The organism is Peribacillus sp. SIMBA_075 (genome assembly GCF_046534585.1).
On the sequence record NZ_JAWRYN010000030.1, the window covers coordinates 1 to 57,671 of the forward strand.

Genomic DNA, 57,671 nt, shown 5'->3' on the forward strand with positions numbered 1-57,671 from the left:
ATGTAACAAAGTGTTATATTTAGATGAAAAAATCAGTCTAATAAAACTGGTTTTTTCTTTTGTTATATTTTATACATCATTAGTCTACATAACACTCTCTTTTTCATTTACTCCACTAACTATTCCTTCTTGAACACACTTAATCTACCCATTTTTATTGGGCTATTCTGCCCTGATAATTTATTTATAACAAAATAAAAAGGACCCTTGGTCCCTGTGAACTGTGCCCTTCAAAATGGACAGTCTTAAAAAAACACCTATAAATTAAGCAGCAAATAGTTGACTCCCGTATTGTAAGGGTTTGAGGTTATCGCTCCCTTTGCCCCTCGCTCACACCGTAGGTGCCTTTCATCGCATACGGCGTTCCAACTAATCCAATTCGATTTAATCATCAACAATTCTGATATCGTAATATCTTCCGTGTCTCAACGCTTCCGTTTCAATAAGTCGGCGCCTCCCGTGGGAGGCAATTTTAAAAGTTATTATCTCTTCCATATATGGTGGGGTATGCGGACCTTGGAAACTTACTACTTGAACTGTAACGATAAAATAGATCAAGGTTCTTTTCGTCTTGTTTTATTTCGAATATTTTCTCATTACCTCTAAACCAATCTGCCCCTATTACCAAGCTAATTGGTTCCAGGACAGAAATGGCGGATTTGAACGTTAAACACAAGTTTAAATTATTTCTCTACTGCAGGTGCTTCTAGCTGTGGGCGCAGTGTTATTAACGCTTATTTTTAAGTTAAATAGTAAGGCAAAACATAAAAAGGGCACTTCCTCGAACAAGAAAGCACCTACATGTTATATAAAGCTATTGGACTTTAATTATACCATGGGTTTCCTTTAAATAGGAGGGAATTATGATTAATTAAAAAAAGTAGTTATTTGTTTGAAGATATTATGACATTAGAAAAAGACTTGGGTAGTTGATAAACATCGCTTAGACATCAAGTTCACCACATATTTCTGTTTACTCCTTATTCTTTAGCTAAACTCAAAATTAACCTACCCTTTAGCTCCAAAAGAAAAAGAGCTGCCAAATGAAGTGAACCCAAAAAGTTAGACACTTTATTTACTTAGGCAGCCTTGAGGGCATGAACCCGGTAATCTACCGGGCTCAGCCTTTTAATTTCACCTTGATTCGTTGATGATTGTAATAAATGAATGTAGCTAATCAAGTAAACCAGCATTAATCAAGCTTTGAACAAGACCTTCGCTCGCGGAAACAATGATATCACCCTTGAATTCTCTATTCAGCTCTCTTACTTTTCGAGATGACATCAGAGTTAAGCTGAGAAATGGTATCATCGTAGTCCGCAGTGAATTTCCGTATCTTATTCATGGCATCCAAATCTCCCTCTTGTAAGGCCAAATAAAATCCTATAACCACTACTGGAATCGCGACCATTAGTAAAAATCCGGCATTTGTTCAAAATAGAAATTTTGTCAAGATTGATCTTATTGCTCTTAACATACTCTTTAATTATTTTAAGATTCTGAACGGCTATTTCTTCAGATTTTTTTCCTGAAGTACTCCCCTGCTTGAATGATGACAATAAAAATAAATGTGATAACAATAGAGGTAACGATATTACTAGGCATCCTTTTCCCTCCTCATATAAATCATCATTTTTTACTGTGGATTCACTGTTTAAGATAGCAGTTTGAGTAACGCTTTTACAATTTTTTCTTTATCTACTTCAGGATTCCTACTGGAATTGGGAATCTCATGTATAGTCAATTGAATGTCAAATTGATTTGCTAAACCTAGGAGAAGATCACTCACTTTTTACAATTTTTCACTGACTTCAGGGCCTGATTAAGCCCACTTATTGTGTAAGTAGTAGTTTGTTTAAGTTCTAAGTTGTTCTTCTCCTCAAATTCTAAGGCTAGGTGTTTCTGAAAGAGGGAGTTTTATCATTAGGATTAGGACCTAATACATTTTTAGCTAAATTGTCTTGATGATCTACCCCCTCGGGGAATTCTGCAGGAGGTTCAAAAAGAAAAAGATAAATCATCATCGATTTAGTCCGAGTACTTATCTCCCTTTGGTTAATGAAGTCACTGCAAAACTACTCTAATTTAATTTAGTATCATCAAAAAACTGTCCAATTTATGTAAATTGGACAGTCTTACGGATAATAGAATGAAATTTTACTATCCTTCGAGAGGGGAAATGTTTATTTAGCTGCACCAGCTTTATTTATCACTTCCTTCGCTACCTGCAATGCGGATTCATAATCTGCGTGATCCGTGACTTCCGGTACATATTCCACATACTTAATGGTTCCTTCTTGATTTATTACAAATACTGCCCTGCATTCCAATCGTTGTTCTTTCATATACGTTCCATATGCAGAACCAAATGACAAATCAAAGTGATCAGAGAGAATGGTTATAGCTTCGACATTACTTTCTTTACACCATCTTGCTTGAGCAAAGGGAAGGTCTGCGCTGATAGCCAACACCGCTACATCATCACCCATTTTGCTTGCTTCTTCATTTAAGAGCCTTGTTTGTAAGTCACATACACCAGTATCAAGCGAAGGAACAGTCGTGATGATGCATGTCTTATTTTTATAGTCTGTTAAATGTGCTTTACGGCGGTCATTTGTTAATAGTGTGAAGTCAGGGGCCATATCCCCTACTCTTAGTTCAGGACCAATCAAGGTCACTGGATTCCCGCCTAAAGTCACTACACCTGTACGCTCATGTGCCAAATTGAACCCTCCAACTCTCTTACTGATTTATTAGCTTCCTCGGTAGGTGCTATATCCTCCCGGAGCAACAAGCAGAGGAACATGATAATGTTCTTCATTACTTCTTATTCCAAAACGAAGTGGGACCTTATTTAAAAATGGCCTTATATTGGGATCATTCGCACCATCATTGAAATATTCCCCGACATAAAAGACAAGCTCATACTCACCTGGTTTGAGATCATCCCCTTGAAGAAGCGGATCATCCACTCGCCCATCTTTGTTTGTACAGACCTCTTTTATGAAAGAATGGTCTCCCTGTTCTGCTATGGCCCAAAGTTCTATCTTCATCCCTTTTGCCGGCAGACCTTTAGAGAGGTCTAAAACATGTGTGGTCAGCTTACTGTCCATTATCGGGAAGCCCCTACCGTTGAATCAGCTGCCTTTTTTTGATTAACGTCTTCTTGTGTAACGACAAAGCCTTGGAAGCCAAACGGAGGACGTGGTTCCTGATAAACACTTCCTTCTGAATTCGGAATGGTTTCCACAACGGTTTCCCAGGTACGATTATTGGTTTTAAATTGAACATTCGCCAGCTGAGGGAAACGTTCCAGAATCCTAATACCAATATGATAAATGAGCTGCTGAATCGAACGGTTATTCAGTTCATGGAACACTGTGTTTGCAATATCACAAATTTGTTCTGCTGCTACATATTTTTCTGGATCCGCTCCAGTGCAATCCTCCCAGCGGCTATATTCCCAATCGAAATCCAAGTAGATAAATAGTGGACGATCCTGAGCTTCTGGCAGTGTGGTGTATTCATCTTGAATAAATCCATAAAAAGAGCTTCCTTTAACCTTGATTAAATGGACATCAACTATTCCACTTGAATGCTTAACGATTTTGCTTCCGGTAGGTGTCCTTTTCACTTCGATTGTAGTGGTAGCCCTTTCATTTCTGGAACATCGATAGACAACATCACTATTTTCATGTCCTTTCCCTTTTGGAACGAGTACATGATCGAAGGGAACTTCAGTTGCTGTCAGTTCCACTGCATCTATGTGGCTATACTTATCAAGGAAAACTTCACATATGAACTTTAAAAATCCTTCCGCCGTATTTCCTTGATAATTGGCCGCCTGGCGATGAATGATGTTTTTCATGGAATCCGTTGCAACCACCAAGCTATTATCTCCTTCCGTAAAAGAAGATAAAAAAGCTTCCCCTTTTAGAGAAATCTGGCAATTGAATCCAAAAATAGTATTATCTCTTTCTGTGAAACTTGATTCCGGTATTTTCCTCAAACCTGTAAGAGGCTGCACAAAAGTCCTATATACAAATACATCCCCTTTACCGTAATACATCGTTCTGTTTTCATTTTGAGCTGTCATATTACTCCTCCTCCTAGTTTATAAAATCAGATAACCTGTGGCTGGCAATTAAGTGGATTTGCTTGATGGCTTCCTTAAGTTCATTTGCCTGATCCAAACCAATCCTTCTTTTCATCTCTGCCTTTATCACCGTTTTATCGCTGCCACGGACAGCAAATATGAACGGAAATCCAAACTTTTCTTTATACTGATTATTTAACGCATGAAATTCTTCATATTCATCCGGAGAAAGCGAATTCAAACCGGCTGCGGATTGTTCTTTAACTGATGCTTCAGCCATATCAATCCGGGCTGCTAAGTCCGGGTGGGACTTGATTAATTGGAGCTGTTCCGATAATGAGGCATTCTGTACAACTATTTCCATTTTCTGTTTTAGGTCCTCTACGGAAATGAATGGCTTGTACTCCCATGAACGCTCTGCTATCCATGGAGAATGTTCATATACCCAACCTAACTTTTGGATGAATTCCGCCTTGTTCAACTCATTAATGCTATTAAGGTCAGATATCAATACGGGCCCTCCCTTCTTCCGACTATTTTTATAATTCAAAACATTCTTAACTTAATTGAATTATATACGTACGTTTATTTATAGGTCATTAGCTGAAAAAGCTAATATTTTTCCAACCCCATTGTGCTTACCGCACTCACCGTTTAAAGAACAGGCCATCCTAATAGCTTAGGTTCTATTGCCAATATTCAAAAAATTAGTTAAATTAGAGAAAAAAGGCACAGCGAAGGGGACCTATCATGCATTTAACGATGACTGATGCATTAAAATTACCACAGATCAAACAATGCCAAGTGGCAGCTGGCATGCAGGGACTTAATAGAGAAATAGAATCCATCAATAGCTTTGATGCTCCTGATGTGCTTTCCTGGTTGAAGCCAAATGAATTGATTCTAACAACCGGATACTTATTTCAAGATAATCCGCAACAATTAGACCAATTCGTAATCGAATTGGCAAAAATGAATTGTTCAGGATTGTTCATCAAACTGGAAGAAATTCCGCAAACCACCATCAGCATTGCCAATATGGCCAATTTGCCTATTCTCAAAATCCCCCCTGAGTTTTCGCTATCAGATATCATGTCTCCCCTGCTTCGTGAAATAGTGACGAGACAGAATGAACAAAAAGGGCAAAGTTATAGCATGGAGGATATTTCCCGAGTTGGTGCCGAAAATTTAAGTTACGGGATTTTAGGAATGACGGAGGACAAATCCAGCTTCCAACAAATTACTGGGGGCTTCATATGTACGGTTTTACCTTTAACGCTGCAATGGAATGAAAGGAATGATTCCATTACTTATAAACAGCTTATCAAGACAATTGAAACATTAGCCGAGCAATATAAAATCGATAAGCTCATAAAGAATATCAAGGGCAGTCTAGTTATCATTTATCTGGATACCATCCCACTAGGGAACACCCGCTTTTATTCACAAGTCATCCAGATAAGCCAACAAATTATCTCTACTTTATCCACATACCTGCCAATGGAACTTACACTGGGAGTCGGTAACTATCATACAGGTATTAATAACCTGGCCAATAGCTTACAGGAAGCTTTACAATCTATTGATTTGGGAAAACGATTGAACCCAGGAAAGGAAGTTTACAGCTACAAAGAATTAATAACATTTAAAATTTTGCAATATGCTCCAAAAAATGTGCTCATGGATATTGTTACAGGTAATTTAGCACCGCTTAAGGACCATGACGATGAAACCCAGTCTGATCTGATCAAAACCTTGGAGGCATATTTGCAATGCAATCTTCGACCTGCTGAAACGGCCAGACTAATGGGGGTACACCGAAACACTATCCATTTTCGAATTAAAAGCATAAAAAAACTATTAGGAATAGAATTAAGCAATGATGATCTGTTCACTTTAAAACTTGCCCTATATGCCAAACGTCTGCTGGATAATCGATAAGAAATGGCCCATACAAATGAAAAACTGCCAGGGATCCTTCATTCCCTGGCAGTTTTTCATGGGCAGTAACACTTGATTCCCGATTCCTTCAAATCATGCTTCCTTTACCAAGTCATGTAATAATAACTTCGCAGCTTTTATACTAAACTGCAATTTAAAAGCAATATCCCTCGATTTTAAATCAACTCCTAATAAGTCTTCAATTCTAGACAAACGGAACTTTACAGTATTTCGATGCACAAACAAAGCCCGTGCCGCATCTTCTATTCTCCCTCTTGAAAATAGATAGGTTTCCAGCGTTTTTAACAACTCCCCCTCATTTTCCCTATCATATACAATAATCGGCTGAATCATGGATAGCACGTATTGAGTTATGGCATCCTTAGGGATTTGGTTTATTAGATCTTCAACTTCAACGCTTGCGTAATCATTGATATTAGTCGGGTTAAGCCTCGAGCCCAGTTGAATGGCCTTTTTAGCTTCAATAAACCCTTCTTTCATATTGTAGATTCCTTTTTTTGCCTTGCTTAACCCCATGGATAGTGAAGTGCCAGGATTATCTTTGGATATAAGACCTTCTAAAAGGATGGCAATTCTTTGAGCCTGCATAAGCAGGTGTTCATCAGTCACCATCCCTTTCCCTTGCAGGATAATCAATTGACCATCGAAGTCGATATTCCAATACTTGAAATCTTCCCTTTCCGTTTGGCTTAATTTCTCCAACATTCTGCCAATTGGAAAGAATGAATCCCCTTCTTCTTTCGTTCCGTTTATTAAGAGCAGAATAAATGGCCTATCGGGATTAAAGCCAAATCCCTGTAATTGGGGGATAAAAGATGAACTCCTATTTTCACCATTCAAAAGAGAATGAAAAACTTCAACACTTCCTTTTCCATTGTTTTTCACTTTCTCCTTATTAACAAGTTCATATGTAAAGCTGAATAATAAGTCGGATAAAGGCATTTCATAAGGAATCTCCAGCAGTGGGAAATTGTACTTGTTCGCTTCTTCCACCATTCCAGGAGGAATCGTAGAAAGAAACCGCTTAATCTTGATAGCTAATCCAGCACTTCCTCTTTTCGACAATTCCCTAACAAGATTGATTTGAGCATTCAGGTCATCCTTAAACACATAACCGGTTGTCAGCAGGAGTTCCCCTCGTTTAATCCATGATATATCCGGATGATCCATTATACTTACTGAATTGATTACTCGAGTTAACCCTTGACTTCCTCCAATAACTTCCACTTGGTTTAGGGCAGGAAGTTTCAAAGCTTTTTCAATCGTTAAATACATATTTCTCCCCCTATTCTTCTTAATTATATACAGATTGAACTAGAATGAATATTCATATTTTTCCAAAAAATAGTCTTGATTTAGCATTATGGCGGTGATAATATAAAAATACACCGATTTTGTAAATAGCGTTTCTTAATAAGCAACAGAAAAACCGTCCATAAGGAAGTATTTACAAAATCACAAGGAGGCGATTTCGTTACATTCATATAATTGGAAAGTCGTGACTAATTAAAAGGGGGCAAACATGGAAAAATTGAGCAAACTAAACACGTTATTGTTAGGTTTACAGCATGTTTGTGTAATGTATGGAGGAGCGGTAGCTGTTCCACTAATCGTCGGTCCTGCAATCGGGTTGACACCAGAACAGGTCATATACCTGATCTCGTTTGATTTACTCGCCTGTGGGATAGTCACCTTGCTTCAAGTTATTGGCGGTAAAGGATTTGGTATTAGATTACCGGCCTTAATGGCTGTTTCTTTTATCGTGGTTGAGCCAGTAATAGCTATAGGATCAGTCCATAGTATAACCGGGGTTTTAGGCGCAGTTATGGTATCTGGAATAATTGTTGCTGCTTTATCAGGAGTTATTGGTAAATTGATACCCTTTTTCCCACCAATTGTTGCAGGGTCCGTCATTTTAATTATAGGCGTCTCATTAATGCCAGTTGCCATGATAAATGCAGCGGGTGGAAGCGGTTCCCCCACCTTTGGAGATCCCATGAATCTAATGCTGGCTGGTTTTACACTACTGTGTTTCCTTTTGTTGAACACACTTACTAAAGGTTTCTTGAAAGCGGTTTCAATTCTTTTAGCCATGGTTCTTGGCACTTTATTGGCTGGTTTTCTAGGTATGGTCGATACCTCTGGCTTTACAGAGGCCAGCTGGTTTACAATGGTGACTCCTTTCTATTTTGGGGTACCCACCTTCGACTTTTCATCTATCATCACTATGACAATCATATCTTTAATCATTGCTGTTGAAAGCATAGGCGTCTTTTTGACACTCGGGGAAGTATGCGGGAAGGAAATAACCGAAAAAGATGTGGAAAAGGGGCTTCGTGCAGAAGGAATAGGGAGCTTCATAAGTGGTATCTTCAACTCTTTTAACCATTCTACCTTCTCACAAAATGTGGGCTTGGTCCTGCTGACAAAGGTAACTCAGCGCTCGGTAGTAGTCACGGCAGGTTGTATTTTAATCACTCTAGCTTTTGTGCCTAAGGTTGCCGGTCTTACGACGATGATCCCTTTACCCGTTCTGGGTGGGGCTATGATACCAATGTTTGGAATGCTTCTATCTGCAGCTTTGGGGATGGTAGCCAAAGCTGATTTAAGCAAACCTTCCAATCAATTGACGATTGCACTTGGAATAGGAGTCGGCCTAGCGATCAAGGGGGTCCCAGAAGCATTCGATAAATTCCCGGAAACAGTCCAATTAATATGTGGAAATGGAGTAGTGATGGGTACAATAACTCTAGTTGTGTTAAATGCCATCCTGAATGGAAAATCAAATCCATCTATTACACACCATTCCATACCCGATATTCAACCAAGTATGAGCCAGAATATTAATATACACCCTTAGAAAGTAGCGGACAAGGCAATTCTCTAAGGGTGTATAGTTGGCTAGGTTGCCCAACACTTTTAATTATAACCTTATTTAGATAATTTTCAAACAAATAATCCAAGCACCTTGCAACAGCCTATTTAATAGGTAAGCAAGGTGCTTTTTTTACTCAATTTCAGGGCAAAATCTGATTGCTTTTCGACTTGTTTCATTTGAAAAGAGAGTGATATAACCCTCCAAAATTCAGAAAACCATTCCCGAACTTCTCGAGAAAAATGTGGACCTTTTTTGAGTATATATTCAAGGGGTCCCTTAATTTTTTTTATAAAGGCTGATTTAGTAAAGATTGTTGCTTCAGGGGTGTCATTGACAAATTTATTGCATAAAATTGAAACTTGGGGTGGTTCTGGAGAGCTTTAAGCCTAACTTGTTTAGCTTAGAGGGGGCAGTAGGGGTAGGTCCTGCAAATGTATCATCTCCAATAATTTTGTTTTTCGTACCCTTTAGGAATTGTTCACATAAATGTGATCCATAACCCCTGCAGCACCAGTGACAAGTATTTTAGTAAGCGCAATTCTCAAATATTCTTGATGGTTATACAGTTATTTTTTCCAAACTTCAAGTATTTCAGATCCTACTCGATCCCATTCATATAAGGTAAGGGCAAGTTCTCTGCCTCGTTCGCCCATTTTTTTCATTAGTAATCTGTTTGATAGAATTTCTGTAATCTTCTCTGTAAAACATCCAGGATCTTCTGGATTCTCTACTATAAGCCCATTCTCTTTTTTCAGCTCCCATTTGACCAGCCATAATCTCGGGTGCACTAATCCCCAATATATGTGTTAAAAAAATTTTCTATTATTAAATCGATAACGAGTTGTATAAAACAAACCAGTCCACGTTGCGATAATACCAAATATAGTAGCAATTTAAAAAAGATCCGGTTCGCGGAAGGGGGGTAAAGGGAAAGCAGTAGTACTGCCACTCCATCAGAAATATAGCCTAATCCTTTCCGTTATAGCAATTGCTGAGATAATTGTTTAAGACTCAGTAGCAAGCGTTCAGCATTTTTCAAATAGGCAAAGCCGGGTTCATTGCTGAATCCGGCTTTGCCTATTTCTACTATTTATCGAAAATTGCATTAGATAGAAGACGGAACAAGTAATCCGGGTGGTCACGGAAACCTGCTTCTAACCCAATAAGAGTTACATCTTTATTCTGTTCTTTTACGATTACGGCTTGGCCCTTGGCGGTTATGTTATTTTTCCAGTGACCAGCTACGAAGAAATTATCTGAATCTGCAAGGGTCGCGACGACTTCATCATTAGCCGTACCCGTGAACCATGTTGGACGATAGACAAAGCCGATATCATCCTCTCCATACCCTGCTGTGTGAAAACAAACTCAAAAAAATAAGGAGAAGTCATCATCCATTATAGGTTATTAATTTCTACAAAAAACTAATTGTGGACTAACCCTATAGTCGCTTCTCTCTCCTTTTTAACGCAATGAATCATAACTTGAACAGTAGATATTAATTTTAAGATAAAAAAGTTACCAGCTTGGCAAAAAAATAAGTATAAGAATGTAATAGATTGGATAAACTAATAAAAAAGGAGTGGGAGATTATGGAGACTAAAATTAAAGAAGGAACAAAAGAAATGTGGAGCGAAATTAATGAATGTATAACTCGGAAAATTAATGAAAAACATGATTTATCTTTTCAAAAGAAGAGCAATGATAATTATATGAATCTATATATCCAAACAGCAGTATTACACACCTTATTTGAACTATCAGATGAGTTCAGGAAAATCGAACGAAAATATAACCGATTGTGATGCTCGAAAGGTCATGCACTAAAAAATTCAACTTAATGGTGGATTAGGATTACTCTTTAAGGGAGCCTTTTAATCCTAATCCACGTTTTTTCTTTCCAGCTTTATTACTTCATCATTACCGCTGCCGACAATTTGACTAACATCAACTGTACCATTTGTTTCCCTTCCCTATAAATCCTTCTTTTCATTCCAACTATAATCCATTTTTCAATCTTACATTAAAATAAAAGAAAAGATTATTCGTCAACCAAGACAGTATACTTAAGCTTAAAACACCTGACAAAACCCTACCTTTTCCTATTAACCACTGGTGGGGTTTCTACATCTACGGCAACCGGGAGGTCCCTCTTTTGCAATCATGCCGGAAAAAATGGGTTCAATGTGCAAAGTAGTTTTTTAATGGAAGATTTTCAAGGGAGTTACGCTGTGTCTAAAACTATTATTTGTTGTTTTATAAATCACTAAAATCTTGTATATTTAATATAACTTACTGATTATTGAATCGAATGATCAGTAACAGCTTGGAATAGCTTTATAATTAACTAAAATCATTGAATGTAAATATTTTTGAAAGAGAGCTGAAAGCCGATGTTGTGGTCACCGCTATTCGAAAATGATGTACCTGCAGTTATTCTTCCTTAACGGTAGAAAATTGCATCTCCGTTAAGGACTGGGAATATTTAGTTAAAACGGAGGGTACAAAATGAAAAACACTATATTAGGTTCTTTATATTTATCACTCGCTGCTAGCATTTGGGGCGGGATGTATGTTGTGGTAAAAGTTGTGGTAGACGTTGTTCCACCACTTGAATTAGTATTATTACGATATGTAATTGCGATTTTAGCATTGCTAACTATTGGTTTCATAACAAAACAATCTTGGCGGATTGAAAAACGGGACTGGCTTTTGGTTTTCATTATAGGACTTGTTGGAAACACAATATCTATCGTAACCCAGGAAGTCGGTACGCTACTATCTACTGCACAAATGGGAGCCATCATTACTTCAACAACACCTGCATTTATGGTGATATTTGCACGTATCGTTTTAAAAGAAAAGATTACTTTTAAAAAATCAATTTCTGTTATTTTAGCGACGATCGGTGTCGGTATCATTGTCGGAAATGCCCATATCGGCTCATCTCACCAACTTGGGGGCGTATCACTGCTTTTTGCTGCATTAACCTGGGCACTCATGTCTGTTCTAATTAAACGTGTACCTGGGCAATATTCACAAATCGTTATAACGACATATGCTGTGCTTGTGGCAATTGTCTTTTTAACACCTATTACGATTAGTCGATTAGATGAGCTTGATTTTCAAGCAATCATGCATCCATCCATATGGGGCGGCCTTTTATACTTGGGCGTTATTTCCACAGCATGTGCCTTTTTACTGTGGAATCGCGGACTGCAAATGCTTACCGCATCAAGTGGTGGATTATTTTTCTTTTTACAACCTATAGTGGGAACTTTTTTAGGTTGGTTAATACTAGGTGAACAAATCGGCTTGTCTTTTTGGATAGGTACAATATTAATTTTTATTGGTGTGTTATTAGTCATTCGGGAAGAATAACATCATTAAATAGTTGATTGGTGTTATATATTAAAATGTCCCCTATAGAGCAGTCACTTTAAAAAAGGCTGCCAATTGATATTATCCCCTTAAAGTAGACAGTGTAAAAAGTCCATGAAAAAACATGGATGTTACACTATTACTTGGAGGGGATTTTAATTATGGCTAAAAAAGGGGATAAATTTCAAACTTATTCAAAGAATTCAAGATTCAGGTTGTCCTAAATTATTAAATAATGAGGGTAGCCTAGTCTTTTTTTAAGCTATCTACTAGAAGGGGGTAAGTCCATACTGCTTGTAAAAGTTTAGGATATTGCTAACTGGCTTATATTCCCCTATTATTGTGATATTCTATAGAGGGAGGTATTTTATGACAAAAAATACGTATGTTTTTAAAGTGTTTTTGGTTTTGGTGTTTCCCGTATTTACCTTTATTTATTTATTTATTTATTTATGCGGCAGTTTCGGAATGATCCCCGCAGCTTTAGGGGGCTTGATTTTCCTTATTGCCTTAAGCACTCTTTTATTTTCACGAAAATAAAACAACGGTAGTCATTTAAAAACAACCGTTGTTTCTTTTATATTTTATAGACTCCCTTCTTTAACGTCGGTGCCTTCGAAAGCCAATCCCAATTTCTTTCGGTACACATTACTTGATTTTTCGTAATCGGAAAACCATCTTCAGCATACTGGATCGCCGGCTCTAGAACTTCACTAGCATAAGTGTTCCACATTCTTTCAATATCTCACCACAACCATCTACCATCCCAGGAACTGTAAGTGCGCTTCTTACCCCGCGAAAAGGGATCTTCTTTTCTCCTCTATATGCTCCAAGATTGACATTTCTTCAGAAGCGTCCGCTTCCATTATTAGTACGAGTTTTTCCGTCCTTCTTTTCATATATAAGCCAGAAAGTATCTCCACCAAGCCCGGTCATATGCGGATAAACTACATCCAAACATACACTCGCTGCCACTGCCGCATTATAAGTCCCCCCTTTTTAAGGAATTTTAATTCCTGCTATCGATGCAAGAGGGCTTTCCACCTTTCTTTTCGTCCCTATTATCGATTGGGTCATGCATTTACTCTTTTTATTTATTTTATGGAAAGTTTATGACAATTGTATTAATCTTGTTTCTTTTTATTACGTAATTCAAATTTTAGTTTCCAAGACAAAAAGTGCGTTTTTTTAAATTCATCAGCCTATTTTATTAAAAAAAGATAGTTATTTCGTTCGTTACGTAATTATTATTAAAATTTTTTATACATTTCGAAAGCACTTTTGTTATCATTAATTCATCATCCTGGAAATAAACCCTAAATTTTAAAACATGGAGGAATCGTTTTGAAAAATCCATATACGGAATTGACGATTGGGATGATGAGAACGGGGATATTAGGTTTCGGCGGCGGGCCGTCTGTCATCCCGCTCATCCGCCATGAAGCAGTTTCCCGTTATCACTGGCTCGACGATGATGAATTCGGGGACACTTTGGCGATTGCCAATACACTCCCAGGACCGATTGCCACTAAGATGGCAGCATATCTTGGTTATAAATTAAAAGGCTGGCCTGGAGCCATCGTCAGCGTGGCCGCTCACGTTTTACCTTCATGCATTGCGATGGTTTTCTTGATTGCATTCATTAATGTTTTAAGTAATTCGGCAATGATCAGTAATATGATCGCTGCTGTAATGCCGGTTGTTGCTGTCATGCTTGGTCAAATGGCTTATGAGTTTGGCGAAAAGGCGGTCAAAGGATTAGGAAAGATGCTCGGAATCACCTTTTTTGCGATTTCCTTTTTGCTTCTGCAGGTCATTTCCCTGCATCCGGGTATCGTCATTATGATTTTCCTTTTATATGGGGCGTTCCATTTTAAATTAAAGGAAAGATTGAAAAATTAAAAGGTTAATAGGAAGGAGGAATCCGCTTAATGGGTCTTATTATCCCAATAGGAGTTGCTGTTTTTCTAGCGTTTTTCATTGCCAATATTCTTGGTTATGGCGGAGGTCCAGCCTCGATTCCGCTTATGTATGATCAAATCGTCACCCGTTATGGCTGGCTTGATAATGCCGAGTTCTCACAAATGCTTGCGTTAGGAAATTCACTCCCAGGACCGATCGCCACGAAAATAGCCGCATATGTCGGATATGATGTATATGGCTGGCCAGGATTTCTAGTCGCATTGGCAGGCACAATCATCCCTTCAGCTGTGGCTTTGATATATTTATTAAAAATCCTACGAAAATACAAGCAATCGCCTATCGTAAAAGGCATGTCCCTGCTTGTACAGCCCGTGATCGCGATCATGATGTTATTGCTCACCTGGAATATGGCCGAGCATGCCGTAGGTTCCATCGGCTACATCCATTCAATCGTCATCGCTGGATTGGCCTTTTTGGCCCTAGGTAAATTCAAGATCCACCCCGCCTTCGTAATCATACTTGCCTTTGCGTACGGCGGCTTTATCATCCCGCTCACATAATAAAAAATCCACCTATATAGGGGGATTTTTTCATTTAAAGCTTCATGCCCATCCGGCTTTTATAACGTTTAATGAGAATTTGGCAATCAACGCTGACAACACCGACGACCGCATACAGCTTCTGATTGAGAAAACGTTCCATCTCCTGGTTATCAGTAAAGATTCCGTGCATATGGAGTTTACTCGGACCGGTCATATGATATAAACTCGTTACAGCCGGTTCACTTTCTAATTGCTGTGCGACTGATTCCAGATATTTAGGTTCAACCTCAACGTTAAAGAATGCCGAAACATGGATGCCGACCTTAGCTGGATTTATGACCGCAGTGAACCTCTCAATCACATCGTTTTCAACAAGATGATTGATTCTCATTTGAACCGCAACCCTGGAGAGCTCCACTTTCTTCGCTAAGTCGGTATACGAAATTCGCGCATCTTCATGTAAAACCGATATGATTTTCTTATCGATCTCATCAACTTTCAAGCTGGGAATCTTAAAGTCCTCTGCCATCCTTCGTAGCTCCTTTTCGATTTCTTTATTCCATTATCGCAGAGAATACCAGCGGGTCACAACAATCTTCCTTTTTACTTTCAAAATTAAGCTCCATTATAAAAACGGCGGATTTTACGAATGATCAATAGCCAAATATATAAAAACTGATACGTGTAATGGCAAGCTAATTTTGGCAGCCCCTTTTCAATAGGCTCCCTCCAACTCATCCGCTTGAACAAGGAAAGGAACATCCACAAAGTTATCTCCTGTCATATAGCCATTTCCGTTAAAATAGTGCTCAGGAAATGTCTCATTCCCATCCTTATCATAAAAATTTATAGCCAACTGTATCAGTTTGTTAAATTCAGGAAAGTTACTCTGCCGATCTTCTACCTGAAGTTTTACATACTGATCCATAAGCTCCCTCCAATTGTCAGGATACCTCCCGACTCCGTACGTTTTTCCATTAAGCACAATGCTGTGCATCATTTCTATTCCAGGTTGATAGGTAGCTATGCCATCCGATACCATAAAACCTCTATCTTTTTTCATAAAAACCCTGATTTCGGAAATGCCATCTTTCGGATCCATATTCCACATGATCAAAGATTTTTCTTCTCCATTCCAAACCTGTGGCTGACCGCTATTTTCCACAGAAGCCACTCTCCATTTATTGCCCTTCCAGACCCAAAAGCTCATCCCATACCCATTATCTACGTTAATAAAGGGGACAAACACATGTGTATTGTCCAAAAATATTTGATCTTGTATGACCCTAGGCTGAGCCTCAGAGAAGGTTGAGTTTATTCGTTCGATGACTTGTCTGTCCGATATGAAGGGTTCCGGCTTTTTTGGAAATCGAACAAATAAAAGGATACCTCCAATCGATATAACAGCTGTAATGAAAACAATCATTTTTGTTTTTTTAGTCATCCTTCTATCGCACCTCCAGTCAAAATGGATTCCTCTAGCCTGTAGTAAACCTGATGCCCTTTATTAGGTGTAATCAGTAGACCCTTTCCATCTTCTTCAATGAAAATGATTGTTTCAAGACCTCTTCCTTTTTTAGGAACGGTACCTGTCAAAATATAAGGGAACATTTCTTTGTACCCGCTATCTTCATTGATTCCGTAATACCAAGATTCACTCTCGATCTTTTTTTGTTTCATCTTGTTCATTTGTCTTTCCAGCTCTTCTTTATTCAAAGTGACTTCTTTGGAGTTCGGATGCGTCGCCATCAGCGAAGCCCTTTTAATGTCCATCATATATGTAGATATGTCAGCCTTAGGATACATCATTTCATCCAGCGGTATGGCTAAAAGTGAAGCACCCAAAAAGATGAAATTCCATAGGAATCCGAGCCAGGCAAATCGACGGAATCTCTGCCACCGCCTTTCATTTCCTTTCCTTCTCAATAACCATGATAAGAGAGCAACTCCTATAGGGATAATGGGTACACTAACCACCTCATCTGATAGATTAATAGTAAAACTAAAAGTGATCATTCCTAGTACAAACACAACGAGAGCCTTCCAGGCCTTAGGAGGACTTTCTTGTTTTTTATAAATAATGGCAAATGCTATACCAATCAGCATGCAACTGATTGCAATAAGGATTAAAGAGGGTGCATGCATATATTTTTCTGCGTCAAATATTCCATTCATTCTATCTAATACTCTCCTTTTAATCGACTTCCTTCACACGAACCCATAACTATACCATATATCCCTTTTTTTGTAACCAAAGGGCAATAAAGTATGACTGCAATCCCCCTCCTCATCAATTTAAGGCAGGGGTTTTACAGCCCGTTTAATGCGAAATAAAAGTTTATGAATATCAATGTACCCATCATCAATCCTTTGTTTGAAAGGTCTTCGTGATATTTTTGTATTCCTCATCATTGAGAATGCCCATTTTTTTGAATATTGCGGAATAAGCCATTATTTTTTTTTGTGTACGGTTTGTACAACTCATATGAATCAGCTCCTTTTTTTACATAGTATTCAATCGCAACAAAATGTTTCCTATACGCAAAACATTTTGTGTAGACTAAAATAAAAAAATGCCGATTTTTATCGGCAGTAATACGTGATTAAAATAAGGTTCGCCGCGTTCTTTTAAATTTGATTCAAACCTGTTCCGTGGTAACCTTGAACCTGAAAAAGCTGTCAAACTTCTGCTAAAATTCGGCTCTCGAATTCCCCTTGCTGTAGAAGGTTTCTCACCGATTCCAAAAATAATGAATGATAGCATGGAAGATAATGGTCCGTCACTATCCAAAGTGTTATATATTCCCCAGTAGATTTTGCACAAAAAAATTCATCGTTTGTTATTTGTAGGGATGCCAAAATACAAACTGATTCCCATGTCCATATATCAAAACAAAAAAATGGCGGTTCGGGTCCATTAAAGTCCTTCTTGCAACCTGTCATCATTCGGATTATCGTTGTTTAAGAGGATGCGAAGAAATTGAAAAAAACTGCATACTTTCTTCATACTTTTTTGCTAAACTTACTCCATCAAATAAGAAGGTGAATATTTTGAAAATCTCCTTTAAGTTGGGACTATGTATTTTTGTTTGCATTTTTTTGATGGAAACCGTTTCCATGATTTACTTACATAATAAAGTGATCCATTCCCGTATCAATCAAGAATTGGAATCACTGAAGGCCCGTGGCAATAGTCATCGTGATGTGTTGGAAATCACTTATTCAAACTCAACCCTTCAGCATATCGCCCTGATGGAATCACATACAGATACAGATGTCGTGATAATGAATACAAGAGGAGATATTCTGATATCTTCCGAAAAGGTAAATGGGGGAATGAAAAAAATCTTAGAAAAAAACCTTCCCCAAGTACCACGAAAGGGTCTCGTCATCCAATCAAGTTGGAAGGATGAAAGGTATATAGCCACCGTTACGCCATTTATCAGTGATAAAAAAAATGAAGGCTATATCTATATGTTCAAAGATACGAGGGATGTTGAGGATTTAATCGCTCAATTGAATAGACATTTCCTCTTTGCAATTGTTTTGCTCCTTTTCTTCATGATTATCACCATTTATTTTCTTTCAAAAGCTTTGACTAGACCGCTTATTGCGATGAAAGAATCGACCACCAAACTCAGTAAAGGGAATTTTTCAGTGGCTGTACCAGTACGATCTCATGATGAACTTGGGGAACTTGCCCAATCCATTCAAAGCTTGGCTAATGAATTGAACTATTTAAAGAAGGAACGCAATGAATTTTTGGCAAGTATCTCTCATGAACTGCGAACGCCGCTAACTTATATAAAGGGCTACGCTGATATTGCCCGCCGAAAAGAATTGGATGCATCCGAAAGATCAAGATACTTAGAGATCATCCATGATGAATCCCAACGATTAAACAGATTATTGGACGAACTATTCAATTTGGCTAGAATGGATGTAAATACATTTACGATTTCAAAAGAAACCGTACAGCTCTCTACATTCCTGCAAACCATTCATGAAAAAGTGTTACCAGCTTTTACAAATAAAAAAATTCAATTGCACCTGGTATGCAAGGATCATTTATTTTTAGATATTGATCCCTCAAGGTTTGAGCAAGTCATTCTTAACCTGCTGGATAATGCACTGAAGTACTCGAACGAATATACAGTCACTACCATCCAAGCCACTGAATCGCTTAGCAGTATTTCCATCTCTATAATCGATCAAGGGGTTGGCATTCCAAGTGAAGATATACCCCATATCTTTGACCGATTATATCGTGTCGAGAAATCACGCGCTAGAGATACCGGTGGATTCGGATTGGGGCTCTCCATCGTCAAGCAATTAGTGGAAGTTCAAGGTGGAACCATTTCAGTTAAAAGCAATTTGGAGCAAGGAACGTGCTTCATTATCACATTTAAGGAGATAAAATATGAAGACAGTGGTTCTGGTCGATGATGAACAGAGAATGCTTGATCTTATAGAGCTATACCTTATACCTCACGGATATACTTGCATTAAGATGAAATCTGGACATGAAGCCTTACTGTTCTTAGAGCATGAACATGCTGACATTGTCATTCTTGATGTAATGATGCCTGAGATGGATGGATGGGAAACATGTGAAGGGATCCGGGTGTTTTCCAATATTCCCATAATCATGCTCACCGCCCGGGATGCTGCAGAAGAAATGGTGAAAGGGTTGAAAAAGGGTGCGGACGATTATGTAACGAAACCCTTTAATGAAGATGTTTTACTTGCCAGAATTGAAGCTGTTACACGAAGAGTACATAATCACCAAGGTGTGTTCTTTAAGGGGATACATTTAAATGAATCCGCTTATGAAGCGCATTATGATTCCAAAACCATCCCATTAACGCCAAAAGAGTTTTCCATGTTGTGCTTGTTTTTAAAATCCCCTGACCAAGTGTATTCCAGGGATCACCTACTTTCGACCATATGGGGATTTAAAACGGATACGGAAGATCGGACAATCGATTCCCATATTCGCAATATTAGAGAGAAATTGCGCCATGCAGGTTTTCCGGTAGACCAACATTTGAAAACGGTCTGGGGCATCGGATATAAATGGAGTTCTGTGGATTGATATGGATTTCATTTCTGATGCATTAGCAACCAGCGGACCCTTTTTCATTGCTGTAAGTTTAGTATTGAACATATTGATTAGCGTTCTTGGTTTTATTCCAAGCGTATTCATCACGGCTGCCAATATCACCGCATTTGGATTTGAAAAGGGATTGATCCTTTCTTACATGGGAGAAATTGCCGGAGCAGTAGTCAGCTTTTGGTTATATCGAAAGGGCTTTCAAACTTTCAAACCCAAATTCATGAAGAACCGGTGGGTCATGCAGCTGCAAAAGTCACAAGGCTACCATGCATTTTGGATGATTCTGATGCTTAGAATCCTACCTTTTATACCATCCGGCGTGATCAACCTTACAGCAGCATTAAGCGAGACGGGCGTGATGATTTTCTTCCTCGCCACATCCATCGGAAAACTGCCTGCCCTCCTTGTCGAGGCGTACTCGGTGACACAAGCAATGAAGGCTTCAAACGATGTAAAGATTGTTCTAGTATTATTGATTTTGATCATCGCACTCTTGTATTACTTTAAAAGGGGTAAGAAAAAAGAAATGTAATGAAATAGTAGGAGACCATGTAAAAAGAAGACTATTTTATATTTTCATTAAAATAAATAATGTTAAACATTATATAAGGATAGATAAAAATTGAACCTAATCAGCTTTATCTATCCTTATTTGTAGTATTACAACATTATGATTTGACACGGATAAATCAATAATTTCGTTATTCAAGAAATGCGCCCGGCTTTCAGCTTATAAATATAAATTAAAGAATTGCTACTTTATTTAACGATCAATCAAACGGTAAAATTTACCTTATATACAATTCTGTACAAAATCTAGTAAATGCAATCAATGTTCTTAAAACCTCTTTACCGCTTTACATTTTTACTTTCTTATTGTTTTCTAGAGGCACAGGATCAATACTCTGATCATTAGCTGTCAAATCGATCCCGTAGTCCTTTGCGAATACCATGTGCGTTTCTACTAGAACCTCAGCTGTATTTTCATCTAAATTAAATACTCTGGCGCCGCGCAGTCTGTTCCTTTCAGCTCCCGGCAGACCATAAGCGCCGAACCCGGTACTGCCCGCATAACCAAGCAGGATTCCGTAATAATTACCTACATAAGTGTTTATATGATCATGACCGCAAAAAACGCCCTTGACATCGCCTCTCTCCAGCATCGCTGAAAACAGCCCCCCATTAATTGGTCCCATACACTCTTCTTCATTTCTTTCTCCTACTATATTATGCTTTTTAACGGCTACCTCATGATTGGAGTCAGCTCTTTGATCTACGCTCGCATACCACATAAATCTGTGTTCCCACAGAGGAATATGGATGAAAGCGAGTGAAGGAATTTTTCTCTTCCATTTTCCCTCTAATTTTTTTGACGTCTCATAATACCAGTTCACCTGATTAAAACGAAGCCAGTCCCAAGTCGGATATCCTTGGAAATCTTGACCTGCAATGGTTTTTGGCGCATATCTTCCACTGTCAAGAAGCCAGAGGTTGAAAGCTGCCTTTTTTCCTTTTGAATCCTTTATAAGTAAATTCATGTTACCTGTCCCAGTAATACCTTCGACGGTAGGCTTGTTCATATTGCATTTATAAGAAAGATAGATTTTAAGCATGTCTTCCTCATTAAGACCGCCCTTCGGGGTAGAATCTTCATCATGATTTCCAAAGGTAATGGCCCACTTGATTCCTCTTTGTTCCATAGGGTGTGCGACATTGTTAATGGCTTGCTTCATCTCCATAGATGTATCGCATCCACCCGTAATAATGTCTCCATTAATCACAACAAAATCAGGTTTTTCTGTATCAAGCACTTTCTCCATAAGCTGTAATGTTCTACGATCAATACGTTCATCATCTTGTGTATCATTAAATTGAACGATTTTTAATTTTCCATTACGATTAAATTGAAGAGCCATGCCATCTTTTTCTTCTGCCAGTGCTACAGTGCTAAATAAATCATCTGAAAGTCCAGAGAATCCAAGTGTTAAGGCAAGTGTACTCATTCCTCCTATCTTGATAAAATTCCGTCTATCCAACCCTTCATGCGGTTCTTGATTATTCATTAATAAAACTCCCATTCTCTTCCTAGTAACTGTTTTATAGGGATCAAGCTATCGATACGATGGTGAGCAAATTAACTATGTAGTTCCAATTCAAAAAACCATTATGGTAAACAAAAAATTGGATTTGTATATATATGATTTCAAACTTACATTTTTCAAAAATCACCCTATAAAGATCAGTTCTTACTTCATAATAAGATGAAATTATTAGTGGGGTATTAATGTTATATGAAAGATAAGTAAAAAAACAATAGAGGAAGGAATGTGTAAGATATCAAAAAATCCTTACTGATTCATCGGGGATATATGGTATTAGAGGGTTGTCTCCGCTATGGATGGATCGATGTGCTTTCCCTTTTGTCGTGTATGCCAGTCTGACTATCTCTTTTCAGCTATTGAATCGATGCAGGGTAAATTGGTTCATTTCCTTGAATCTTATACCGAATATAATGAGAAAATGCCTATACTATCTTCCTGTTTTCTGGAAAAAAGAATGAATATATTGTGTTTTAATGGGGAATTCCTTTATAATGCGCATTAGATGATTTTTTTAGCACTGAATACGAGAGGAGACTGAATATGAAGAAACTATTGTACCCAATCGTTATTGGATTATTGGCAGTTGTTCTAACAGCTTGTGGTTCGAACGATGAAGCTGATAAAAAAAGTGGCGGGAAAGAGACTAAAACAACTGAGGAACAGCAAAACAAGAATGAGAAAGAAACGGCTAAAGCAACTGAGGAACAGCAAAAAAAGATGGAAGAAATGCAGAAGGAACTAGACAAGCAAAAGGTGGATGAAAAGAAAACCGTGGCCATCGTCAATGACGAAAAAATTTCAGGTGCGGAATATAATACCGTTTTGTCCACGACACAAATGCAGATGCAGCAATTCGGACAAGACCCAACATCAAAAGAGGGAGCCAAACAAATTAAAAAGCAAACGATCGACTCTTTAGTAGGGCAAACATTGCTTCTTCAGGCTGCTGATAAAAAGGGTTATACAGCTTCCAAGGCTGAAATCGAAAAGCAACTTGCCCAAATCAAAGACCAATATGGAAATGAAGAGAAATTCAAGGAAGCGATGAAAAAGGCAGGCCTGAATTCAAAAATGTTGAATGCTCAGATCGCAGAGAATATTCCATATACGAAGTATGTTGAAAAAGAGATTAAAGTGAATGAACCAACTGACAAAGAAATTGAAAAGTCCTACGACCAGTATGCGAAGCAAGCTAAGGCAAGCGGGCAGAAGGTACAGAAACTTGAAGAAATGAAGCCGCAAATCAAGGAACAGCTAAAGCAGCAAAAGAAACAAGAAATGCTTGTGAAACGTGTGGAAGAACTTAAGAAAAATGCTAAGGTCGATATTAAGATTTAATGACTAAACGAGCTGCCAAATTAAACTGCACCCCAATTGTTAGACAGCATTAACAATTGGAGGAGCAGTTTTTTTTGATTAATGGACATCCTACTAACAAAACTGCAACAACGTCCCCTATTCTGGTAAATTGACTCAAATCCTTTTGAAGAAAAGTGCTGATGAAATGAAATGAATCAAGCAATTTATACTTTTTTATCGACAATCATCACTCACGGCCTTTCATTTTTTATACGCCCGTTTTAGAGAACCGTTCGATTCTTTCTCTGATTTCATCACGGACACGTTGGAAGGTAGCCCATTTTTCTTCATCAGTTCCTTCCGCTTTTGCCGGATCATCAAAGCCCCAGTGTTCCCGTTTAACATGCGGTGGCGTCATTGGACATTTGTCTGCCGCATCGCCGCATAAAGTAACCACAAAATCCGCATTATTTAATATGTCAGTGTCGATGGTATCTGATGTTTGATTGGTGATGTCCAATCCCGCTTCATGCATTGCTTTTACGGCCTTTGGATTTAACCCGTGTGCTTCGAGCCCTGCACTAAGCACTTGCCATTCTTCACCTAAATATTTCTTCCCCCAGGCCTCTGCCATTTGGCTTCTGCAAGAGTTACCAGTACATAAGAAGTATAGTGTTTTTTTAGCCATGCTGTTTCTCTCCTTCATGAGTAGAGTAAATCTTTAGTGTATGATGAGCAACCAAATATATAAACCAACTAATGTGATGAACAATGTTGGGATGGTTAGGATGATTCCAGTTTTAAAGTAGGTTCCCCATGAAATTTTCACGCCTTTTAACGATAGTACATGCAGCCACAACAATGTAGCTAAAGAACCGATCGGAGTGATTTTCGGGCCCAAGTCCGAACCGATGACATTTGCATATATAAGGGCTTCCTTGATAACGCCGGTAGTATTGGTATCGGAAATGGCAAGTGCATCGATCATCACGGTTGGCATGTTATTCATAAGCGAAGAGAGAATGGCGGCAATGAAGCCCATTCCAATCGTTGCTGCAAATAATCCTTGATCGGCGGTAACTTGGATTAAATCCGTTAATACATTCGTCAATCCAACATTCCGCAGGCTGTAAACCACAACATACATGCCAATCGAGAAAAACACGATTGCCCATGGTGCGCCTTTAATAACCGTTTTCGTGTTGACTGCCGGGCTCCTACTAGCCATGATCAGGAAGAAAATGGCGACGATGCCTGCAATGATGGATACAGGTATCCCAATGAATTCACTTGAAAAATAACCAATAAGCAAAATTCCCAGAACAATCCAGGACAATCGAAACATTCTTTGATCCCGAATGGCTTCCACTGGCTTCTTAAGTTGTGATACATCATAATTCTTGGGAATGCTTTTACGGAAAAACAAATATAAAACCAAGATGCTAGCTACCAATGCAAAGATGTCCGGTACAATCATTCTCGATGCAAACCCGGCAAAACTGATACTGAAAAAGTCTGCGGATACTATGTTTACAAGATTGCTTACCACTAAAGGTAATGAAGTTGTATCGGCAATAAAGCCACTGGCGATGATAAATGGAAAAATCATTTTATCACTAAACTTCAAGGCACGAACCATCGCTAATACAATTGGTGTAAGGATAAGGGCCGCTCCGTCGTTTGCAAAAAATGCAGCAACAAGCGCACCCAGAATACTTACATAAACAAACATCCTCACTCCGTTTCCCTTGGCTGCCCTAGCCATATTTAGTGCTGCCCATTCAAAAAATCCTATCTCATCCAAAATGAGCGAGATGATGATGATGGCAATGAAGGCGAGTGTCGCGTTCCAGACAATCGATGTCACATCAATGACATCCGCAAAATCCACCACTCCCACAAGTAAAGCCAAAACCGCACCGCCACAAGCTGACCATCCGATCGACAGTCCCTTTGGCTGCCAGATGACGAGAATGAGTGTTAATAAAAAGATGATAACTGCCAAAATACCTGATCCCACTTAAGTTGTACCTCCTAGTCAGTCACAACAAATCCGTTTTCCTTGTGCTGTTAATTCTTCTAATTTTAAGTTTTGACTTGGCAAATCCCCGATGACCGTTAGAATAAATGAATAATATGAGGATGTTTTGTTTAACGAGTAAAAAATCCATTGTCCCCTTCTCTCTTCATTCACGATTCCACTATCTTTCAACTTTCGTAAATGTTGGCTGATAGCTGGCTGGCTCATTTCGAACAGGTCCACAAATTCACAGACACAGCATTCATGTTCAGACATGATCTTAACCATGGTCAAACGGGTTTTATCACCTAGTAATTTAAGTATGTTTGCGGTGGTTTCCAAATCCAAAGCTTCATTCATTTGCATACTGCCCCTCCTTATTCAATAGTTAAATAAGTATATGCTTATATGAAATCAATTCTTCATCATTATATAAGCATATTCTTATATACTCAAGTGAAAACTATACATCTTATTTAATATAACTTTACTCTGGTTTGACTACCCAAAAACGTCCCCTTCTTGCTCAGCGAATAGCAGTTAATCAAATATAGAATTTTTGTTAAGAAAGTATCGTTTATGGAGAGCTAAAGGAGAAGTTGGAGGGTATGACAATTCGTGAAGGAATCATACGAAACAAAAAAACTGCCGAGTTACCGGCAGTTTTTTGTTTATAAATATTTCCTGTGAATACTTTTTCCATCATAGGAAAACATGACTTCTTTTCCTTCCATGACTGATTCCATATGCACGGAGCGGCCCCAAAGCTGATGGATATATGGCATGACTTTTTCGAGATATTTCAGATCCAGTTCAATATCTTCATACCAATGTTTTAGGTAAAGTTCCCCATTACGCATGTAGTCTCCATCATTTACTGTGATATAGGGGAATCCGCCGTTAACCCTCATACTGACGAGTTGATCACGAACCTGTTCCCATGCCTTATCGACGATTTTGTAATCCTTGCCCTGCTTTTGGAATAAATACATATCCTCCCGCATGACCAGGTCTTTGGTCAAATAATTGCGGAGAAAGGAAATATCCGATTCGATTTCCCTGACTTCGAACATCTTTTCCCGGCCAGATCCAGGCTTGACACCCAGCTTGATCATTTCTTCGGTTGGATTATCATAGCGTTCTTCAATATCTTCAAGCACTTTCAATCCGAGATAATAAGGATTTATGCTGGTCTTTGATGGCTGAACGACACCTGCGTTCAGTTTTGCGAACTCAATGGCTTCCCCTGAGGATAAATCCAATTCACGAATTATGCGTTGATGCCAGTAGGATGCCCAGCCTTCATTCATGATTTTCGTTTCCAGCTGCGGCCAGAAATAAAGCATCTCTTCCCTGATCATCGTCATGATATCCCGTTGCCAATCGGATAGGTCCCTGCTGTACTGTTCAATGAAAAGCATAATATCCTTTTCTGGCCTTGGCGGGAATTTTTTTCTTTTTTTAATGTTGGATTTCTTCGGTTTATCCTTATTATCAAGATTCCATAAATCATCGTATTGTGTGGCTGTAGGTTTTGCTTCCTCTTCTTCTTCCTCATCTTCCATCGTCCAGGCAAGCTTCGGTCTCATCAGCGACGGATCGATATGTTCTTCAATGGCTAAAAGTGCATCAAGGAAAGTTTCCACTTCCTTTTTGCCATGCAGGATTTCATATTCACGGATTCTTTCTGCCGTGGCCGACATACTTTCCACCATATCTCTCTTAGTATTATTGAAACGTACATTATTCTTAAAAAAATCACAATGGGCCAAAACGTGGGCGACAATCAATTTATTTTGTACTAGTGAATTGGAGTCCAGCAGAAAAGCGTAACAAGGATTAGAGTTAATGACCAGTTCGTAGATCTTACTTAATCCAAAGTCATACTGCAGCTTCATTTTATGAAACTGCTTCCCAAAGCTCCAATGAGAAAAACGGGTCGGCATCCCATAGGCACCAAATGTATAAATGATTTCTGATGGGCAAATTTCATAACGCATCGGGTAAAAATCCAACCCGAATCCAGTTGCTATTTCTGTAATTTCACTAATGGCATATTCCAGAGCCTTTTGCTCCGCTCCATTCATCCGATATCCCCCTTGTCTTCCGCCTTTAAACTAATGTATGAAAAAAAGGAGGAAAAATGCCGTGATCATGAGTAAAGATCCTCGATAATAAAAAAAACACCTCCATGAAGAAGATGTCTGTTCAAATGATTCATGCAGTTCTTTACTCGATCTTAATTTCCCTACTCTATTAAAATTTTGCGAATTCCGTATTCACTGCCCCCTTTTTCGCTTTTGACCGAATCCAGGAAATGATAAGCGCTGCAATGATTACAAAGCCTAAATATCCTGTGACGGGGTATACCGTTCCAACCAATTTTATGAAGCCAACGAAACTTGCAAGGAAGGCGAGGATCCCTACCATTATCACGGATATTTTAAAGCGTCTCGTTTCGGCAGGAACCAACCTGGCTGTGAATGCATACAGCATCCCGACAGCGGTATTATAAATCATTCCTAAAAGGATGATTGATAGGATATATCCCAACCATGGAGAAATCTGATTCGCTAAATGAAGGGTAGGCATTCCTGAGCCTTCTATACCCTTCAAGTCGGACATCATCCCCAAATTGATTAACAATAGCAAGATTCCCAATCCGATACCTCCCAGAATTCCTCCAATACCAGCCTCCTTCTTATTCTTGAAGGTGCCTCCCATTACGGCTAGCATGGCAATTCCGGCAGTCATATTATATGAAACATAAAGTAATGAACCCATTATCCAGTTTCCGGTTGCAGCATTTCCTTTACTTGAAGATGAAATGATTTCATTGAAACTTAGATCGGATGTGAAAAATGAATAACCTGAAATAATGATCATGATAACAAATAAAAACGGTGTGACGGCACTAATGATGGACATTATTTTATTAACATTAAGTAAGAGCGTGCCAATCGTCAGCACTGCCATGACAATTGCACCAACTATACTGGGAATCCCGAATTGTTCTTCAAAAATCGTTCCGGAACCAGCAATCATGATGACAGTAACGCCAAACAAGAAAAATGTGATAATAACATCGACCACCCTGCCTAAATAGCGGCCACAAATATGTTCGATGATGCTTTTATGGGAGCGCGTTTGCAAAGTGCTCCCCAATTGCGTAACCTGCATGCCTAAGAACGCGAATAAAGCTGTCGCAACCACAATTCCCAATACACTGTAGATTCCAAAGCTAGTGAAGAATTGTAATACTTCTTGTCCTGAAGCAAAGCCTGCTCCAATGATGATTCCAATATATGCCCCTGCAAGATTTACACTGTTTTTCATATCAGACCCCCGCCCTAATTAAAAGATTATTCTGATAACTTCGATTAAATGAAATGTCTTCCCGTTCATCACAATCCCTGATCCGTAATAGCTTCCCAGCTTCAGTAATGTTAACGATCCATCGCCCATGAAGCTGGGTAGAGCCATTATTCCAACTCTTGGTGATTTATCATTTGGTATATCTTTTACTATGGGAAGTGAATTCATCGACCGCAGCGTAATTGACTTCATAGCCAATGCCTGCCGCCTTTGGCACAGTTATGACTCCATCTTCCACTGTAACCTCTGGTTGAATGATGTCCTTATGCCAATAATTCGCGGATGCTGCCGTATCACCAGGCATCGTGAAGTTATCAAGTGTTGTCAATGCGATATTATGGGCACGCCCCACACCGGATTCCAACATGCCTCCGCACCAAACCGGAACATTTCTTTCTTTACATAATTCATGTATTTTCATTGCTTCCGTTAAACCGCCAACCCTGCCGATCTTAATATTAATGATTTTACAGCTTCCCAATTCAAGGGCTTTTCTTGCATCTTCCACGGAATGTATACTTTCATCCAAGCAAATCGGTGTTTTGATTTCTGCCTGTAATGTGGCATGATCGACAATATCGTCTGATGACAAGGGCTGCTCGATCATCATTAAATCAAATTGATCAAGTTGTTTCAGTAATTCGATGTCTTTCAGCCGGTAAGCGGAGTTTGCATCCGCCATGATCGGAACATCGGGATATCGACTGCGTACTTCCCTGATTACATCTACATCCCATCCTGGTTGTATTTTGATTTTGATTCTTTTATACCCATCTCTCAATCCAGCTTCTATCTTCGCCAGTAATTCAGGTACCGTTTTTTGGATGCCGATGCTGATTCCAACATCGATTTTTTTTAGTTCCCCGCCTAAAGCCATACTTAATGGAATATTCTTTTCTTTCGCATATAAATCCCAGATGGCCCCCTCGATTGCCGATTTTGCCATATTATTTTTGCGAATATGCGAGAACATATCCGATACATCACGAGGATGCTCTATTTCTTTATTCAATACAAGCGGAATCAGGAAATCCTCCAGCATGGTCCAATTGGTTTTTATGGTTTCTTCGTTATACCAAGGTGCTGAAAACGCCACAGATTCAGCCCAGCCCGAAAGCCCCTCTTCATTTTTCACTTCTACAAGTATGAATTCCTTATCTACAAATGTTCCAAAACTTGTTGTAAAGGGAGCTACCAAATCCATATTTAAATGACGTAAACGCACTTCTGTTATTCTCATCCCGATTCCCCTCTTATTCTTGTTTTTTTAATAAATAGTTTTGAATGGTTTCACCTTGTTCCCGTTCGATCCCGGCTGCAACATATCCTTTGGCAAAAAAAGCTTTGAATAATTCACCGGTTTTTAACCGCCAATCAATCGCAAGGCGGAGATCATCTTTTTTGATTTTTTGAATATCTGTCGGAATGGGAATGGCGATCACGTCGGCATTGGTTTCCAAATGATAATCCTTGATGTAAGGAAAGCCTTGGTCATTCATTTCTGTCGTTACGATGTGTATGGCTTTATCAGGAAGCGGTGTCTCTTCCTTTGCTCCCTGCCCTATATTCCATTCCACCATGAAACGATCAGTGGACAATCCTTCATTGAGGGTATCCTTCATATTTCCATAACAATCTTCCATATATGTTGAACAAACCGCTTCTAGTTTACCGATATTCAAGTTTGCGTTCACACTTTCCAATGGATCATATGTCCATGTAATTAGATTGTAGCCTTTTTTGAGCGCTTCTTCTTTTTGTGCCAGTTTAAGTAATCTGCCGTAGCCCTTCTTTTGATGAGCCGGATGGATGGCTAACATATGTGAACAAAGAAACACCCTTCCATCCTTGAATCCCGGGAAACTGTATTGAAATCCAACTAACTGGTCATTGAGGTAACCGCCTAAAACAAGCCCCCCGTTTTTGACTGCGGTAATCGTCTGATGGGTAGGAACGCAATCCATGCCCCATACAAGGATTTCAAGACGCTGCACTTCTTGTAAGTCCTCTAGTGTTGTTAGGGATTTAATGATTAATTCATCAGTCATGTAGGTGTCCCCCCTCGCCATATTTCTCGAAAGTGAATATGATGGCCTTAGTCAGGATTTCAATTCCCGATAACAAAGCATCTTTGTTGAACGTCATGTTCGGATGATGGAGCCCTGGTGTCAAATTACATCCCAACCCAAGCATCGTCGCTTTGAGCTTGGGTCTTTTCAGCGTATAAAAATGAAAATCCTCTCCTCCAGTTGTAATGACAGGCGCTACCAGATTTTCTTCTCCGAGTGTATCGGCTATCGCTTCAGCCATTATTTCCTGGGCTTGTTCGTTCACGATTGCTGCAGCAACGTTGGTTCCCGGTTCGAGTTTCATTTCAACTCCATGGACAATGGCCAAGGATTCGGCAACTTTTTCCACCTTTTTGGTGAGCTCTTCCATGACAGCATTATCCTGAGCCCTTAAATCCAATGAGAAAGTGGCTCTCCCTGGGATGATATTGGAACTTTCGCCCCCAGCAAAAAACTGCGTCATTTTTACTGAATAAGGGATGGACGGATTGAGATGGATACCATTTAATAAAGTGACGAATGCTGCTCCTATCTCGATGGCATTTTGCCCTTGATGCGGTCTGGCACCATGCGCATCAGTTCCCGCTATTTCTCCTTTAATGAACTGGGCAGCCCCATGGACAATGGCTGGAGCCGCCTGCCCATCCTTCACTTCCTCAACTGGCCTTAAGTGCACTCCATAAAGGAAATCGACATCATCCAAAACTTTCTCTTCAATCATCTTCAAGGCGCCCGTACCTTTCTCTTCAGCAGGCTGAAAAATGAATTTCAGCTTACCTCTTGGTCGAAAGTCCATTTCCTTCAATACCAGGAAAACTCCAAGCGCCAAGGTCATATGCCCATCGTGTCCACATGAATGATTGGCCTGAAACGTCCCATGCACCTCCTGCCAAAGTGCATCGATATCCGATCGTAACCCGACTGTGAAATTCCCATCCCCGATTTCCCCAATCACTCCTGTACAGTCTTCGAATGATTTTACCTTGCATTGATTTTCCATTAAAATATTGGAAATGAATGCTGTCGTACTCACTTCATTCCAACTCGTTTCAGGATTTGCGTGTAACTGGTCGAAGATATCGATGATACGCGGCCTTAATTTTTCGATTGTTAGTTTGATATCCATTTCTGTCTCCCCCTTAACTACCGGCTTAATTGGCTTGACTTATGACTTTATTTCAAAAGAAATATTCGTCTTGATTGAACGCATCATATATAGCCTTTCTTTTTTTAAAACCCTGTTCATCTTTAATCGATACACCAGCTACTATACTATTCAATAATGAAAATAAAACCGGTGCCGTATCGATAGTGGAAGTCCTTGGTGTTGAAATAGGCAATAAAATGTCAGTGTAGTCAGCAATCGGAGCCAATTCAGAATCCGTTACGCCAATTACAAATGCACCCGCTTGTTTAGCCATTTCCGTAATTTTCACAGTTTCTTTCACATAACGGTGAAATGAAATGGCTACAAAGACGGAATTTTCAGTCATTTTATTCATCAGTAAAAAAATATCATCAGTATCCGGCCTATATAAATGGACCTCCTCCCTCACAAGCCTCAGTGTAAAGGTTAACCAATGTGCCGCAGAAAATGATAACCGATGTCCGGATATCAAAACATTGTCGGCTGCCGCCAATTTATCAACTGTTTTAGAAAAATCTTCATTTGATAAATTTTTGATTGTCTTTTCGATACTGACGATATCCTGCCCCATCACTTGAGCCATGAAGTTTGGTTGATTCGCAGCTTCAAGTTTTGAAGAATGATATTCATTCAAACTGCTGCTCTCGAATATCAACTGATTTCGAATAAGTTTTTGAAGTTCCGCAAATCCACTTAACCCCAATGAATAACAAAAGCGGATGATGGTCGTTTCACTCACACCTATATCATTCCCGAGCTTTTGAGCTGAAGTGACTGCAAATGTATGTGAATGTACTAACAAGTATTTTGCTACCTTTTTTTGGCCAGTTGATAAACCAGGGAATACTTCTTTAACTTTTTGCTGTAATTCCATAAAAAATCCCCTCTGAAGCAAGATATGAATTCAAAACTTCTAATATGACAATATGAAGTTTTTACTTCATCAATAATAAAGAGTATTTTATCATGGGACTTTTAATAAAACAATAATATTCAGAATTTTTAATAAAAAGAAATGTCAATGTACCTCAATTACAAAAAACCACGAAGATGAACTCCATGGTTTCCTTATCTTTATTTATTTTTTATGACGCTTTGCATAGCCACATCGTTTACATAATTCTTCAACTGCACATCTTCTTGAAAAACCATCATACATATTTTTAGCCCGTTCACCATTTAAAATATCTTCAAGTGACGTTTCAAATATATTCCCCAGTGGAATTTTCCCTTCACTATCCAAACAACAAGGTACGACTGTACCATCCACCAAAATGCCTAACTGATCTCTAAGAGCATAGCAGAAAATATTCTCATCGATAATGTCACGGTCCAATTCTGGCCACTCGAATTTTTCAGCCATGTTTATATAAACACGGTCCTTCAATTTAATATTATTCTTCTGCTGAAGAGCTTCACTTAAACGAATGTCCAATGAAAGCTTCTCCTCCAACATGCTGAGAATATCGTCGTTCAGGCCATTACTCGCTTTTAGTTCATCCGTATCCATATTCCATAAACGAATGGCACAAATCATTTCACTTTTTTCATTTGCCTCATTTATGAAATCGGCAATATTACTGACATATGAGTCGAGACTATTGCTCGTATCGTTTGCCTCGAAGCTATGAAGTGAAATATTCACCTGACGAAGGGCTTTTTTGGAGAGCAGCTTTTCTTTGACCTTTTGAATCAAAGTACCGTTCGTTGTTATATTCACCTTTAGGCCATTTTCTGCACTGATATCCAGGAATGTACCCAAATTTTTATTTAAAAAGGGTTCACCCATCAGATGAAAATAAATGTGATCGGTGTGCGGTTTGATTTTCTCGATTACATGTGTAAACCCTTCAGGATCCATGAATTTAAGAGTCCTTTGCAAGCTGGAGCTTGGACAAAAATTACACTTCAAGTTACATATATTTGTAATTTCTACATAAACTTTCTTAAACTTTCTCATTTTCTAATACCCCTACAATCAAGCTTATTGTTTCAATCTGATACTAACTATACTGGTTAGCTGCTCATAAATGCAATGAAAACTTCATGGCAGCGGATATCAAGGAATGGATAGGTATCACTTCACTGTGGCAACTAATCCGATATCCACCATTTCCCGGACAATCCTTTAAAGAAATCAGAAAAAAACATCTTCTCGAGGTGAAGATGTTGGCTAAAATTCAAACCTTTTATTTTTGTTCTGAATTTACTTTCTTTTTTGCTCAGTGACCTTTAAACTAAGTAATTTTTCATTTTTCAAATCATGTTGTACGGTCACGATAACATTGAACTCATTTCCCTTATCCGCGACTAAAAAGATGAAAGCATCTTCGACAAGATTTTCCGCTATAGTTTTCCTACCCTTATATTCGTAATCGGTAACCTCAACTTCAGGATAATCTGCCTGAACTACGGCAATCGCAATCTTTCCGTATTTTTCGTAATCGGGTTTTTGGGCCTGTGTTGAAATGGACCCTGCTTGTATAATCAAAAAAATCCCCATTAACATCACGATGACTTTTTTCAAAATTCTTCCTCCTCATATTTTCCTCTTAATATTATTATGTAAGATTGTTCATTTGTTATGCAGCTGCATCGCTTCTTTAACAAGCATGATTCCAACTGATCGATTCCTTTTCCATTCCTCAGGAAATACACTCAAGGGAGGATTGGTTTCATCCACTAAATAACTAAGTTCGATTGTCATTCCCGGGCGGTGGAATTCAGTTATGAACCAATCCGTAAATCCACTTCCTACCGCTTCTTTTTCCGGAAAGGTCAGTTCATACCCAGTCAATTCCGATGTTTTTTTGGCAATCCCATAATCCCTCACCATATTTTCCCGTTTATTTTTGTAATGCCAAAAGATTTCCCTTCCTGAGGTATGATAGGCAACAGCAAGAAGGGGATCGATTTCCCTTGTAAAATCCGCAAGCGCTTTAACTTCAGCTGCTTCAAGTGGTTTTTCCCCTTTATAAAATTGATAAGATGGGTTTTTTTCATGACTCATGACTTCTTTCCATCCAGACGGATACTGCCTATTTAAATCAATGCCCTTGGCGTTGGCTTTCCATCGCGACCAATTCTTGCTATATCCGTTCATTTTCCATACTGCTGCCTTTTCAAGTATATTTAAGTTTGATAAATCTCCTTGCTGGATGCTGACTCCATCTGGATTAAGCATCGGGATGAACCAGATGCTAACTTCATCCAATGCTCCCGACGGGTATTCTCCAACAGGCTTGCCCGCTCGATAAGCGGCTGCATAGTCTTCAAGCATGCTCATTAAAAGTTTGGAGCTGAGCCATTCCCGCCCATGATGTGACCCCACAAACAAAATCGATTTTTTTCCTTTTCCTAACTTGACTGCTTTTATATCTTTTCCCTTTTCAGTTTGACCGATTATTTGAACGTCCAATTCATACTGGTGTTGGATTCCTTGCAGATCCATTTCCATCCGCTCAGGAGAATACACCTCTTCTGCGAGTGTGGTTTCAGGAAAAAAAAGCAGGACAATTACTCCAATTACCATTATTTCTCTCATGTACTCACCTTTTTTTTTTATTCAGGTAAAAAGCAACAACCGCGGTCCAAATACATCACCACTTATTGTAAGGAAATGTTCAGTCCGATCTGAACAAAATACAAATAGCTCCTTATTAAGGGGGAGAACTACATGAGGATTGCGGATTATGATCAGGCATTGTTTCACACACACCGTTCTGATTGGGACAGCTTGTTAGTATTGATGGTTCGGACGAAAGATCATTTTCTTTCAAAAAAAATAGAACATTTTTTGCACGCATACCGGTTTGAGCATGATTACCAAATTGTTCAATCCCAGTTGTATGCGCTGCTTCGTTATCTAGATCATGCGGCAGAAAAAACAAGTGATTATTTAAGTGAACTTCCAAGCTTAAATCAACTATAGTTTTTGCAAAACGGGAAAATTTATACAAGAAGATTGATTTTCGGGGATTTGACTTTGGCTGGTGAACCCTATAAAACAAGGAAGGGTCAGGTATGAAAATACCTGACCCTCATTTCATTATTTTTTTATTGTTGCATACGCAGCTGCATACATTTTAAGATCTTCAAGTAAACCTTCCACAAGTACGGCAGACTCTTCAAGTAAACCATCATTTTCATAATCGAAGCAATGTGGATCCAGAACCAATTGTTTGGCGATCACATTTGCATAAAGGCTGCGGCCCACTGTTCTCATTGAATTTAAGGCGTTGATCCCACCTTTTCCTCCGCCGGAGACAGCCAATAAAGCGACTGGTTTATGCGTGAATTGTTCATTGCTTAGAAAATCCAAGGCATTTTTCAAAGCTCCACTCATGGAACCATGATATTCCGGAGTGGTCAGGATCACGCCATCCGCTTCACCGATGCTTTTCCGAAGACCTTGAATCACTTCCAATTGATATTGCTCACCTTCACCTGAATATAAAGGGATCTCACTATTGCTTAAATCAATAAGTTCCGCTCCGTATTTCTTGGAAATGTAGCGTGAGGCTATCCCTGTACGCCCTTGTTTACGTGGTGAACCATTAATGATTACTAATTTCATGAATATTCCTCCATTATCCCTTATTGCCGCTCACTCTAAATTCAATACTTTACCGATGTTTTCCGAGGTCACTTGCCAATACAGTATACCAAAACCGAAACCGAATTTCCTTGAATTTTGCTCATTCAAATTTCCCAGAGGCCACTTTAAGATACTTTTACACGAAAAAAACGAAAGACCGGAAATCTTTCGTTTAGCTTTTCATACCTTTAAACTAACGCTTCAATCTTGCCCATGAAATCTGCCATGACTCCCGATAACTTGGACTCAGCTTCTGGCATTGATTTACCTTGGACACCGAAATAGAATTTAATTTTCGGTTCAGTACCTGAAGGACGGAGGCATACCCATGTACCATCCTCAAGGAAATACTTCAATACGTTTGATTTCGGAAGCTCGATCAGTTCTTCACCCTCGGAAAGTAACGTACGCTTTTTGCTGCTTTGATAATCTTCTTCAACGACCACCGCGATTCCAGCTATACGAGCAGGCGGGTTTTGACGGAATTGATTCAAGATTCCTTGAATCTGTTTCGCTCCCTCAATGCCCTTTAAAGTTAATGAACGCAACCCTTCTAGGTAGAATCCATATTTTTCAAACACATTCAGTAACCCTTCATAAAGCGTCAAGCCCTGCTTTTTATAATAAGCACAGACCTCAACAGCCAGCACAGCCGCTTGAATGGCATCTTTATCACGTGCAAAGTCTTTAATCAGATAACCATAGCTTTCTTCATATCCGAACAGAAAGCTATGTTCCCCGCTTTCGTTATACTGATTTATTTTCTCGGCGATGAACTTAAACCCGGTAAGTACATCAATCGTCTGCAAGCCATAGGACTCCGCAATCGTCCGCCCGATTTCCGAGGTGACGATTGTTTTTAAGACGACTCCATTTTGGGGAATATCCTCTTTTTCTTTTTTCTGGGACAGTAAATAATCAAGGAAAAGGGCGCCTGTTTGATTTCCAGTCAGGACAACATATTGACCCATCTCGTTTTTCACAGCAATTCCAAGCCGATCGGCATCTGGATCCGTTGCTATCAATAAGTCCGCTTCCACTTTGTTTCCAAGCTCGATTGCCATTTCAAATGCAGCTGGTTCCTCTGGATTTGGAGATTTGACTGTCGAAAAATCAGGATCTGGCAGTTCCTGGTCCTGAACTATATGCAAATTTTGATACCCTAAGCTTTGCAGTGCCCGCCTGACGGATTTATTTGCCGTTCCATGAAGCGGCGTAAAGACGATTGACACATCTATTTCCTCGGCAAGCCTTGGATTCTCAGGAACAGTGAGCAACTCTCGATTATATGCTGCATCCAATTCCTCCCCAATCATTTCGATGAGGCCCTGCCCTTTAAGAACTTCCGCTTCTTCAACCTGAATTTCAAGCTCATTTTCAATGGCATCCACATAGCTGATCACTTGATCCGCCGCTTCCGGTGGCAATTGTGCCCCATCTGGTCCATAAACCTTGTAACCATTATATTCAGGCGGATTGTGGCTTGCCGTAATGACAATTCCAGCAAAAGCATTCAGCTCGCGAACGGCAAATGATAATTCTGGTGTCGGACGCAACTCATCGAATAAATAAGCCTTCACCCCAAATGTAGCCAAGGTTTTAGCTGCTTCTAGTGCAAACTCCGGAGACTTATGTCTCGAATCATATGCAATCACAGCCCCTCTTCCTTTTGCCTCTATCCCAAACGAAGAGATATATTGGGCCAACCCAACCGTTGCCTTCCTTACAGTATAAAGATTCATCCGGTTCGTTCCAGCTCCGATTTCCCCACGCATTCCGCCTGTTCCAAATTCTAAATTCTTATAAAAGGCATCTTCGAGTTTTGCTTCATCCCGCTGCATTTCCTCAAGGAGGACACGTAATTCCCCATTTAAATTCTGGTACCCTGCCCAAGTGGTGTATAAAGATTTCCAATCCATCTCCAACATCTCCTCCCAAACGCCTTATTTGTTATTATTATGTAGCTGGCTTACATATACAAAATTATCATATATATTCCAATAAATGAAGTAAAGGCTCGTAATGAATAGAACCGCATCAGCGTTCATCACATCACGAGCCCGTATACCTTTTATTTTCCGCCTTTTTGATAATGCAGTTTATAAATATCATGGCGGCGGTCTTTCAATTGCCTTACAGTACCTGACTGCCGTTCTCGCCGTAAGATCTCCAAATCAACATCGCCAATCAGGACCATCTCAAGGTTCGGGCTGGTTTCTCCGACTATGCCGTCACGTGCAAATTCGAAATCCGATGGAGCGAAGATTCCCGATTGAGCATATTGGATATCCATATTTTCCGTTTGAGGCAGATTCCCCACCGTTCCGGAGATGACGGTATAAATTTGATTTTCCACAGCACGGGCCTGGGCACAATAACGAACGCGCAGATAGCCTTGCCTGTCTTCTGTACAAAATGGAGTGAATATGATTTTTGCCCCCATATCGGTAGCAATCCGGGCAAGTTCCGGAAACTCAATATCATAACAAATTTGTATCGCGATCTTCCCGCAGTCCGTATCAAAGACACGAACACGGTCACCAGCGTTGATCCCCCACCATTTTCTTTCATTCGGTGTGATGTGAATTTTATATTGCTTTTCAATCGTCCCGTCACGACGGAATAAATAAGCGATATTATAGATGTTATCATCATCTTCTTTTACGAAATGGGAACCGCCGATGATATTGACGTTATACCTTACTGCTAAAGTGGTGAACAATTCAATGTACTGCTCCGTGAAATCGGACAGTTTCCGTACAGCCAAGCTTGGTGATCTTTCATTTAAGAAAGACATCAACTGGGTAGTGAACAATTCCGGGAATACGGCAAAATCCGCATTAGCATCCGAAGCCACGTCGGTGAAATACTCAACTTGGTTCGCGAAGTCCTCGAATGAATCGATTTTACGCAGCATGTATTGTACGACGCAGATCCGCACCGGTTCGGATGTTTTATAATAACGTTTTGTTTTCGGCTGATAATCGACGTTATTCCACTCCATGAGAGTAGCATACTTATTGGATTGCAGATCATCCGGCAAGTAATTCGGATTGATCCTCATTAGCGTGAAGCCATTTAAAAGCTGGAACGAAAGGACTGGGTCATATATTTTATGCAATTGCACCTCTTTGACATATTCCCTTGGCAGCAATTCCTCCGCATGTTTATGGTAATTGGGGATCCTGCCGCCTATAATGATGCTTTTTAAATTCAATTGGGCAACAAGTTCTTTCCTTGAATCATATAGTCTTTGACCAATTTTCATCCTGCGGAATTTAGGATGGACCATGACCTCGATTCCATATAAATTATAACCGTCCGGATTATGATTCGTGATGTATCCATTATCAGTTACATCATCCCATGTATGGCGATCATCATATTCGTCAAAATTAATGATGAGGCTGGAACATGAGCCAATCACTCTACCATCATATTCAGCCACAAACTGTCCTTCTGGAAAAATCGCCAGATGGCTCTCAAGCTGATCTCGCTTCCAGGGAACCATTCCAGGAAAGCAACTCGACTGTAGAGCAATTATTTCATCTATATCTCCTAGCCTCATATTACGTATTTCCATTATTTTTTCATATTTATGCAGGTCTAAATTTGGCATTCTTCTCAGACTCCTTTAATCTCTTCCGTAAGAATTATACCCCTTATTCAAAAATTAAAACAACTGAACCTATCCAAGGTTTTCAAAATTCCATTGATAAAATCATTCTTAATGTCCCAGAAAAAGAATATATATTTTACAGACGCAGTCCATACATACTATACTTTTCATGAGAGCAAAAAGAGATGGGGAAGAGGAACCATGAACAATACAAAACGCAGTGTGGAAAACTTATGTTTGTAGCCTGGCTGCTTCCATCATTGCTTTTTCAGGAAGCTTATATTTTTCTGAAATGAAGCAATATGAACCATGCTCGCTCTGTTGGTATCAGCGGATCATCATGTATCCTTTTACAATCATTTTAGGAATTGCAATCATTCGAAAAGATTATTGGATCAGCTTTTATACCATGATACTATCCGAATCGGGTGCATTCATTTCCACTTACCATAATTTGATACAAAAGGTCTCATCCTTTCTGACCACACCCTTGCATGCTGAAGGGTTTCATGTACAGGACAATATATTAACGTATTGGGTTTAATTACTATCCCATTCCTAGCCTTGACTGCATTCGTCATTATTTTTATATGCAGTTACATCGTATGGACAAGATCCAAGGAGGTTGCAGCTTAATGAAGAAAATGGCTATAATTTTAGTAATAATCGTCGCGCTATTTGTCCTGCTCGGCGTTTTTACAAACATGAAAAAAGAAGAAAAAACAAAAGGAAATCCATACGGCAAAGATAAGCTCAAATCAGCTACTGTCGATCAACTGGATGATCCCAATTATCAAAACTTGATCCTGCCTGAAGAATTGGAGCAGGACCTTCAAGATAATAAAGATGTGACCGTTTATTTCTATAGTCCTTCGAATTCGATCAGTCAAAAAACCACACCCGTCGTGGCACCTTTGGCAGAAAAGTTGGGAATCGATCTAGTTCAATACAACCTTTTGGAGTTTGAACAAGGCTGGAGCGATTATGGCATCAAAAAGGAGCCGACCATCGTTCACTATAAAAATGGACAGGAACAAGAACGGATCGTTGGCTTTAATAAAGAGGAAACCTTCGAGAAATGGTTCGAGGACCACGATATTAATTAAGGATGAAAAAAATGAGCCGGCCCTAACGGAAATCTTCACCCGTTATAGCCGGTTCATTTTTTTTGACTTATACTAAATATTGATTGGCCACCTTGATATCCATCATCTGCATCTCATTTCCCGCTTCATGATGTATATGTGAAAAATGGTCATAATAAAAAGGGAAGAATATTCCGCATTCATTCAATAGAGTGATGTTATGTTGGAACAATTCTTCAGACTTAGATTCCATCACTATACAATCTTCTCTCTTCTGTTTATCCAATATCGACATGAGGATTTGAAGACATGTCATAACTTGAAATGCATCTCTTAATGTTGCTAAGTAAGTAAAAGAACCCTGATTCGGCTTCAAAACGCCAATCTCACGAAAATGAAGGATTTCACTTTCCGTAAAGTATTTCGGAAATACAGATTCGTAGAAACGAGAAACGAGACTCGCTATTTCTTGCTCTTGTTCTTCAGTTGAAGAAAAGACCGTCTTCACTAAAAAAACCACCTTTTTTCAGATCCGTTAGACCTATCTAATATATGTATACTCTAGGACAAGCGATTTCTTTCCCAATAGAATAACATAAAAATTGTAAAAAATATGTGGTAATTTCCACCACGAAAATCTTAGCAATAGGTCAAAGGTTATTTTTTTCATTTAACCACAACCAAACAAGGCGAAAGTAGGAATGAAATTGGAAAATTTCAATATAATTAACCAACATTTATTAATAGAAGTACTGGACAGCTGGAATGGATTAACATTGGAAAAGCTTTTTAAGGAGCGGTGGAAAGCCCCAAAGAAGTTGGTGCATGAGTGGAGGATGAGTAAAGAAGTGACAGTGAACGGCAATTCCGTCACATGGTCAACTGTCCTTACTGAAGGAGATACGGTCAGCATCCCCATGCTGGATCAAGCTGAAAATGAAACTGTTAAAACGGCAGACTTAGGAATATCCATCTTATATGAAGATGACCTGTTGTTGATAGCCAATAAACCGGCTGGGATGGATACTCACCCTTCTCTCCCAGGTGAAGCACACTCCCTCATCAATGGAGTTGCGCACCACCTTCGACAAACCGGCCAGACCTGTATGATTAAGCATATTCATAGGCTTGATAAAGATACCACCGGTGCTGTCCTTTTTGCCAAAAACCGCCTCATTGGGTCCATGTTGGATAGAATGTTGGAAGCAAGGGAAATCAAACGGACTTACCTTGCTTTAGTCGAAGGAAACATAAAAAAGGATGAAGGCGAAATCAAAGAAAAAATTGGCCGGGACCGCCACCATGCCACGAGACGAAGGGTTTCCCCTTCAGGTCAGACCGCAGTTACCCATTACCGGGTGCTCAATCGCGATCCCAAGAAAAACTTGACGCTCGTCAGCTGTACTTTGGAAAGCGGCCGAACCCACCAGATCAGGGTACATTTCAGCCATCTGAATCACCCTTTGGCCGGAGATACCCTTTATGGAGGAAGAAGGGCTTTTCCACGTCAAGCCCTGCATGCCCGAAAAATCGAATTCATCCACCCCATTTCCGAGGAAAAATTGATTATTGAAGCTCCTTTCCTGGATCGACCTGAAATATTCAATTTTCACATAAAATAGAAAAACACCGTTCCATTGGAACGGTGTTTTTCATTTCAGTTTAATCTGTATCATAGACTAAATCATAAAGGTTAACTTTAAAAAAATAGCTGGCCACCTGGGCCAGCTTTATTTTGTATTTAAGATGCTTTTCTCATGCCTTTTAAGATAAGGCTTAAGATGAAAACAAATACGATTGCACCAATCAATGCTGGAACGATAGCGAAATCTGCTACTGTAGGTCCCCAGTGCCCAAGAATTAATGAACCTAACCATGCACCAACAAAACCAGCGATAATGTTGCCGATAATTCCAAATGGTACATCACGTCCAACGATCAGACCTGCTAACCAACCAATGATACCTCCGATAATTAATGACCATAAAAATCCCATAATATATTTCCTCCTTCAAATTAGTTAATTTTTAATATCTACAGCAGACTTCAAGAAATCTCATCACTTCCATATTGTCATGCAGTTCTTTTAACTTTTACATTCAAATGGTATAATGCCGATTACGCACAATATCTAATGAATGTGAATGTGTTAGTTATAAGGTAGTGTTAGCTAGCTATAGCCCTTGAGGAACTGATTGGACAATCCTCAATATGTTAGTGAATTTTTTCTTTTTGTTTGCCGCTGTACTCATTATTTTCCCCGTTTAATTAAACTAAAACCTGATTTTTTTAAAAAATATTTGGTAACGAAAACAGGAGTATTACACCTGAAAAACGGGTATATAATATGTTTTTAACTTTGTCACATAGTTAGTATAAGCAATAACTGTTTCAAATATGTTCATTAAGAAAAAAGAAAAAAGATGCCCCTTATCGGGACACCCTCCTTTCATTTGCAACATTCTTGCAGTACGTTCTTTAGAACAAAAGTTCATCTGGATTGCTTCCGAACCGCTCATTTTTATTCAAGGCATCTATTTGATTCATTTCGTTAAGGCTTAATGAAAAGTCAAATACCTGTGCATTTTCCTCTATACGGGACGGCGTAATCGATTTAGGTATTACGACGAGATCATTTTGCAAATGCCATCTAATTAACACTTGTGCTGAACTTTTCCCATGCTTCTTCGCTATATGATTAATTGTCGGCTCTTCCAAAAGATTTCCTCTGCCTAGGGGGCTCCATGATTCTACCTTGATTTCATGTTTTGCACAGTACTCACGAATTTCGACTTGAGTCAAAAGTGGATGTAATTCGATTTGATTGACGACCGGTTTCACTTCACTGTTTGCAAGTAAATTTTCCAAATGATGAACATGGAAATTACTTACACCGATTGATTTCACTTTTCCATCCTTATAAAGCTTTTCCAGTGCCTTCCAGGTTTCCAGATACTTATCTTTACCCGGCCAATGGATCAAGTATAAATCCAAATATTCCAAGCCAAGACGATTTAAACTATCATCAAATGCCTTGAGTGTCGTTTCGTATCCTTGCTCCGTATTCCACACTTTAGATGTAATGAACAATTTTTCACGAGGCACACCGCACTCCCGAATCGCCTGTCCAACTCCTTCTTCATTTCCATAAATGGCTGCCGTATCAATTGCACAATATCCTACTTCGATCGCTTTCTTGACTGACTCAACGGTTTCATTGCCGTTTTTAACTTTAAATACACCGAAGCCCATCTGTGGCATTTGGACTCCATTATGTAAAGTGATCATTTCCCCAATATTTGTAATCATTCAGTCATTCCCCCTTTACTTTTATTTACCAATTATACATCGACCCACCTTCTATTTCTAACCAAAAGCCTCTGGATTAAATGGGTTTCTAAAATGAAAATGAACTCCTGAATATATATAACAAAATGAAAAATTTCCTATTTAATCCTTCACCAAATTAATTATTTTGTAAAAAAATGACGAAACCTCTATCCTTATAGATATGAAATTCGTTACAATTGAATAGTTGATTTTAAACCAAGTAAAAAAGAAGGTGCCATCTTTAAAGAATAATCAAACGTAAAACTTCCATTCTAATTAGTGAGGAGTCGCAAGCTGTCTTGCGCCAATTTATTGGCCACAATCCATAGTTACATTACATACTTGAAATTAAGGGAGTCTTCCATGTATGAATAGCATATTCATCTTAACCGCGCTAATTATTATTTTTGCTTTGGTCTTTGACTTTATCAATGGTTTCCATGATACGGCTAACGCCATCGCTACAGCTGTATCGACCAAGGCTCTAAAACCACGTCATGCAATCATCATGGCTGCGGTCATGAATTTATTAGGAGCGCTGACGTTTACTGGTGTAGCGCATACCATTACGAAGGATATCGTTGATCCCTTCACATTAAACAATGGCTCTTATGTTATCCTTGCTGCTCTTCTTTCGGCAATAACATGGAATTTAATCACTTGGTATTTTGGCATTCCAAGCAGTTCATCCCATGCAATCATTGGTTCAATTGCGGGAGCTGCCATAGTGGCGAGTGGCTTCGATGCAATTAAATGGAGTGGATTCACTAAAATCGTCCAGGCATTGATTCTATCCCCCATCCTTGCCTTTACGCTTGGATTCATTGTATACAGTATCTTCAAGGTAGTATTCAAAAATAATAATTTAGGAAAAACCAATAAGCGATTCAGGAGAATACAAATTCTCACGGCCGCCATCCAGTCTTATACACATGGAACGAATGATGCTCAAAAATCCATGGGTATCATCACGATGGCTTTGATCGCTAATGGATATGCCTCTACCTCTGAAGTTCCTTTCTGGGTACAATTATCCTGCGCAATAGCCATGGCGCTTGGTACATCAATCGGGGGTTGGAAAATCATCAAAACGGTTGGCGGTAAAATCATGAAAATACGGCCGGTAAATGGGGTTGCTGCAGATATAACTGGTGCAGGCATCATTTTTGGTGCCACCTTCCTGCATATGCCGGTCAGTACGACACATGTCATTTCCTCTTCCATACTTGGGGTCGGTTCTGCACACCGCATTAAAGGGGTAAAATGGGGAACAGCTAAAAGCATGTTGATCACTTGGTTCATCACCTTGCCGATTTCCGCTTCATTAGCTGGAATTATTTATTATTTCATTGCTTTATTTTTATAAAATCTTGAGTCTTTCCATATCGGAAAGGCTTTTTTCTACGCTTGCAAGTGTAACTGTTTCCCATTTTTTACTTATCCTTGTTTTTGTATGTAAAGTTTTATTAAGATTTTGTAAATTTTCGTCGAAAAACCTTCCCTGAAACTACATGAATTCGTTACAATCAATTTGTTAATACTAAGCGTACGACTAAAAGTGCGTAAATTTGCATGACTAATTGGGAGGCTTTAACATGGCTTTTAAATCAAAAAAAGACAAATTCGCAGTAATGCTTTTCAACATCGCTCAAAATCTTAAAGAAGGTGCTGACTATTTCGCAGATTATAAACTGAAAAACATCTCCGATCTAAAAGTATTTTCAGATACGATGAAAGACTATGAGCATAAAGGCGATTCAATGGTTCATAACGTGATTAAAGAGCTGAACAATGCCTTCATCACTCCTATCGAGCGCGAGGATATCCTTGAATTAACCATGAGAATGGATGATGTCATAGACGGTTTGGAACACTGTGCCGCATTATTCGAAATGTACTCAATTGTCAATGCAGATGAGTATATGCTTAAGTTTGTGGATGCAATCAAAGAGTGTACATATGAGATTGAAATAGCTGTCGATACACTTTCCACAAAAAAATTGCCAATGATTCGTGAAAATGCAATCAAAATTAAAGATCTTGAATCCGTTTGTGACGGAATCCAACGTCAATCGATCAAAAACTTGTTTACCGTAGAAAAAGATCCAATCAGGATCATTCAATATAAAGAAATTTACGAAAGCCTTGAAGACATCGCCGATCATTGTCAAGCAGTGGCCAATACCCTTGAAACAATCATAATGAAAAACGCCTAAGGAGTACCCCAATAAATGGATACTTTATTAATTTTAACAATATTAATCGTTTTCTTTGCTTTAGCATTTGACTTCATCAATGGTTTCCATGATACAGCCAATGCAATAGCGACTGCTGTTTCAACAAAGGCCATGAAGCCTCGGCATGCCATCATCATGGCGGCCATAATGAATTTCGTCGGAGCCATGACATTTACTGGAGTGGCGAAGACAATAACGAAGGATATCGTGGATCCGTTCACGCTTCCGAATGGTTCATATGTAATATTGGCAGCTCTGCTCGCCGCAATCATATGGAATCTTCTTACCTGGTATTACGGAATACCAAGCAGTTCCTCCCACGCATTGATCGGTTCGATTGCAGGTGCTGCAATTGCTGCAGCAGGATTCGCAGGCATTAAATGGGAAGGATTCTTGAAAATTCTTCAAGCTTTGATCTTCTCCCCGTTAATTGCTTTTGCAATCGGGTTTATCGTTTACAGCATCTTTAAAGTCGTCTTTAAAAACAATAACCTGACAAAAACAAACCAAAGGTTCCGTACTATACAGATTGCTACTGCAGCACTTCAATCGTATACCCACGGAACGAACGACGCCCAAAAAGCGATGGGTATCATCACGATGGCCCTTATTGCAAATGGTTATGCAACAAGTTCAGAAATCCCCTTCTGGGTTCAATTTTCCTGTGCGGTAGCAATGGGACTTGGAACTTCCGTTGGCGGATGGAAAATCATTAAAACCGTAGGCGGCAAAATTATGAAGATCCGGCCGGTCAATGGTGTTGCTGCGGATCTAACCGGAGCCTTTATCATTTTCGGCGCGACCATAATACACATGCCAGTCAGTACCACCCATGTCATTTCATCTTCAATCCTTGGAGTTGGATCGGCCCATCGTGTAAAGGGCGTAAAATGGGGAACGGCTAAAAGAATGATCATCACTTGGTTCATTACCATTCCCATCTCGGCAACATTAGCAGGTTTGATTTATCTTTTGATTAATTTCCTATTCTAATGTAAAAAAATCCCTTCCGGTTCACATCGGTAGGGATTTTTTGTTTTCATCAAAAAAGCATCTTGTAATTTAAGGATTTATCTATGCTTATTCATAAGAAATCGTATAAAATTCAAGGAGAAGGAATTTTTTTAAGCGAGGGGCAAAATAAATATGAAGGAATTCGAAAAAAATAGAGATATTTTTAAAGACCTTTATGGAGATATGATGGAGTTTGCCGATAGAATCAGTTCTGTTTTAGGCTGCCCCATTACAATCGAGGACGGTAACCACCGCTTACTTGCATATAGCACACATGATGATACTACGGATCAGGCTCGTATAATGACCATTATCGGAAGACGTGTACCTGAAAAGGTCATCAACAGTTTATGGAAAGATGGTTTCATCCCAGCTTTATTGAAAGAAGATGCACCCATTAAAATAGGGGCCATCAATGATGTTGGTCTTGGTAACAGGGCTGCAGTTTCCATTCGGAAAAATAATGAAGTCCTTGGCTTCATTTGGGCCTTGGAAGTCAATGAACCTTTCTCCGAAGAAGATATGAAATTCCTGCAATTCGCTGCCAAGGAAGCGAAAAACCAATTACAGCAATTGCAATTGAAAAAGAAAAGGAAAGAAGCTGGGCATCAAGAATTCCTTTGGCGCATGTTGACTGGACACTACCAAGAAGAATCTGAAATAAATGAAAATTTCACGAAATTCTCCATCCATGTTCCCGTGGTTTTTTCCATTTTAGTATTCGAATTTCCTAAAGAGATCAATCGCGAAGTGGAACGCTACATTTCATATATGTTAACGACTACGCAAAAGATAAACAGTTCCTTATTTGCCATTGACCATAACAAGCTCATTCTTTTCGCAGGAGCCAACCAGGAAAACAGCCCTTCTTTTTCTGCATCTATATATGATTTCATTCCTTTTTTCATACTGGAAATGAAACGGCGTTTCGGTGTTGAGCATATCCTTGGAACGGCTGGCAATATGTATAAAAACTTAATGGATGTTAAATCAAGTTACGAAGAAGCACAATACACCCTGAAAATGAAGAATATTTTCCCTGATGACATGAAGCTCATTTTACATTATGAAGAACTTGGCATGTTTCAAATGATTGAAGCGCTCGCAAGCAACAAACAGCGTCATGTTCATCCTTCCATATTGAAGCTAAAAGCATACGACATGAAAAACCAGACGGAATTGCTGCAGACACTCACTGTCTACCTAGAGAAAGACTGCAACCCAAATGAAGCTTCTAGAAATCTTCATATCCATGTGAATACATTGAATTACCGATTAAAACGAATCTCAGAAGTGGGAAACATCCGGTTAAAAGATCCCATTCAAAAAATGTCCCTGTTTCTTAACATAAAACTTAAACAATATGATGAATTTTTCAAGAAAAATCAATGATATATTCCTTGATATGGAATACTAGAAGTGTGATGAAAGGTTGATCATATGAAACTTGAAACAAAAGAAGAACTTGAAAAAGAATTAAAGATCATAGAAAAATGGGAAAAGGATCAGAAAGGGCTATGGTTTTGGGAACGGATTGGGCGAATCCCCTTCAAACTATTGGACAAATTGACACCGGATTTCATTCAGAAAAAATTGGGTGTCATGCTTGATGAAATCGGCAGCTACATTCAGAACGGTGGAAAATATCTAACGAAAGAAGCTCATATTCTAAGTAAGCTAAGGGCCAAGAATCCCGAGGTGAATATTACTGCCCTGGAAGATGTTTCAGGCATCCCCCTCCATATCATGGATAGCGTTAGTCAAGAAATTAAAAATTCAGGCAGCAAATTGGCAACGGTTCAAGGCGCCACTACCGGTATTGGTGGAATCTTCACCATAGCTATCGACATCCCCCTTCTTCTCGGTATGTCGATCAAAACACTTCAGGATATCGCCATCACTTATGGCTTCAATCCCAGTGACCGCCAAGAGCGTATTTTCATAGTCAAATGTCTGCAGTTCACAACTTCGGATGTTGTCGGCAAAAGGGTCCTATTAAATGAATTGTCGAAAATGAACCTGCCTGATTCAGAAACAAAAAGGGAAATAGCATCCGAGCTGCAAGGATGGCGAGAAGTCGTTTATACATACCGTGATCAGTTTGGCTGGAAAAAGCTTCTGCAAATGGTTCCGGTTGCTGGAATTATCTTTGGTGCCCTGACCAATCGTTCCATGATTGCCGATATGGCCGATACGGGAATCATGCTTTATAAGAAAAGACGGATTTTAGAGCGCATTCAAGAGCCTATAGCAAAGAATTAGAATTCAGCGTTATATCTTCACACGTTTATGATATGAATCAAGTGCCTTGGTCCTGGTAAGTCCATCTATATTGAAACTGCATTTGTGGAATTCCACAAATACACCTTTTTCATTTTTCTGATTTCCACATACTAACTGTTTCTTTTTCCAACTATACTTGAGATACAAATAGTAAAACATATTATTGGAGGGATTAAGATGAGAATAGGAATTCCAAAAGAGATTAAAAACAATGAAAACCGTGTAGCTATCACTCCAGCTGGGGTTGTAGCATTAGTCAATGCGGGGCATGAAGTATTAATCGAAATGAACGCAGGTCTAGGAAGCAGTTTTACAAATGAATCATACCAGGAGGCTGGCGCAGTTATAGTCGAGGACGCTGCAAGCGTTTGGTCAAGCACAGAAATGATCATGAAAGTAAAAGAACCTATCTCATCTGAATATAAATATTTCCGAAAGGATTTAATCCTTTTCACATATTTGCATCTTGCGGCTGAACCGGCACTAGCTCAGGCCCTAAAAGAAAGCGGTGTCTTGGCCATTGCTTATGAAACAGTTGCAGTGAACCGCACACTTCCTTTACTGACACCAATGAGTGAAGTGGCTGGACGCATGGCTGCACAAATCGGTGCTCAGTTCCTTGAAAAAAATAACGGTGGCAAAGGAATTCTCTTAAGCGGAGTTCCTGGAGTGAAACGTGGTAAAGTCGCTGTTGTCGGCGGAGGCATGGTTGGAACGAATGCAGCTAAAATCGCTATTGGATTAGGCGCAGATGTTACCATTCTTGACTTAAGCCCTGACCGCCTTCGTCAACTTGATGATATTTTCGGAAATGAACTGACTACACTCATCTCCAATCCTTATAATATTGCAGAAGCAGTCAAAGATGCTGATTTAGTAATCGGTGCTGTATTGATTCCAGGTGCTAAAGCTCCTAAACTCGTTACAGAAGAAATGGTTAAATCGATGTCCCCAGGTTCAGTCATTGTCGATGTTGCAATCGATCAAGGCGGTATCTTTGAAACGGTTGACCACATAACAACACATGATAACCCTACTTATGTTAAACATGGAGTAGTGCATTACGCAGTAGCGAATATGCCAGGAGCGGTGCCACAAACCTCTACAGTTGCTTTAACTAACGTAACAGTACCATTTGCACTGCAAATCGCAAACAAAGGCGCAATCAAGGCGATCCTTGAAAATGACGCACTTGCAAAAGGCGTCAACGTGGCAAACGGTGAAATCACGTTCGAAGCAGTTGCAACAGACCTAGGCTACAATTACGTAAGTGTTGAAAACGCCTTAAACCCAAATAACATTAACGCTTAATAAAAAATAAGAGTCCAGACACACATCGTGTCTGGACTCTTATTTTTTTGGACGGGAACCTTGAAGATGTCCCTTTTCGTACAAACTTTTAATAAGTTGGATGTTCCTTCGTTTTGGTCAAATTATCTGGATGAAGGTCGGATTATTCTTTGCTTCGGTCGAATTATTCGGATGAAGGTCGGATTTTCCTGCCCTTTCACAAATAAAGATTAATATTATACTAATCTACCATAATAGACTATTTCTCTAATCCGCGAAAATTTTCCCAGGATTCATTATTCCTTTAGGGTCCAATGCCTGTTTGATGGTTTTCATCACTTCGTAAGCTGCGCCATGTTCCCTTCGCTGATACTTTGATTTTCCAAGGCCGACCCCATGTTCACCAGTACATGTACCGCCTTTCGTTAAAGCATATTCAACGATTTCTTCATTTAACCTCTTCGCTTCATTAACTTCCTCAGGATTATTTAGATCAATCATGAACAACACATGATAATTCCCGTCACCTACATGTCCTACAATCGCTCCCTCCACTTTTGATTGTTCGACTTTCTCCCTTGTATCCAATATTGCATTCGATAATTCATTAAGCGGCACACTTACGTCGGTCACCATCAGTTTCTTACCCGGGGCACTATGAATGAATGCGTACGCGAGATTATGGCGGGCTTCCCATAAAGCATTCCGTGCTTTTGAATCCGTTTCAAACTGGATATCCCCACTTCCAAAATCACTTACGATTTCCTTGGCAAACTTGATGTCCTGTTCCAGTCCGGCAAAATTACCATGAAACTCCAGGAATAAAGTTGGTTTGACATCATAGGATTTGTCCATGAATTGATTAACTTTTTTTATGGACTCGGCATCAACCAATTCAATTCGTGCAATCGGGATTCCAGCAAGCATGATTCCATTAACCGCAGATACGGCCTGTTCCACGGTTGGAAATGAAGCTCTTCCTGCCATGGTGACTTCAGGAATGCCGTATACCTTCAATGTCAGTTCAGTAAATACACCCAGCGTACCTTCCGAGCCGACAAACAAGCCATTCAAATGAATGCCTGAAGATGATTTTGTCGCTAAACTTCCGGTATGGATCACTTCACCGTTTGCTAAAACCACTTCCAGATTCCTGACTTGGTCACGCATAATCCCATATTTGACCGATGTCGTCCCACTTGCATTCGTAGCTGCCATTCCTCCCATTGTTGCATCGGCGCCAGGATCGACGGAAAAGAACAAACCGTATTTTTTTAATTCTTTATTGAGCTGCGTCCTTGTCACACCTGGTTGAACCTTCACAAGGAAATCATTTTCCCTGATTTCCAATACTTGATTCATCAAGGACAAATCCAGGGAAATCCCCCCTTTGACCGGAACTACATGCCCCTCCAAACTTGATCCTAATCCAAATGGAATGACCGGTATTTCATGCTCATTCGCATAACGCACGACTGCACTGACTTCCGCAGTATCTCTTGGGTATATGACCATATCCGGTAAATGCGGAGAATGATATGATTCGTCATGGCTGTGCTGTTCCAATAAAGCCTCATTCACCGTTACTTGTACTTCCGTCAGTATCTTCCTTAGATCCTCTATATAGCCATTCATTCTGCATCCCCCTCTTTTTTACTAAACATTCAGATAATAATATTCAAAAAAGGAGATTGCCCGCTTGGAGGCAATCCATCCTTCCTTACTTGCCGAACCCTTTCGTTTTATCCGTGCAGGCTTTCATTGCTTGTAAAATGCTGGATCTAAACTGATTCCTCTCTAAAGACGCTACTGCGGATATCGTTGAACCACCCGGGGTGCAGACATCATCCTTTAATGAGGCTGGATGTCTTTCCGTTTCAAGTACCATTTTAGCAGCTCCCATTACAGCTTGTGCTGCCATTCGGTATGCTTGTTTCCTTGGTATGCCATCACGGACCCCTCCATCTGCCAGTGCTTCGATGAACATGTATACATAAGCAGGTGAAGAACCGCTGATGGCTGGTACTGCATCCATCAAATCTTCATGCAGGATTTCCGTTTTGCCGAAGCTATTCAGCAGTGCAGTCACATCCTCTATATCAGCACCCGTAATTTCATCATTAATGCTCATAGCCGTCATGCCTTCACCGACAAGTGAAGGGGTGTTTGGCATCGTGCGGACAACCTTCACTCTATTCCCGAAGATATTCTCAATTAGGGATATAGTGATTCCAGCTGCCATTGTAATGATCACAGCATCATCTTTCACATGGTTCTTCACTTCTTCAAGCACCTGCTTATGCATGGAAGGTTGAATCCCTAGAAACAGAAAATCAGCAAAACCGGCAACCTCTTTATTCTCCAAGGTTCCTTTAACCTTATATTTCGTGGTGATTTTAGTTTTAGTTTCGACACTCGCTGTACTGACCATGATTCCATCAGGGGAAATGACCTCTGCATGCAACATGCCCTCAAGCATTGCTTCCCCCATTTTACCGCATCCAATAAACCCGATTTTTTTATTCATATCTTACACTTCCAATCATAAGTTCATCTATGTTCCTTTTTATTATATCGGATATGGTAAATGGAAACACGCTTGCGGGTATTAATCAAGAAGGATTTAGTGGATTCTGGTCGAATTACTCCTTTACCTTAAAAAACCCACTCCTTCATGAAACATTTTTTGCGAAAAAAAATGTTGACTAATTGGTCACTTCAGATTTATAATTTTGACCTACCAGTCACAACCTAATAAAGGAATATAGATTAAGGAATGGAGAAATAGTATGCAAATTGAGAAAAAAGTGGTTAATACCAAGCTTGTCTTAGCAGGATTGATCATTGGAATGTTTTTCAGTTCATTGGAACAGACGATTGTCGGGACGGCAATGCCGACGATAATCGGTGAATTGAATGGTTTTACCATCTTTGCATGGGTAACGACTGCATATTTAATAGCCTCAACGACAGTTGTACCGATTGTTGGAAAGCTATCTGACTTATATGGCAGACGTTCCCTTTATCTGCTTGGTACGATCATTTTTACGATCGGTTCGTTTTTATGTGCCACTGCCACTTCGATGGAGCAATTGATCATCTACAGGGGCCTGCAGGGAATTGGCGGCGGAATGATCATGCCCTTGTCCCAAACGATAATAGGCGATATATTCTCTGCGGAACAAAGGGCCAAATGGCAAGGTGTATTTGGAGCCCTTTTTGGTTTAAGTTCTGTCATTGGTCCTTTTCTGGGCGGACTGATCGTTGACCATATCAGCTGGCATTGGATCTTTCTGATCAATGTACCGACGGGCTTACTATCTGCCATATTGATTTATGTCGGGTTGAAACATGAAGGCATACGAAAAACAGAGAAAGTGAATATCGATTATCTAGGCATTTTCACCTTGATTCCTGGTATTGTCCTCTTACTGCTAGGCTTGACTTTCGGTGGTGATAAGTTCGAATGGGTATCACTGGAGTCTCTCTTGATTTTCGGCAGCACCATTGTCTTCATTACCCTATTCATCTTTTTTGAAAGAAAAGCAGTTGAACCGATTCTTGATTTATCCCTTTTTAAAAATAGAGTATTTGCCACCACAAGTATTTTGGGATTCCTGCTGGGCCTCGGGATGTTCGGGGCAATCATGTTCGTCCCGCTGTTCATGCAAGGGATTCTTGGAGTTTCACCAACAAAAGCAGGGTCGACAATGACTCCGATGATGATCGGTTTGATTCTTTCCAGCGTCGTTGGCGGGCGGTTACTGTTGAAATTCCGTTTTCGAACAGTGCTTACCTATGGAATGGCCATTGCGACGCTAGGCTTCTTCCTAATGAGTACGATGGACGGCAGTACGACCATATTCACTGCGTACTCATTCATGGCTATCCTTGGGATCGGTATGGGTCTTGTCATGCCGACATTGATGATTGCCGTTCAAAATGAATTTCCAAAATCACAGCTAGGGTCGGTTACAGCGGCTTCGACCTTCTTCCGATCAATAGGGGGAACGATGGGCATCACGGTTTTGAATGCCGTCATGAATCATAATCTCCAGCAAAATATGGATGATGCGGTCGTTAGCCAAAAGAACCCTGTATTGCATGAGGCATTGAAAGCACTAGCCGATAAAACGGATAAGTTATTCAACATCATGCTTTATCCTGAAAACCTTAAAATGCCGGCGGAAGTCAGTAATATCCTTATAAAAACGATTGAAAATGCTTGGATCGGTGCATTTTCCAGTGTTTTCGTCACAGGTATCTTTTTTGTTTCCGCCGGAATATTAGTGGCACTTTCCGTGGGTTCGGGCCGAATAAAAAGAGATCAAGAAACCGAAAAGGAAATAGGTTAAAAATATGCTCTGGACCGGCTGATTATATCAGCCGGCCTTTTTAATTCCCGCATTCTATGTTTCTTTTTCATCGATAAGGGAAATTTACCTGTTAGAGACTAAATGGAGTGATACTATGAACAAGATAAACCATTCAATTTTGCCTGCGGATTTTTATAATCAGCCTACGCTTGAACTGGCAAAATCCCTGCTCGGCTGCCTGATTGTAAAAGAAACTGCAGATGGAACCGCTTCTGGATTCATTGTTGAAACAGAGGCTTATATGGGACCGGTGGACAGGGCCGCACATAGTTTTGGAAATAGAAGGACTAAACGGACGGAAGTGATGTTCGGTGAGTCCGGTTTAATTTATACATACGTCATGCACACACATACACTGGTCAATGTTGTAAGCGGCGGGCCTGAAAATCCGGAGGCCATTTTGATTCGCGCTTTGGAACCCTATTCAGGGCTTGAGTTAATGCAGGAAAGACGCGGAATAGCCGATATACGTAAATGGACGGATGGACCTGGAAAGCTAACCAAGGCACTTGGCATCACCATGGCTGATTATGGTCGGTCCTTTACTGATCCTCCTCTATATCTTGCTGCCGGAAAGCAGCCCGAACACATTTCTAGCGGGCCGCGCGTCGGAATTGATAACTCCGGGGAAGCAAAAGATTATCCGTGGCGTTTTTGGGTTACCGACAATCCGTTTATCTCTCGCAAGAACCTAATTAAAAAAGGATGACAGGAAAAATCACGGTGATGATATCTCCTCTAAGTGAACGGTGAAAAAGGCTACAGGTATTCTGTGGATGTTTCACAAGTACTTTGTGGGGATTTTTTTCTATGTCCATAAGAAATAACTGCTTAGTAAAAGACAATCCAAATTACCAAGAAGATAGTAATTTCCACCAGTCCGGGAGTTCTCCCCCAGACTGACTGATTAATGGGCGGCGGGGAAAGTCCGAAAAAATAATGGACTCCGCATCTCGAAGTCCATTCCAAAAAGTCGTGGACGAAAGCACTGTGAATGTATGTAGAGTCCACCGAAGACACAAGGAACAAAGTGTTAGTTGAAGTAATTACTAATCCTTCTTTTATTAGTGACAACCAATAACTTGTCACAATTCCGTCTCCTTTTTCCCTTTCTTTTCTTCTTTCAAAATAACTCGTTACATTACAATTAAATCCACTTACAATTTTTACCTAAACGTTCAACTTCCAGCCTATTACATTAGTAATAATTAATTGACTTCCTTCTATTACGAATCTAATATAGTTAAGTCAGCAACATGGAAGGTGGTTTATGATGAACGTTCAGGCCCTTTTGCAAATGAATACAATTTTTATTAGTATCCTAATTGAATCCCTTCCCTTCATTCTACTGGGAGTCCTTATATCTGGAATCATCCAAATGTTTGTGTCAGAAGAGATGATTGCAAGGATTATACCGAAAAACCCGATCTTATCAGTTCTATTCGCAATAGGTGCAGGGGTCTTTTTTCTTGCATGTGAGTGCGGGATCGTCCCGATTACCCGCCGTTTGATTGCTAAAGGGGTTCCTCTTTCAGCGGCCATTGCCTTTATGCTTTCTGCTCCTATTCTGAATCCGATCGTCCTGTTTTCCACCTATATTGCGTTTGGTAATAGCTGGAGCATGGTTTTCTATCGTGGTGGAATTGCATTGGTGGTCGTCTTGATCATTGCATTCATCCTATCTTTTCAATTTAAGACAAATCAGCTTAAACAGGAACATATCGAACATACACATCACAATAAACATACATTTAAAGACAAGATAACGGGGATGTTTAAACACTCGATTGAAGAGTTCTTTTCTGTTGGAAAGTACCTAATCATTGGTGCACTTCTGGCAGCTGCCATTCAAACCTTTTTGAAAACATCCCTATTGCTAGAAATTGGTCAAGGCAAATTACCCGGGAATGTAGTCATGATGGCTTTGTCC

At 39.6% G+C, this 57,671-nt stretch carries 55 protein-coding genes and 2 pseudogenes (1 of these 57 running past the window's edge); 23 read left to right on the plus strand and 34 right to left on the minus strand.

Annotation, left to right across the window (positions count from 1 at the left end; all coding sequences use genetic code 11):
- Window positions 1-384: 384 nt before the first annotated feature.
- The 6 genes from SB775_RS18880 to uraD all read right to left on the minus strand — a co-directional run bounded on the left by SB775_RS18880 (window position 385) and on the right by uraD (window position 4,607).
- Entirely contained in the window at window positions 385-558 is a 174-nt protein-coding gene (locus SB775_RS18880) for a DUF3888 domain-containing protein (RefSeq protein ID WP_410862745.1), read from the minus strand.
- 694 nt (window positions 559-1,252) lie between these two features.
- On the minus strand, window positions 1,253-1,411 hold the full coding sequence (locus SB775_RS18885) for a hypothetical protein (RefSeq protein ID WP_410862747.1): 159 nt from the start codon (window positions 1,409-1,411) through the stop codon (window positions 1,253-1,255).
- Window positions 1,412-2,183: 772 nt separating this feature from the next.
- Entirely contained in the window at window positions 2,184-2,723 is a 540-nt protein-coding gene (tpx, locus tag SB775_RS18890) for a thiol peroxidase (protein WP_410862749.1), read from the minus strand.
- Between the two features lie 30 nt (window positions 2,724-2,753).
- Window positions 2,754-3,113 carry a hydroxyisourate hydrolase gene (uraH, locus tag SB775_RS18895; RefSeq protein ID WP_034304629.1) on the minus strand — a complete coding sequence of 120 codons (360 nt, stop codon included), beginning with the start codon at window positions 3,111-3,113 and terminating at the stop codon, window positions 2,754-2,756.
- Window positions 3,113-4,096, minus strand: a complete 984-nt coding sequence (pucL, locus tag SB775_RS18900) for a factor-independent urate hydroxylase (protein ID WP_410862751.1) — start codon at window positions 4,094-4,096, stop codon at window positions 3,113-3,115. Before pucL ends, uraH begins: the two co-directional genes overlap by 1 nt.
- A gap of 13 nt (window positions 4,097-4,109) precedes the next feature.
- Window positions 4,110-4,607 (minus strand): 2-oxo-4-hydroxy-4-carboxy-5-ureidoimidazoline decarboxylase, encoded by a 498-nt coding sequence (uraD, locus tag SB775_RS18905; protein WP_249598987.1) that lies wholly within the window; start codon window positions 4,605-4,607, stop codon window positions 4,110-4,112.
- A 239-nt stretch (window positions 4,608-4,846) separates the two neighbouring features.
- On the opposite strand from uraD, the gene SB775_RS18910 reads away from it, so the two are divergent.
- On the plus strand, window positions 4,847-6,037 hold the full coding sequence (locus SB775_RS18910; protein ID WP_410862753.1) for a PucR family transcriptional regulator: 1,191 nt from the start codon (window positions 4,847-4,849) through the stop codon (window positions 6,035-6,037).
- A gap of 93 nt (window positions 6,038-6,130) precedes the next feature.
- Here the strand turns inward: SB775_RS18910 and SB775_RS18915 are convergent, their stop codons facing one another.
- Window positions 6,131-7,333 carry a PucR family transcriptional regulator gene (locus SB775_RS18915; RefSeq protein WP_410862755.1) on the minus strand — a complete coding sequence of 401 codons (1,203 nt, stop codon included), beginning with the start codon at window positions 7,331-7,333 and terminating at the stop codon, window positions 6,131-6,133.
- Window positions 7,334-7,580: 247 nt separating this feature from the next.
- Between SB775_RS18915 and SB775_RS18920 the strand changes: the two genes are divergently transcribed.
- Window positions 7,581-8,918 (plus strand): nucleobase:cation symporter-2 family protein, encoded by a 1,338-nt coding sequence (locus tag SB775_RS18920; protein ID WP_410862757.1) that lies wholly within the window; start codon window positions 7,581-7,583, stop codon window positions 8,916-8,918.
- A gap of 587 nt (window positions 8,919-9,505) precedes the next feature.
- On the opposite strand, the pseudogene SB775_RS18925 reads toward SB775_RS18920, so the two are convergent.
- Window positions 9,506-9,682 (minus strand): annotated as a pseudogene (locus SB775_RS18925) (glycosyltransferase); the annotation flags it as partial.
- Window positions 9,683-10,528: 846 nt separating this feature from the next.
- Between SB775_RS18925 and SB775_RS18930 the strand changes: the two are divergent.
- Entirely contained in the window at window positions 10,529-10,741 is a 213-nt protein-coding gene (locus SB775_RS18930; protein WP_061461893.1) for a hypothetical protein, read from the plus strand.
- A 703-nt stretch (window positions 10,742-11,444) separates the two neighbouring features.
- Window positions 11,445-12,317: a DMT family transporter gene (locus SB775_RS18935; RefSeq protein WP_410862759.1), complete on the plus strand. Its 873-nt coding sequence runs from the start codon at window positions 11,445-11,447 to the stop codon at window positions 12,315-12,317.
- Window positions 12,318-12,894: 577 nt separating this feature from the next.
- Here the strand turns inward: SB775_RS18935 and SB775_RS18940 are convergent.
- On the minus strand, window positions 12,895-13,050 hold the full coding sequence (locus SB775_RS18940) for a hypothetical protein (RefSeq protein ID WP_410862760.1): 156 nt from the start codon (window positions 13,048-13,050) through the stop codon (window positions 12,895-12,897).
- 113 nt (window positions 13,051-13,163) lie between these two features.
- Window positions 13,164-13,295, minus strand: a pseudogene (locus SB775_RS18945) (gamma-glutamyltransferase); the annotation flags it as partial.
- A 366-nt stretch (window positions 13,296-13,661) separates the two neighbouring features.
- Here SB775_RS18945 and chrB point away from each other — a divergent pair.
- Both chrB and chrA read left to right on the plus strand, forming a co-directional pair.
- Window positions 13,662-14,219: a chromate efflux transporter ChrB gene (gene chrB, locus SB775_RS18950; protein ID WP_089364465.1), complete on the plus strand. Its 558-nt coding sequence runs from the start codon at window positions 13,662-13,664 to the stop codon at window positions 14,217-14,219.
- A 29-nt stretch (window positions 14,220-14,248) separates the two neighbouring features.
- The gene (chrA, locus tag SB775_RS18955; RefSeq protein ID WP_061461889.1) at window positions 14,249-14,800 is read left to right on the plus strand and encodes a chromate efflux transporter ChrA; all 552 of its coding nucleotides are present in this window, start codon (window positions 14,249-14,251) and stop codon (window positions 14,798-14,800) included.
- A gap of 34 nt (window positions 14,801-14,834) precedes the next feature.
- Here the strand turns inward: chrA and chrS are convergent, their stop codons facing one another.
- The 3 genes from chrS to SB775_RS18970 all read right to left on the minus strand — a co-directional run bounded on the left by chrS (window position 14,835) and on the right by SB775_RS18970 (window position 16,957).
- Window positions 14,835-15,311: a chromate efflux transcriptional regulator ChrS gene (gene chrS, locus SB775_RS18960; protein ID WP_089364467.1), complete on the minus strand. Its 477-nt coding sequence runs from the start codon at window positions 15,309-15,311 to the stop codon at window positions 14,835-14,837.
- A 186-nt stretch (window positions 15,312-15,497) separates the two neighbouring features.
- Window positions 15,498-16,226 (minus strand): hypothetical protein, encoded by a 729-nt coding sequence (locus tag SB775_RS18965; RefSeq protein WP_410862763.1) that lies wholly within the window; start codon window positions 16,224-16,226, stop codon window positions 15,498-15,500.
- Window positions 16,223-16,957 (minus strand): hypothetical protein, encoded by a 735-nt coding sequence (locus SB775_RS18970; protein WP_410862764.1) that lies wholly within the window; start codon window positions 16,955-16,957, stop codon window positions 16,223-16,225. Before SB775_RS18970 ends, SB775_RS18965 begins: the two co-directional genes overlap by 4 nt.
- A gap of 942 nt (window positions 16,958-17,899) precedes the next feature.
- Here SB775_RS18970 and SB775_RS18975 point away from each other — a divergent pair.
- Genes SB775_RS18975 through SB775_RS18985 form a run of 3 tightly spaced genes read left to right on the plus strand, consistent with a single transcriptional unit; the run spans window position 17,900 to window position 20,430 of the window.
- A complete protein-coding gene (locus tag SB775_RS18975; protein ID WP_410862765.1) occupies window positions 17,900-19,228 on the plus strand; it encodes a sensor histidine kinase in 1,329 nt (442 codons plus the stop codon).
- Window positions 19,203-19,877 (plus strand): response regulator transcription factor, encoded by a 675-nt coding sequence (locus tag SB775_RS18980; protein WP_410862767.1) that lies wholly within the window; start codon window positions 19,203-19,205, stop codon window positions 19,875-19,877. Before SB775_RS18975 ends, SB775_RS18980 begins: the two co-directional genes overlap by 26 nt.
- 1 nt (window position 19,878) lies before the next feature.
- Window positions 19,879-20,430, plus strand: coding sequence for a TVP38/TMEM64 family protein (locus SB775_RS18985; protein WP_410862769.1), 552 nt, complete (start codon window positions 19,879-19,881; stop codon window positions 20,428-20,430).
- 325 nt (window positions 20,431-20,755) lie between these two features.
- On the opposite strand, the gene SB775_RS18990 is transcribed toward SB775_RS18985, so the two are convergent.
- On the minus strand, window positions 20,756-21,961 hold the full coding sequence (locus SB775_RS18990) for a metallophosphoesterase family protein (protein ID WP_089364473.1): 1,206 nt from the start codon (window positions 21,959-21,961) through the stop codon (window positions 20,756-20,758).
- A gap of 579 nt (window positions 21,962-22,540) precedes the next feature.
- On the opposite strand from SB775_RS18990, the gene SB775_RS18995 reads away from it, so the two are divergent.
- Complete coding sequence (locus tag SB775_RS18995) at window positions 22,541-23,338, plus strand: SurA N-terminal domain-containing protein (protein WP_410862771.1); 798 nt, start codon at window positions 22,541-22,543, stop codon at window positions 23,336-23,338.
- Window positions 23,339-23,567: 229 nt separating this feature from the next.
- On the opposite strand, the gene arsC is transcribed toward SB775_RS18995, so the two are convergent.
- The 12 genes from arsC to SB775_RS19055 form a co-directional block, all read right to left on the minus strand.
- Window positions 23,568-23,987, minus strand: coding sequence for an arsenate reductase (thioredoxin) (arsC, locus tag SB775_RS19000; RefSeq protein WP_377405300.1), 420 nt, complete (start codon window positions 23,985-23,987; stop codon window positions 23,568-23,570).
- Window positions 23,988-24,020: 33 nt separating this feature from the next.
- Window positions 24,021-25,319, minus strand: a complete 1,299-nt coding sequence (locus tag SB775_RS19005; RefSeq protein WP_410862773.1) for an arsenic transporter — start codon at window positions 25,317-25,319, stop codon at window positions 24,021-24,023.
- Window positions 25,320-25,337: 18 nt separating this feature from the next.
- Window positions 25,338-25,685, minus strand: coding sequence for an ArsR/SmtB family transcription factor (locus SB775_RS19010; protein ID WP_289320913.1), 348 nt, complete (start codon window positions 25,683-25,685; stop codon window positions 25,338-25,340).
- Between the two features lie 305 nt (window positions 25,686-25,990).
- Window positions 25,991-27,406, minus strand: a complete 1,416-nt coding sequence (locus SB775_RS19015; RefSeq protein ID WP_125163484.1) for a SpoVR family protein — start codon at window positions 27,404-27,406, stop codon at window positions 25,991-25,993.
- Between the two features lie 169 nt (window positions 27,407-27,575).
- The gene (locus SB775_RS19020) at window positions 27,576-28,655 is read right to left on the minus strand and encodes a YkvI family membrane protein (RefSeq protein ID WP_289320914.1); all 1,080 of its coding nucleotides are present in this window, start codon (window positions 28,653-28,655) and stop codon (window positions 27,576-27,578) included.
- A 169-nt stretch (window positions 28,656-28,824) separates the two neighbouring features.
- Window positions 28,825-29,934 carry an o-succinylbenzoate synthase gene (gene menC, locus SB775_RS19025; RefSeq protein ID WP_410862775.1) on the minus strand — a complete coding sequence of 370 codons (1,110 nt, stop codon included), beginning with the start codon at window positions 29,932-29,934 and terminating at the stop codon, window positions 28,825-28,827.
- A gap of 13 nt (window positions 29,935-29,947) precedes the next feature.
- Complete coding sequence (locus SB775_RS19030; protein ID WP_410862776.1) at window positions 29,948-30,742, minus strand: GNAT family N-acetyltransferase; 795 nt, start codon at window positions 30,740-30,742, stop codon at window positions 29,948-29,950.
- Window positions 30,735-31,889, minus strand: a complete 1,155-nt coding sequence (locus tag SB775_RS19035) for a M20 peptidase aminoacylase family protein (protein ID WP_410862777.1) — start codon at window positions 31,887-31,889, stop codon at window positions 30,735-30,737. Before SB775_RS19035 ends, SB775_RS19030 begins: the two co-directional genes overlap by 8 nt.
- A gap of 52 nt (window positions 31,890-31,941) precedes the next feature.
- Window positions 31,942-32,784 (minus strand): MurR/RpiR family transcriptional regulator, encoded by an 843-nt coding sequence (locus SB775_RS19040; protein WP_284471627.1) that lies wholly within the window; start codon window positions 32,782-32,784, stop codon window positions 31,942-31,944.
- 204 nt (window positions 32,785-32,988) lie between these two features.
- Window positions 32,989-33,870, minus strand: coding sequence for a radical SAM/SPASM domain-containing protein (locus tag SB775_RS19045; RefSeq protein WP_061461871.1), 882 nt, complete (start codon window positions 33,868-33,870; stop codon window positions 32,989-32,991).
- A 246-nt stretch (window positions 33,871-34,116) separates the two neighbouring features.
- A complete protein-coding gene (locus tag SB775_RS19050; RefSeq protein WP_410862779.1) occupies window positions 34,117-34,437 on the minus strand; it encodes a DUF3889 domain-containing protein in 321 nt (106 codons plus the stop codon).
- Between the two features lie 48 nt (window positions 34,438-34,485).
- The gene (locus SB775_RS19055; RefSeq protein ID WP_410862781.1) at window positions 34,486-35,454 is read right to left on the minus strand and encodes a M14 family zinc carboxypeptidase; all 969 of its coding nucleotides are present in this window, start codon (window positions 35,452-35,454) and stop codon (window positions 34,486-34,488) included.
- Between the two features lie 132 nt (window positions 35,455-35,586).
- Between SB775_RS19055 and SB775_RS19060 the strand changes: the two genes are divergently transcribed.
- On the plus strand, window positions 35,587-35,841 hold the full coding sequence (locus SB775_RS19060; protein WP_061461868.1) for a YhdB family protein: 255 nt from the start codon (window positions 35,587-35,589) through the stop codon (window positions 35,839-35,841).
- A gap of 117 nt (window positions 35,842-35,958) precedes the next feature.
- Here the strand turns inward: SB775_RS19060 and SB775_RS19065 are convergent, their stop codons facing one another.
- The 3 genes from SB775_RS19065 to SB775_RS19075 all read right to left on the minus strand — a co-directional run bounded on the left by SB775_RS19065 (window position 35,959) and on the right by SB775_RS19075 (window position 40,126).
- A complete protein-coding gene (locus SB775_RS19065) occupies window positions 35,959-36,486 on the minus strand; it encodes an NADPH-dependent FMN reductase (protein ID WP_410862782.1) in 528 nt (175 codons plus the stop codon).
- Between the two features lie 209 nt (window positions 36,487-36,695).
- On the minus strand, window positions 36,696-38,426 hold the full coding sequence (locus tag SB775_RS19070; protein ID WP_410862783.1) for a phospho-sugar mutase: 1,731 nt from the start codon (window positions 38,424-38,426) through the stop codon (window positions 36,696-36,698).
- Between the two features lie 152 nt (window positions 38,427-38,578).
- Entirely contained in the window at window positions 38,579-40,126 is a 1,548-nt protein-coding gene (locus SB775_RS19075; protein WP_061461865.1) for a carbon-nitrogen hydrolase family protein, read from the minus strand.
- A gap of 292 nt (window positions 40,127-40,418) precedes the next feature.
- Between SB775_RS19075 and SB775_RS19080 the strand changes: the two genes are divergently transcribed.
- Both SB775_RS19080 and SB775_RS19085 read left to right on the plus strand, forming a co-directional pair.
- Window positions 40,419-40,670 carry a disulfide bond formation protein B gene (locus tag SB775_RS19080; RefSeq protein WP_289320923.1) on the plus strand — a complete coding sequence of 84 codons (252 nt, stop codon included), beginning with the start codon at window positions 40,419-40,421 and terminating at the stop codon, window positions 40,668-40,670.
- A 91-nt stretch (window positions 40,671-40,761) separates the two neighbouring features.
- Window positions 40,762-41,232 carry a thioredoxin family protein gene (locus tag SB775_RS19085; RefSeq protein ID WP_061461864.1) on the plus strand — a complete coding sequence of 157 codons (471 nt, stop codon included), beginning with the start codon at window positions 40,762-40,764 and terminating at the stop codon, window positions 41,230-41,232.
- A 67-nt stretch (window positions 41,233-41,299) separates the two neighbouring features.
- On the opposite strand, the gene SB775_RS19090 is transcribed toward SB775_RS19085, so the two are convergent.
- A complete protein-coding gene (locus SB775_RS19090) occupies window positions 41,300-41,719 on the minus strand; it encodes a DUF5365 family protein (protein ID WP_410862785.1) in 420 nt (139 codons plus the stop codon).
- A 193-nt stretch (window positions 41,720-41,912) separates the two neighbouring features.
- On the opposite strand from SB775_RS19090, the gene SB775_RS19095 reads away from it, so the two are divergent.
- Window positions 41,913-42,833: an RluA family pseudouridine synthase gene (locus SB775_RS19095; protein WP_410862786.1), complete on the plus strand. Its 921-nt coding sequence runs from the start codon at window positions 41,913-41,915 to the stop codon at window positions 42,831-42,833.
- A gap of 119 nt (window positions 42,834-42,952) precedes the next feature.
- On the opposite strand, the gene SB775_RS19100 is transcribed toward SB775_RS19095, so the two are convergent.
- Window positions 42,953-43,207 carry a GlsB/YeaQ/YmgE family stress response membrane protein gene (locus SB775_RS19100; RefSeq protein WP_176432049.1) on the minus strand — a complete coding sequence of 85 codons (255 nt, stop codon included), beginning with the start codon at window positions 43,205-43,207 and terminating at the stop codon, window positions 42,953-42,955.
- 482 nt (window positions 43,208-43,689) lie between these two features.
- Window positions 43,690-44,520, minus strand: coding sequence for an aldo/keto reductase (locus SB775_RS19105; RefSeq protein ID WP_410862788.1), 831 nt, complete (start codon window positions 44,518-44,520; stop codon window positions 43,690-43,692).
- A 388-nt stretch (window positions 44,521-44,908) separates the two neighbouring features.
- Here SB775_RS19105 and SB775_RS19110 point away from each other — a divergent pair, with 388 nt between their 5' ends.
- The 6 genes from SB775_RS19110 to ald all read left to right on the plus strand — a co-directional run bounded on the left by SB775_RS19110 (window position 44,909) and on the right by ald (window position 51,386).
- The gene (locus SB775_RS19110) at window positions 44,909-45,907 is read left to right on the plus strand and encodes an inorganic phosphate transporter (protein WP_061461860.1); all 999 of its coding nucleotides are present in this window, start codon (window positions 44,909-44,911) and stop codon (window positions 45,905-45,907) included.
- 229 nt (window positions 45,908-46,136) lie between these two features.
- A complete protein-coding gene (locus SB775_RS19115) occupies window positions 46,137-46,757 on the plus strand; it encodes a DUF47 domain-containing protein (RefSeq protein WP_061461859.1) in 621 nt (206 codons plus the stop codon).
- Window positions 46,758-46,772: 15 nt separating this feature from the next.
- Complete coding sequence (locus SB775_RS19120; protein WP_061461858.1) at window positions 46,773-47,771, plus strand: inorganic phosphate transporter; 999 nt, start codon at window positions 46,773-46,775, stop codon at window positions 47,769-47,771.
- 153 nt (window positions 47,772-47,924) lie between these two features.
- A complete protein-coding gene (locus SB775_RS19125) occupies window positions 47,925-49,184 on the plus strand; it encodes a PucR family transcriptional regulator (RefSeq protein WP_061461857.1) in 1,260 nt (419 codons plus the stop codon).
- Window positions 49,185-49,232: 48 nt separating this feature from the next.
- Entirely contained in the window at window positions 49,233-50,054 is an 822-nt protein-coding gene (locus tag SB775_RS19130; RefSeq protein ID WP_061461856.1) for an EcsC family protein, read from the plus strand.
- A 198-nt stretch (window positions 50,055-50,252) separates the two neighbouring features.
- Entirely contained in the window at window positions 50,253-51,386 is a 1,134-nt protein-coding gene (gene ald, locus SB775_RS19135; RefSeq protein WP_061461855.1) for an alanine dehydrogenase, read from the plus strand.
- 246 nt (window positions 51,387-51,632) lie between these two features.
- On the opposite strand, the gene SB775_RS19140 is transcribed toward ald, so the two are convergent.
- Window positions 51,633-53,000 carry an FAD-binding oxidoreductase gene (locus SB775_RS19140; RefSeq protein WP_410862791.1) on the minus strand — a complete coding sequence of 456 codons (1,368 nt, stop codon included), beginning with the start codon at window positions 52,998-53,000 and terminating at the stop codon, window positions 51,633-51,635.
- 85 nt (window positions 53,001-53,085) lie between these two features.
- On the minus strand, window positions 53,086-53,892 hold the full coding sequence (gene proC, locus SB775_RS19145) for a pyrroline-5-carboxylate reductase (protein WP_410862792.1): 807 nt from the start codon (window positions 53,890-53,892) through the stop codon (window positions 53,086-53,088).
- 262 nt (window positions 53,893-54,154) lie between these two features.
- Here proC and SB775_RS19150 point away from each other — a divergent pair, with 262 nt between their 5' ends.
- From SB775_RS19150 to SB775_RS19160, 3 genes are all read left to right on the plus strand, one after another.
- Window positions 54,155-55,720, plus strand: coding sequence for an MDR family MFS transporter (locus SB775_RS19150; RefSeq protein WP_089364689.1), 1,566 nt, complete (start codon window positions 54,155-54,157; stop codon window positions 55,718-55,720).
- Between the two features lie 115 nt (window positions 55,721-55,835).
- Window positions 55,836-56,450 (plus strand): DNA-3-methyladenine glycosylase, encoded by a 615-nt coding sequence (locus SB775_RS19155; RefSeq protein WP_061461851.1) that lies wholly within the window; start codon window positions 55,836-55,838, stop codon window positions 56,448-56,450.
- A gap of 561 nt (window positions 56,451-57,011) precedes the next feature.
- Window positions 57,012-57,671 carry the 5' portion of a permease gene (locus SB775_RS19160; RefSeq protein WP_410862794.1) on the plus strand. Its footprint extends 222 nt past the window's final position, so the window shows 660 of its 882 coding nt (coding positions 1-660); it begins with the start codon at window positions 57,012-57,014; the stop codon falls past the right edge of the window.

Excerpts from the sequence above, each read along its gene's own strand:
- SB775_RS18885 (WP_410862747.1), bottom strand. The coding sequence starts at position 1,411 with ATGGTCGCGATTCCAGTAGTGGTTATAGGATTTTATTTGGCCTTACAA.
- uraH (WP_034304629.1), bottom strand. The coding sequence starts at position 3,113 with ATGGACAGTAAGCTGACCACACATGTTTTAGACCTCTCTAAAGGTCTG.
- pucL (WP_410862751.1), bottom strand. The coding sequence starts at position 4,096 with ATGACAGCTCAAAATGAAAACAGAACGATGTATTACGGTAAAGGGGAT.
- SB775_RS18910 (WP_410862753.1), top strand. The coding sequence starts at position 4,847 with ATGCATTTAACGATGACTGATGCATTAAAATTACCACAGATCAAACAA.
- SB775_RS18915 (WP_410862755.1), bottom strand. The coding sequence starts at position 7,333 with ATGTATTTAACGATTGAAAAAGCTTTGAAACTTCCTGCCCTAAACCAA.
- SB775_RS18920 (WP_410862757.1), top strand. The coding sequence starts at position 7,581 with ATGGAAAAATTGAGCAAACTAAACACGTTATTGTTAGGTTTACAGCAT.
- SB775_RS18930 (WP_061461893.1), top strand. The coding sequence starts at position 10,529 with ATGGAGACTAAAATTAAAGAAGGAACAAAAGAAATGTGGAGCGAAATT.
- SB775_RS18935 (WP_410862759.1), top strand. The coding sequence starts at position 11,445 with ATGAAAAACACTATATTAGGTTCTTTATATTTATCACTCGCTGCTAGC.
- SB775_RS18940 (WP_410862760.1), bottom strand. The coding sequence starts at position 13,050 with ATGTGGAACACTTATGCTAGTGAAGTTCTAGAGCCGGCGATCCAGTAT.
- chrA (WP_061461889.1), top strand. The coding sequence starts at position 14,249 with ATGGGTCTTATTATCCCAATAGGAGTTGCTGTTTTTCTAGCGTTTTTC.
- chrS (WP_089364467.1), bottom strand. The coding sequence starts at position 15,311 with ATGGCAGAGGACTTTAAGATTCCCAGCTTGAAAGTTGATGAGATCGAT.
- SB775_RS18965 (WP_410862763.1), bottom strand. The coding sequence starts at position 16,226 with ATGACTAAAAAAACAAAAATGATTGTTTTCATTACAGCTGTTATATCG.
- SB775_RS18970 (WP_410862764.1), bottom strand. The coding sequence starts at position 16,957 with ATGAATGGAATATTTGACGCAGAAAAATATATGCATGCACCCTCTTTA.
- SB775_RS18975 (WP_410862765.1), top strand. The coding sequence starts at position 17,900 with ATGATTTACTTACATAATAAAGTGATCCATTCCCGTATCAATCAAGAA.
- SB775_RS18980 (WP_410862767.1), top strand. The coding sequence starts at position 19,203 with ATGAAGACAGTGGTTCTGGTCGATGATGAACAGAGAATGCTTGATCTT.
- SB775_RS18985 (WP_410862769.1), top strand. The coding sequence starts at position 19,879 with ATGGATTTCATTTCTGATGCATTAGCAACCAGCGGACCCTTTTTCATT.
- SB775_RS18990 (WP_089364473.1), bottom strand. The coding sequence starts at position 21,961 with ATGAATAATCAAGAACCGCATGAAGGGTTGGATAGACGGAATTTTATC.
- SB775_RS18995 (WP_410862771.1), top strand. The coding sequence starts at position 22,541 with ATGAAGAAACTATTGTACCCAATCGTTATTGGATTATTGGCAGTTGTT.
- arsC (WP_377405300.1), bottom strand. The coding sequence starts at position 23,987 with ATGGCTAAAAAAACACTATACTTCTTATGTACTGGTAACTCTTGCAGA.
- SB775_RS19010 (WP_289320913.1), bottom strand. The coding sequence starts at position 25,685 with ATGCAAATGAATGAAGCTTTGGATTTGGAAACCACCGCAAACATACTT.
- SB775_RS19015 (WP_125163484.1), bottom strand. The coding sequence starts at position 27,406 with ATGAATGGAGCGGAGCAAAAGGCTCTGGAATATGCCATTAGTGAAATT.
- SB775_RS19020 (WP_289320914.1), bottom strand. The coding sequence starts at position 28,655 with ATGAAAAACAGTGTAAATCTTGCAGGGGCATATATTGGAATCATCATT.
- menC (WP_410862775.1), bottom strand. The coding sequence starts at position 29,934 with ATGAGAATAACAGAAGTGCGTTTACGTCATTTAAATATGGATTTGGTA.
- SB775_RS19030 (WP_410862776.1), bottom strand. The coding sequence starts at position 30,742 with ATGACTGATGAATTAATCATTAAATCCCTAACAACACTAGAGGACTTA.
- SB775_RS19035 (WP_410862777.1), bottom strand. The coding sequence starts at position 31,889 with ATGGATATCAAACTAACAATCGAAAAATTAAGGCCGCGTATCATCGAT.
- SB775_RS19040 (WP_284471627.1), bottom strand. The coding sequence starts at position 32,784 with ATGGAATTACAGCAAAAAGTTAAAGAAGTATTCCCTGGTTTATCAACT.
- SB775_RS19045 (WP_061461871.1), bottom strand. The coding sequence starts at position 33,870 with ATGAGAAAGTTTAAGAAAGTTTATGTAGAAATTACAAATATATGTAAC.
- SB775_RS19055 (WP_410862781.1), bottom strand. The coding sequence starts at position 35,454 with ATGAGAGAAATAATGGTAATTGGAGTAATTGTCCTGCTTTTTTTTCCT.
- SB775_RS19060 (WP_061461868.1), top strand. The coding sequence starts at position 35,587 with ATGAGGATTGCGGATTATGATCAGGCATTGTTTCACACACACCGTTCT.
- SB775_RS19065 (WP_410862782.1), bottom strand. The coding sequence starts at position 36,486 with ATGAAATTAGTAATCATTAATGGTTCACCACGTAAACAAGGGCGTACA.
- SB775_RS19070 (WP_410862783.1), bottom strand. The coding sequence starts at position 38,426 with ATGGATTGGAAATCTTTATACACCACTTGGGCAGGGTACCAGAATTTA.
- SB775_RS19075 (WP_061461865.1), bottom strand. The coding sequence starts at position 40,126 with ATGCCAAATTTAGACCTGCATAAATATGAAAAAATAATGGAAATACGT.
- SB775_RS19080 (WP_289320923.1), top strand. The coding sequence starts at position 40,419 with ATGAAGCAATATGAACCATGCTCGCTCTGTTGGTATCAGCGGATCATC.
- SB775_RS19085 (WP_061461864.1), top strand. The coding sequence starts at position 40,762 with ATGAAGAAAATGGCTATAATTTTAGTAATAATCGTCGCGCTATTTGTC.
- SB775_RS19095 (WP_410862786.1), top strand. The coding sequence starts at position 41,913 with ATGAAATTGGAAAATTTCAATATAATTAACCAACATTTATTAATAGAA.
- SB775_RS19100 (WP_176432049.1), bottom strand. The coding sequence starts at position 43,207 with ATGGGATTTTTATGGTCATTAATTATCGGAGGTATCATTGGTTGGTTA.
- SB775_RS19105 (WP_410862788.1), bottom strand. The coding sequence starts at position 44,520 with ATGATTACAAATATTGGGGAAATGATCACTTTACATAATGGAGTCCAA.
- SB775_RS19110 (WP_061461860.1), top strand. The coding sequence starts at position 44,909 with ATGAATAGCATATTCATCTTAACCGCGCTAATTATTATTTTTGCTTTG.
- SB775_RS19115 (WP_061461859.1), top strand. The coding sequence starts at position 46,137 with ATGGCTTTTAAATCAAAAAAAGACAAATTCGCAGTAATGCTTTTCAAC.
- SB775_RS19120 (WP_061461858.1), top strand. The coding sequence starts at position 46,773 with ATGGATACTTTATTAATTTTAACAATATTAATCGTTTTCTTTGCTTTA.
- SB775_RS19125 (WP_061461857.1), top strand. The coding sequence starts at position 47,925 with ATGAAGGAATTCGAAAAAAATAGAGATATTTTTAAAGACCTTTATGGA.
- SB775_RS19130 (WP_061461856.1), top strand. The coding sequence starts at position 49,233 with ATGAAACTTGAAACAAAAGAAGAACTTGAAAAAGAATTAAAGATCATA.
- ald (WP_061461855.1), top strand. The coding sequence starts at position 50,253 with ATGAGAATAGGAATTCCAAAAGAGATTAAAAACAATGAAAACCGTGTA.
- SB775_RS19140 (WP_410862791.1), bottom strand. The coding sequence starts at position 53,000 with ATGAATGGCTATATAGAGGATCTAAGGAAGATACTGACGGAAGTACAA.
- proC (WP_410862792.1), bottom strand. The coding sequence starts at position 53,892 with ATGAATAAAAAAATCGGGTTTATTGGATGCGGTAAAATGGGGGAAGCA.
- SB775_RS19150 (WP_089364689.1), top strand. The coding sequence starts at position 54,155 with ATGCAAATTGAGAAAAAAGTGGTTAATACCAAGCTTGTCTTAGCAGGA.
- SB775_RS19155 (WP_061461851.1), top strand. The coding sequence starts at position 55,836 with ATGAACAAGATAAACCATTCAATTTTGCCTGCGGATTTTTATAATCAG.